We start from the raw sequence: 50529 nt of genomic DNA, 5'->3' as shown, positions 1-50529 counted from the left end.
AAAAGGAAAATGACAAATATTATGTTTTGGCAGGAAATTCAACTATTAATCTTTTTGAAAAAGGGGAAGCAAATTTTAAATCTATTCACTCTAAAATCCCCAAAAAAGAGAAAATAAAACAAGTTATTTTTTATAAAAACGAATACTATTTTAACAATGCTGAGAAAATAAATATCAGGACTTTTGATGATAATTTTATATATCAAAAAAGAGAATTAAAATTTAAAATAAAAGGTTATATAGAAGATTTTGTTTTTATAAAAGATACCATGTGGATTGCTACCAACAGCACAATTTATAAAATTTATAACGAAAGAATTGTAAATAGCATTACCGAAGTAAATAATGTAAAACTAGACAATATTCACAAAATAAAACCAATAGGCGATGCTGTTTTCCTTTGTGCAGGAAACGGACTTTTTAAAATTTCTAAAAATGGAAATCGAGTTCTAAATAAGTATAATTTTTTGCCTAATAACGACGTGTATAATGTGGCTTTATTTGATGACGAATTATTAGTAGCGACTAAAGATGGTTTGGGAAAATTAAAGAATATTTTAATCGAAAAAAAATCAGATCGACCCATTTTTGATGTTTTTTATAACTTAAAAAAAGTTCAAAATATAGACGTTGATTCTAAATTAAATTCAATCAAAATAAATATTAAAATTCAGAATTTTCAGGCTACAAAAAATCAAATAATTCAGTACAAAACTGACAATTCACAATGGATTGTTTCACAAAGTAAAAATCTTTATTTTCAGTCACTTTCTTATGGAAGTCATATTATTGTTATTCGTGTTCGCGATCTAAATTCTGATTGGTCAACAAAAATAATTCCTGTTTACAAATCATATCCTTTTTACCTGAAATGGTGGTTTGTTTTGTTTGTAAATATCTTTTTATTGACATCAGTATATGGGATTTATCGTTACCAAATCAAGAAAATAAAAACAAAAAAACAGCAAGAAATAATAACCAATAATAAAATTGTTGAGTTGAGACAAAATGCACTTTCGGCAATGATGAATCCGCATTTTATATTCAATTCTCTCAATGCGATTCAATATTTTGTAAATAGTAATCAGAAGGAACAAAGCAGTGAACATTTAGGAAAATTGGCGCGAGTAGTTCGTTTGTTTTTGTCGCAAGCATCGGAGCCATTTATTTCTTTGTCGGACGAAATAAACAGATTAAAATTATATCTAGAATTAGAGCAGGTTCGTTTTAGGAATTTCGATTTCACATTCAATATTGATGAGAAAATAGCTATTCATCAAACGAAAATTCCAAATATGATTGTGCAACCTTTCTTAGAAAATGCAATCCTTCACGGTGTTTCACATTTAAAAGAAAATAACGGAAAAATTGATTTGAATTTTCAATTGTTAAAACAAAATATTTTAACAATTGAAGTAATTGATAATGGTTTTGGATTAGATAAAAATAAATTAAAAAATGATTCACATATCTCTAAGGGAATTTCCATAATTACTGAAAGAATAGAAATTTTGCAACAATCTTATCCTGAAAAAACATTTTCAATCACTCAAGAAATTGCTTTTCCTGATGCAATTCGTAAAGGTCATAAAGTAGTTATTGTGATTGCAATTCTAGAATAAAAACACTTTTTTTTACCGTTCCCTAAATAAAACCTACCATATTCTAAATGGTTTTGTTTTGTAGCAGATGTTTGCAGTAGTTTTAAGAAACATTAAATTCTAGAACTATGAGCAAAACTACACTTCTAATTATTCTTTCATTTTTTACTAGTTTAAAAATGAATAGTCAAATTATCCCTGTTAGTTTAGATTACAAAATTGAAAATTCGCCATGTATTATCGAGGGTCAAATTTTAGAAGGAATTTCTAAACAAGACAAATACAAAACAACCATTTTTACCGATTATACTGTGAAAGTAATTTCCGTTTCAAAAGGAAATATTTCTTCAGAATTGATAACAATTAGAAATCTGGGAGGTACAATTGGCGAAAACACACTGCAAGTTTGTCCTAATTCTCACTTTGATATTGGAGATACAGGTGTTTATTTTATTTCTAAAATTGCAGAAGGTATTTACGAACCTACCTTTTTAGGACAATCAGAATACGTTGGACACAAATTAGAAAAAAACAGCAACAACAAATTTGAGATTATAGCCACTTCTTTAGAGAATAAAAGCATATTGGCAACAATTACCTCTGTTAGTCCTCTAAATGTTAATGCGGGTATTGGAGATGTAATTACAATTACAGGGACTGGTTTTGGGGTTGGGCCACCAAGCGGACAAAAAGTATTGGTTCCAAGAGCAAATGTACCAGGGCAATATATTGCTCAAGGTGATTTGTTTCATTATATAAGTTGGTCGGATACTGAAATTAAATATAAAGTTTCGTCGGATGCAGCTTCAGGCAAAATTAGGGTAGGATTTAATGCAACTTATGTAGAGTCTTCACAATCATTAAATATATATTTTAATGTAAGAGACCAGTTTAATGGAAATTTAACAAGTATTTTCCCTATTATACTACCTTCTTTAAATAATGGAGGAATTGAGTTTATTAAAAACACAAATTTTACAAATCCAGACGCTATAAATGCAACTTTGATAGCAATGGACAATTGGACTTGTAGCACAAGAATAAAATTAGGAATAAGTACAACTGCAACCACTACAAATACTAACAGTACAAATGACGGACAAAATGTATTGTTTTTTGCTAATTTAGGAGCGACAGTTTTGGGGCTAACCTATTCAAATATAACAGGTTGTTCAGCGGTAGGTAGACAATATGTGTCTGATGTAGATTTAGGTATCAACTCTAGTCAACCATTTAACTATACTTTAAACCCAACAACAGCTGGGCAATTTGATTATTACAGTGTGGTACTTCACGAGTTAGGTCATGTTCGTAATTTAGGTCATGTAGGTAATACTGTCGATATAATGTATCCCTCTTTATCTCCAGGTATTGCGAATAGAGAATTAAATATCGATAACACTATTGGAGGATTGTGGACTCAAAATGAAAGCGAAAATGTTTCGATATGTTCAAGACCATTGATGACAATTGGAAATTGCCAAGGATTATTATCAAATAATGATTTTGCAAATTCAATAAATGAACTTGAAATTTATCCAAATCCAGTTAGTGATAAATTACACATTAATACACTAGAAGAAATCCTAAACATAACCTTATTTGATATCAATGGACGAATTATTAATAGTGTCTTGATTAACAATACTATCGATTTTTCAAATATTAGTAACGGAGTTTATTTACTAAAAATAATAACAGACAAAGGAATAATTAATAAAAAAATAATTAAAAACTAGAAATTATGAGAAGGCAATTAAAAAAAATTAGTGTATTATTTTTGCTAGCAATATCAATTGCAAGTTGTAGTAAATCGGATCCAGATCCAGTTGTTTCACCTCTTATTGTAGCTCCTTGCGTTTCAACCAACACAGATTTCCAGCAATTATATAATCCATTAAACACGCCAGCATTTCCAGAAAGTTTGTCGGGTTACAATAATGCTGTAACTCACGAATATACTTTTAATGTTACAAATGCTGCCACAATTTGTAGTATTGGATATCAGAGTCAAACAGCATTAGCGAGTCAAAATTATCAAATAGATATTTATGATACCGTTACAAGTTCTGTTGTTTCGTCAGTAATAGCTACTTTTTCTTCATCAGCTACAAGTTACGCTTCGTTAAGTACACCTTTGGCTCTGGTTGCTGGAAGATCTTATAAAATAAAAAGGTATGGTCCAGCAACTGCGGCAAATCCAAATGGAGCGGGGCGTTGTGTTAGTAATAATGTTATGGGTGCTGGTAATGTAAGTTTTCCGAAAACATCAGGTAATTTAATAATCACTGATTCTGATTTTTATACTCAAAATCTTAATGGACAAGTAAGTGCGGGGGATAATAATAATTCAATGCCATATATAGATGTTGTGTTTCAATAAATGGGGTAACAAAAACATACATTATTTGATTTATATAAAAAGCGACGATTTATTCGTCACTTTTTTTTAAATTTAAAAATAATTTGAAGCTACCCTAACTACAATTAGGAAGAAAAACACACAATCATGAAACATTTTTTGTCTCTTACCTTTCTTCTATTATTTTTTTGTTTTCCTGAATTTGCTAAAGGACAAACAAAAGTAAAAGATACTATAACTCGCAGGGCTACTATTGGTTACGATAAAAACGGAAACCAAATATCTCTAAAACCTGAGGTGCCACCTTTAATACAAGTAGCAGGTGCGCCAAAATCCAGTTATTCTTATTTATGGGAAATGGGTGACGGCAATTATAGCAAAGAAGCATCACCTAAACATGTTTACAAAAAAAAAGGAGAGTATAAAGTGAATCTTTCGGTTACTAATAATTATGATAACGGAAAGCCACCTAAAACTCGTCCAAGAACAGTGGTGATAAATGAAATAATCAATACTCAATTTTCTGAAATTGCTTCACTTCAAGACACCATACAATATAAAATATTCAATAATCGTGAGCCAGTCCCTGAGGAAGAAATGATTGTTGTGGTTAGTTATAAAAACCCTTTAAACTATGTTGCTGATGGAAAATTATATTTATTTTATAACGACAAGGAATTCAAAAATAATAATTTCGAATTACTAGAATCCAGAACACATTTTGGAGAAAAAGAAGTTATAGAAGACGGTTTTGCTTGTTCGGACGAAATGAATAATTCTCACGAAAATATAGCTTGCGCAATTTCAACACCAACATTTAGAAACTCATTTTGGCCAGAAGAAAACCTAGATTTAACATTATTAGAATCTAAAATATTATTTAGAAATGTAAAAATTATAGAGTTTGATAGTATGAATGCTAATGAGACTCGCAACCTGTTTTTTACATTCAAAACAACTCCGGAAATGATAAAAGACACTTCGGCAACTGTCAAAATGCGAGGTGTTTATGTTCCTGATAGAAATTACAAAAACCACAAGAAAAAAACACTCGAAATGGAAATTGTGACTTCTCATGATCCTAATAAAATGTCTAGTAATGCTGCATTTATGAACTATAGATTGGTACGATTTAAAAAAGTAAATTTTAAAACACGTTTCCAAAATGATGGAGAAGGTCCAGCAAGAACCATTCGATTAGAAACCGACATTCCTGACATGTTCAACAAAAAAACATTGCAAATTGTAGATTCTTACCCAAAATGTCCTATTTGTCCCAAAGGTGAAGAAGTGAATTATAGTTGTTTAGATACTATTATCAAGCAAAAACAAATACATTTTACATTCAAGAATATTTATCTTCCTGGGAGTACACAAAAAAATGTCACAGAAAAAGACAGTACAAAAGGTTTTGTAAAATATACGATGAGGTTTAATAAAGACTTTCATAAGCAAAGTACGCGAAGCAAAACAGCCATTATTTTCGACAAAAATGAGCCTGTAATTACAAATTATGCAACAACTAGATTTCTGCCAGGAATTTCTATTGGCGCGAAAATGGGGTATAATCTATTTACAAATTTAGAAAACTCTAAAAGTTATTTCGTTGCTGCCACAATTTCTCCATACAAATCCTATCGTTGGTATTGGCAGGTTGAATGGCAAAATAATTTACATAAATACCAATCCCAGAGAAATTCAACCGAAAATTTGCTAACAGGTTTCAATGGTGTTAAACAATTAGAAAGAACAACTTCTCAAATTAATTTCGAAAACATTGTGATGGAAATACCAGTTTTAATGCGATATAATATTAATAATTACATTGGTGTTGGCGCAGGAATACAAGCGGGAGTAAACATCTCCGAAAAGCAAGAATTACACACTGAGGTAGAACTTTACGAAGGGCCAAATTCTAATTTTTTATTAAGCACTACAAATGAATTGCAAAATACAAAACAATCTTTTTCTCAATTTAAATCAGGAATTCTATTAGATTTTACTGCAGGTTTTTCTAGAATAGGGCCAAGTTTAGGGATTAGATATAATGCTAGTTTCGAGAAAAATTTTAATTATTTGCAATTTTATTGGATTTGGAAATTCTAAACAAAACTAAATGAGATCTCTCTTTTTTCTTTTTTTTCTAACTCATATGTCTTTTTCTCAAGTTACTTTAGAGAATAAGATTTATGATGCTGTCGATGTTTTTGTAGCAAATCCAAATGTTGAAAGTTTAAAAAAACTAGAAATTGAAGAAAATAAGTTTAAAGCAAAAACAAAACCTGAATTTCTAGCTTTAGTAATATTAAACTGTAATAAAGCTTACTACGAAAATCAATTTAGTTTGACTAATAAAGCGATTTCAACTTACGAAAAAGCTTGGCAATTATTCCAAAAAAACAAGCTTACAAATTATGATATTACAGAATATTGCTTGAAGCCTTTAGGCAATCTTTATACTATTATTGGCGACTATGATAGTGCAGAAAATACGATAAAACAATATTTTTTTATTGCAAATATCGATGGAAATCAGGAACAAAAAATAAGTGCAATTCTTAATTTATCAAATGTATACCAAAGTTCAGGAAAAAGTGATTTAGCTATTATTTTACTGGAAAAAACGATTAAAACAGAAAAATTAACAACAATTCAAAAAGGAATTTTATCAAATAATTTAGGCACAAATTATTTAATAAATAATAATTATGAGAAAGCTAAAAAAGTTTTAGAAATATCGATAAAGTTATTAAGTGGTGACAAACAACAATCACAAAATATATCGAATGCCTACAGAAATTTATCCCAAATTTATAGTCAAGAAAAAAAATTTGTACTAGCTAATTCTTATTTTGAAAAAGCAAAATCAGAATTTATAAAAACTAAAAATCAAGCACCTCGAAAAATCGCCAAACTTTTTTATGAAAATGCGTTATTGCTTTTCGAGCAAAACAAAATTACCGAAGCAAAACTTGCTATTAATGAAGTTTATAAGGTTTTAATTCCAAATTATTCTGATAAAAAAAGCGTTTTGCCAGACCAGAAATCACTTTATGCTGAAACTCTTTTGCTAGATGTTTTAGACTTTCAGGCTGCTATTTTACTAAAAGAAAACAAACCTAAAATAGCATTAGAGTGCTATGAACTTTCTTTTTACATAGAAGATTTGTTTCAATCATTATTAGTATACGAAAATTCTAAAATTATATCTCAAACCAGAAGTAGAAGTCGAGTTGAAAAATGTATCGAAATTTATGATTATTTGTATCAACAAGAAAAAGACATTCATTATTTAGAAAAGGCCTTTTTATTATCTGAAAAAACTAAATCGACTGTTCTAAAAAATTATATTAGTCAAAGTAGAACCATTTCTACGGAAGAAAAAACAGCTTTAGAACAACTACAAAATTGGAACAATGCAATTGTAAGAGAGCAGGAAAAACTAGATTTCGCGGACATTTCAAAAATAAATTTTGCTATAAAAAAACAAAACGAATTGATGCTTTTGTTAAAATCTATTAAATCTAAAGCTACAATTTTATCCGATGAGAATATAAATCTGACAAGGTTATTTCAAAAATTAAAAAAAGATAAAGCGACTCTAATTTCATATTTTTCAGGTGTCCAAAATATGTATTCATTTACTTTACAGAATCGTAAAATAAAACTTCAAAAATTAGAGAATGCAAACCAGAACGGTTCTGTGATTCGAAAATTTATTACTTATTTTAGTGATGCAAATGCAATATTAAACGATGTTGGTGGTTATAATAGTTTAGGTAATCAGGTTTATAAATATTTGAAATTGCCACAAAAATCAGCAAATAAAAATCTAATAATTGTTCCTGATGGAATCCTTAATTTCTTTCCTTTTGAAGCATTAATAACAGAAATAGATACTACCACAAATTTTACTAAAATGCATTATTTACTGTATGATTTTAAAATTGGATATAATAATTCAGTTTCATTTTACTTAGAAGAAAAATCATTTCAATATCAAAAAGAAACTGTTTTGGGTGTTTTTCCAATTTTTGAAAACTCAAATTTAGAACTAGCTTTCTCAAAAAAGGAATTAGAAAATATAAGCAACCGTTTTGAAGGTAAATATTTAGAAAAAAGTCAAGCTACATTTCAAAATTTTAAGGCTAATGCTTCACGTTTTTCCATCCTTCATCTTTCTACACATGCATCGTCTGGCAATATTGATGAGCCAGCAAGGATACGATTTTATGATCTAGAAATATTGTATTCTGAGCTATATAATTTAAATATTAATCCAAATTTAGTGGTTTTAAGTGCTTGCGAAACTGGTTTAGGAAAATTATACAAATCGGAAGGCGCAATGAGTGTCGCAAGAGGTTTTCAATTTGCTGGAGCTAAAAATATATTGTTTTCGCTATGGAAAGTAAATGATTATGCAACTTCCGTTTTTATGGATAAATTTTATAAAAATATTGATAAAGGAAATTCTTATTTCGAATCTAATCATCAGACTAAATTAGATTTCCTGAATGACGAATCTATTTCAAACGCTAAAAAATCTCCATATTATTGGAGTGCTATGGTATATTATGGTAATTTAGAAAATAAAAACACAACAAACCATTGGCTTTGGATTTCAGCCGCTGGAATATTGGTATTTTTTTTATTATGGGGTTTTTATAAAAAAAAACAGTAGCGTTAAAAAATTAATTTAACGCTACTGTTTTGAATAATTTAAGACGGTATTGACTTCTATTTTTTTTCTGCTAATTCTTTTTCGCTATTTATTATATAAGCCATGTTCTTAATCAAATTATCATGTTTTTTTACAAACGGATTGGTTTCGTCCCAAACGTAGCCAGCAAGAACCGCACAAATTTTACGTTTTACATCTGGATTTTCTGGTTGATGAAAAAATAAAGTTTGTAAGTTTCCAGTGTACCATTCTTTTACATAAGTAGTAAAAACACCAATACCACGACGCATATATCCTGTAAATTCAGTTTCCCAATCTACTGTAATTCCTTGAGATTCTTTGATAAATAATTTAGCTGCAAGCATTCCAGATTCGGTTGCAAAAGCCACACCTGAAGAAAAAACAGGATCTAGAAATTCAGAGCTGTTTCCGGTTAATGCAAAACCATCGCCGTACATACTTTTTACAGATCGAGAATAGTTTTCTAGCTTAACAGGTTCGAAAGCAAATTCGACACCACCAAAACGTTTGATATAATAATCAGACATATTAATAGCATTATTCAAAGCTTCAACTCTATTATTGTCTTTAGATAGAGAATTGATAAAATCCGTTGGACCAACTACGCCTAAGCTTGTATTTCCATTAGAAAAAGGAATAACCCATAACCAAACTTCTGTTTCTAAAATATCGAAAGAGATTAAGGTCCCTTCTTCGCCTTCAGGTCTATTTACATCAACCACGTGTGTAAAAATTGCTGAGTGAGGATCTAATTTTGATGGTGTATCTAAATCCAATAATCTTGGCAAAACTCTTCCATAACCACTAGAATCTATGATAAATTTGGCATGAATTTCTTTTTCAATTCCATCTTTGTCTTTTACGAAAGTGACAGAATTTTTCCCTTCAAAAGTTACTGATATAACTTCGCTTTCAAATTCTAAATCGATTCCTTTTCGTATAACTTCTTGTGCCATCGTATTGTCGAAATCAGCTCTAGGTACTTGCCAAGTCCAATCCCAACCTTCACCATATTTATTACTAAAATCGAATACACATATTTCTTGACCACGTATAAAACGGGCTCCTAATTTTTTTTCAAAATTCATTGCATCTAGAGATTCTAACAATCCTGCTTCTGCAAAATGATCCATGACACGAGGAATCAAACTCTCGCCAACGACAATTCTTGGGAATTTTGTCTTTTCAACAACTTTTACTTTAATGTTGTTGTTATGAAGGTGAGATGCCGAAACACATCCTGATGGACCAGCACCAATTACCAAAACATCGACAAACTCCTTTAACATATTCAAAATATTACTGATTATTACACTATATTTGCAGCTTCAAAGTTAACAACATTAATTTCAATAAAAAATTAATTTACTAAAATAAAAATGGGTTAAATGAATACGATTAATGAGTTTTTAAGTCTAAAAGAATTTGAATCAATAGTCTTTGATAATAATAAAGTCGAGATAAGCGATGTTGTTTTAGATAGGGTAAATAAAAGTTTCGAATTTCTTAAAGAATTTTCAGGAAATAAAGTGATTTATGGTGTGAACACTGGTTTTGGGCCAATGGCACAATACCGCATAAAAGACGAAGATAGACTACAACTACAATATAATTTAATTAGAAGTCACTCGTCTGGAACTGGAAAACCTTTGAATCCACTTTGTGTAAAAGCAGCAATTTTAGCAAGATTAAATACGCTTTCTCTTGGAAATTCAGGTGTTCATCCATCATTAATTCATTTGATGAAGGAATTAATAAACAGAGACATTACGCCCTTAATTTTTGAGCATGGTGGTGTGGGTGCTAGTGGAGATTTAGTGCAACTTGCGCATTTAGCATTAGTGCTTATTGGAGAAGGGGAAGTTTTTTATAAAGGAGAAAGAAGACCAACGCAGGAAGTTTTCGAATTAGAAAACTTGAAGCCTATTCAAGTCGAAATCAGAGAAGGTTTGGCTTTAATGAACGGGACTTCTGTAATGACTGGAATTGGTGTTGTAAATGTGTATAATGCTAATAAATTACTAGATTGGTCGCTTAAATTTTCTTGTGCAATAAATGAAATTGTTCAAGCTTACGACGATCATTTTTCGTCGGAATTAAACAACACAAAACGTCATAAAGGACAGCGTGAAGTAGCTCAGAGAATGAGAGAAAATTTAGCTGACAGTACATTAATAAGAAAAAGAGAAGAACACTTATATACTGGAGAAAACACCGAAGATGTATTTAAAGAAAAAGTACAAGAATATTATTCTTTGCGTTGTGTGCCACAAATTTTAGGGCCAGTTTTAGAAACAATAAATAATGTAGCTTCAATTCTGGAAGACGAATTTAATTCAGCAAATGACAATCCAATTATCGATGTAAAAAACCAGCATGTTTATCATGGCGGAAATTTCCACGGAGATTATATTTCTCTCGAAATGGATAAACTAAAAGTTGTTATTACAAAACTAACAATGCTAGCAGAACGACAATTAAATTATTTATTAAACTCTAAGATAAATGAAATTCTCCCTCCATTTGTAAATCTTGGAACATTAGGTTTCAATTTCGGAATGCAAGGAGTTCAATTTACTGCAACATCAACAACTGCCGAAAATCAAATGCTTTCTAACCCTATGTATATTCATAGTATTCCTAATAACAATGACAATCAGGATATTGTAAGTATGGGAACAAATGCTGCTGTAATTACAGCAAAAGTTATTGAAAATTCATTTGAAGTTTTAGCAATCGAATTAATTACAATCGTACAGGCTATAGATTATTTAGAACAAAAAGAGTCGGTTTCATCTGTAACTAGAAAAATGTACGAAGATGTTCGCAAGATAATTCCAACTTTTAGCCAAGACCAAGTGATGTATCCTTTTGTACAAAAGGTAAAAGACTATTTGATAAATAATTAATACATTAGTACAAAGTTTCACTCTAAATTATATTAAGTATGAAAAAAATAATATTTTTTTTGGTTTTAATGGTGCAGATTGCAAACGCTCAAGAGCTGGCATTAGTTAGAAAAGAAGGTAAGTTTGGATATGTTTCTAAAACAGGCGAATTTGCTATTCAACCCAAATTTAAAGTAGCTAAAAATTTCTCAGAAGGATTGGCTGCTGCCGAGGATAATAAGAAATGGGGTTTTATAAACACAAAAGGAGAATGGATAATCCTCGCTACTTTTGATGATGCTAAATACTTTAATAATGGGTATTGTGTAGTTGCCAAAGACAAAAAATGGTTATATATAAATAAAAAAGGAGAGGAGCAAAAATCTCCAACTTCGGATAAAGTTTATGATTTTGAAGATGGAGTTGCATTCATAAAACAAGGAGATAAAACAGGATTGATAAATGCAAAAATGGCAGTAATCCTAGAACCAAAATATGATGTAATAAAATCTTTTCAAAACGGATTTGCAAGAGTAAGAAATAATGATCGTTGGGGAATTATAGACAAAACAGGAAAAATCGTTGTCGAAATAATATATGACGAAATAGGGGATTATTACAAAAATACTACTTGGGCAAAAAACGGAACTTCATTTGGATTAGTTATTGCAGGAAAATTCAAAGCAATTGAAGGCGTAGATAAAATTTGGGATTTCTTAGTACAAGATTTAACATATGCCAAGAAAAACGAAAAAATAGGATTTATAGACTTAAAAGGAAACTGGGTTATCGAACCTAAATTTGACAAAGCAAGAGCGTTTGTGAAAAATTTAGCACCAGTTCAAATTGGTAAAAAATGGGGTTATATCAATACAAAAGGTGCTTTTGTGGTAGAACCAGTGTATAATGATGCTGAAATTTTTAGCGCAGACGGTTTTGCTCCTGTAAAAGACAAAGAATGGGGCTTTATTAATGAAACAGGAAAATTAGTAGTTCCATGTGAATACGTTATTACAGCAGGTCTTTTCGCGATGTTTAAGGACGATGACAAAGGATTTGTAAACGGATTAGCAAGAGTAATTAGCAAAAAGAAATTTGGCTTTATTAAGCCAGATGGAAAAGTATTAGGAGATCAATGGTTTGATAGTGCAGAACCTTTTAAAAAATAAAACAATATAGTATGAAATGTGCTTTAGTAACAGGAGGTTCAAGAGGAATTGGGAATGAAATTTGCAAAAAATTGGCTACGGATTCTGATTATCATATTCTTATAAATTATCAATCGAATAAGGCTGCTGCCGAAAAAACTTTGGAAGAAGTAAAACAATTAGGCGCAACAGGTGAAATAATTCAATTTGATGTCGCCAATTTTGAAGAAGTAAAAAACGTATTAACGCAATGGCAAGATGCAAATCCAAATGCGATTGTTGAAGCGATTGTGAACAATGCAGGAATTGCAAAAGATGGATTGTTCATGTGGATGACTCCTGAAGATTGGACCAGTGTTGTAAACACAAGTTTGAATGGATTTTTTAATGTAACCAACTTTTTTATCCAAAAAATGTTGCGTAACAAATACGGACGAATAGTAAATATGGTGTCTGTCTCAGGTGTAAAAGGAACGCCAGGACAAACTAATTATTCTGCTGCAAAAGGAGCCGTTGTTGCCGCTACAAAAGCATTAGCGCAAGAAGTGGCAAAAAGGAATATTACTGTAAATGCTGTAGCACCAGGATTTATAAGAACAGATATGACCAGTGATTTGGACGAAAAAGAACTTATAAAAATGGTTCCTGCAAATCGTTTTGGTGAAGCCGAAGAAGTAGCTGATTTAGTAAGTTTCTTGGTTTCAAGAAAATCAAGTTATATCACAGGAGAAGTAATTAATATAAATGGAGGAATTTATTCTTAAAAAATTATATAATGAATAAAAGAGTTGTCATTACCGGAATGGGAATATACTCCTGTATAGGAACTTCATTAGACGAGGTTAAAAATTCATTATACGAAGGTAAATCAGGAATTGTTATCGATCCAGAACGTGAAGAATTTGGTTTCCAATCTTCATTAACAGGAATGGTTCCCAAACCAGAATTAAAAAATTTACTTTCTCGAAGACAACGTATAAGTCTCGGAGAAGAAACAGAATATGCCTATATGGCAACTATTGAAGCGTTGAAAAATGCCAATATAGATGATGCTTTTTTTGATGACAATGAAGTAGGAATTATGTACGGAAACGACAGCGTTTCTAAAGCAATAATTGAAGCTACCGACATAATTCGCGATAAAAAAGACACTTCACTCATAGGTTCTGGGGCGATTTTTAAATCGATGAATTCGACTGTAACAATGAATCTTTCTACTATTTTCAAATTAAGAGGAATAAATCTAACGATTAGTGCGGCTTGTGCAAGTGGATCACATTCAATAGGATTAGCTTATTTTTTAATAAAAAGCGGATTTCAAGACATGATAATTTGCGGAGGAGCACAAGAAATAAACAAATATGCGATGAGTAGTTTTGATGGTTTGGGTGTTTTCTCACCAAGACAAGACGAACCAGCTAAAGCTTCTAGACCTTTCGATGCTTCTCGTGACGGATTAGTGCCAAGCGGAGGCGGCGCAACTTTAATTTTAGAAAGTTACGAATCGGCGATAAAACGAGGTGCAAATATTATTGCAGAAGTTATTGGTTACGGATTTTCATCAAACGGAGGACATATTTCTACTCCAAATGTCGAAGGACCAGCGACAGCCATGCAAAGAGCCCTCGATGAGGCCAATGTAAAAGCTAGTGACATAGATTATATCAATGCACACGCAACATCAACACCAGTTGGAGATGGAAACGAAGCTAAAGCAATCTTAGAGGTTTTTGGCGAAAGCAATCCTTATGTAAGTTCAACAAAATCGATGACAGGTCACGAATGTTGGATGGCTGGAGCAAGCGAAGTCATTTATTCTATACTCATGATGCAAAATGATTTTATTGCACCAAACATCAATTTAGAGAATCCAGATGAAGACGCGGTAAAATTAAATTTAGTTAAAACAACATTAAATAAAAAAATTGATATATTTTTGTCGAATTCTTTCGGTTTCGGAGGAACAAATTCTGCATTAGTTATAAAAAAGTATAAAAAGGGTGATGAATAAAGAAGAAATAGTAAACAAAATAAATGATTTTTTGGTCGATGAGTTCGAAGTAGATCAAGAAGACATTCAACCAGAAGCCAATCTAAAAGATACTTTAGGGTTAGATAGTTTAGATTATGTAGATTTGGTAGTTTCTGTCGAATCTAATTTTGGTGTAAAATTAGTTGAAGTAGATTTTGTAGGTATAGCTTCTTTTCAAAGTTTTTATGACTTAATCGAAAATAAAATTAAACTTAAAGCGTAATTCAGGGCTTTTAGATTGTTAGACTTCTTAGATTATTTAGATGTAAAAGTCTAAGAATCTAAGAAGTCTAACTGTGTAAAAGGAATTTAGGTTTCTTAAATTATAAGATTAGTTGGATTTAAAATTCTAACAATCTATAAGGTCTAATAATCTAATAATCTATCAATGGCTCAATGGGACGGAAAATCTAGGGGAACGGTTTTAGGCTATAAGATTTTTGTTTTTTTTATAAAAAAAGCAGGAATCAAGTCAGCCTATTTTATTCTTTACTTTGTTGCTGCCTATTATTTTCTTTTTCTCAAAAAGAGCAATCGAGCTATTTTTTATTATTTCAGAGAAAGATTAAGGTATTCTTATTTCAAATCCAAAAAAATGGTTTTCATGAGTTATTATACTTTTGGACAAACCATTCTCGACAAAGTTTCTATCTCGGCAGGAATGCAAAACAGATTCACTTATGAATTTGATGGTGTAGAATTATTAAAAAAACTATTACGAGAAAAAAAAGGTGGCGTTCTTATTAGTGCACACATTGGAAATTTCGAAATTGCGGAACATTTTTTTGGAGAAATAGATGTCAACTTTCAAATAAACCTTGTAACTACAGACTTAGAGCATTCTGCAATAAAGAATTATCTCGAAAAAATATCGAAAAAATCAAGCATTAAATTAATCTTAATAAAAGATGATTTGTCTCATATTTTCGAAATAAATGCTGCTTTAGCTAGAAACGAATTAGTTTGTTTTACAGGTGACAGGTATTTTGAAGGCGTAAAATCATTATCAGAAGAATTATTAGGACAGGAAGCAAAATTTCCTGCGGGGCCATTTCTTATTGCTTCAAGACTAAAAGTCCCTGTAGTTTTTGTTTATGTGATGAAAGAAAAAAATCTACATTATCATCTTTACACCAGAGAAGCACAGGTAAATCATCGTAATGAAAAAGCATTGCTAAAAGAATATACACAAAGCCTCGAATCGATGCTAAAAGAATATCCATTACAATGGTTTAATTATTTCGATTTTTGGAACCAATTGTAAAAATAAAGACACATTTTTTATAAAACTTCAAAACATATTATGGAAGAATTTGATACAATTATAATAGGTTCTGGAGCAGGAGGATTAGCAACAGCGCTTTGTTTATCAAGAGCAGGACAAAAAGTTTTGGTGCTAGAACAACATTATGTGCCGGGAGGTTGGAGTCACAGTTTTACTATAAGCGGACAACGATTTAGTCCGGGAGTTCATTATATGGGTCTGGTAGATGAAGGTCACACAACAAACGACCTATATAAAGGATTAGGAATTGCAAATGATCTTGTGTTTTTTAGAATGAACAAAAACGGATATGATCATTGCATTATTAATGATAAAAAATTTGATCTTCCTGCCGGTACAAAAAATCTAGAAGCGAGTCTTATTAAACAATTTCCAAAAGAAGAAAAAAATATAAAAGAATACCTTCATTTAATTGTAAAAGTTAATGAAGAGCTACAATTAATACCAACACTAAAAGGGTTTTGGCAAAACATAACAGTGCCGTTTAGAACAAAACATTTTGGAAAATTTGCATTATTTACCCTAAAAAGAGTTATCGATTGGCATATAAAAGATCCAATGCTAAAAGCAGTGCTCAACTCACAATGTGGCGATCATGGTTTGCCGCCAAACAGAGCAAGCTTTCCTGTACATTGTTCGGCGATGAATCATTACCTTGAAGGTGGATTTTATCCTATGGGCGGCGGCGGCGGCATTGTAAAAGCCATGACAAGCAAAATAAAAAGCCATGGAGGTTTAGTAAGAACGCAACAATCAGTTTCTAAAATTTTAATAAAAAACAACAAAGCTTTCGGAGTTGAATTGGCAGATGGAACCCAAATTTTAGCAAAAAATGTAGTATCGAATGCGGATCCATCAATAACATATCTTAAACTAATTGGAGAAGAAAATATCAGTAAAAAATTAAATAAAAAACTAAGCAAAACTAAATATTCTGTGACCTCATTAATCCTTTTTCTAACATTAGATATGGACGTGACAAAAGCAGGTATAGATTCAGGAAATATTTGGAGGTTCAAAGACGAAAATATAGATCAACATTTCGATACTTTAACAAAAGGAGATATTCTTTCGGGAGACGAATTTCCAGCCCTTTTCTTTAGTTGTTCTACGCTAAAAGACCCTACAAGTTTCAATGGGAGATATTATAATTTTGAAGCAGTTACTTATGTAGATTATGATAGTTTTAAACAATTTGAAGCTATGGATGATTATCATTGTCCAGAATATCAAAAATTTAAAGAACGAATCATCGAGAAATTCATGAATAGCATCGAAAAAATGATTCCAAATGCAAAACAACACATTGCGCAAGTCGAGTTGGGTACGCCTAAAACCAACCAATTTTATATAAATGCAACACGAGGAAACGTGTACGGAACCGAAAAAACGTTAAATCAAGTTGGACCTTTTGTTTATAAATTTAAAACCGAAATAGATAATTTATACCTTTGCGGATCAAGTACATTATCTCACGGAGTAACTGGAGCAACCTATTCAGGAATAGAAACCGCAGCAAGAATTCTTAATTGTACAAAAGATGATTTACTCATAAAAGATGCAAATCAGAAATTACGAATTTATGATGCCGAAGACAAAACAACTTGGCCAGAATGGATAAATGTGAAACGTTCGGATAAAGTTAGAACTTTCAAGGAAATTGTGAATGCTTAAAAAACAGAAAATGAAAAATGTTCTCGTTATATATTATTCTCAATCGGGCCAATTAGAATCTATCGCAAGAAATATTGCAAAACCATTAGTAGATTCTGATAAAATTAATGTAGTGTTTTACGAGATTCAATTAGAAAAACCATTTCCATTTCCATGGGACAAGGAAGCTTTTTTTGATGCTTTTCCAGAATCTTTTTTGCAAATTCCAACAGAACTCAAACCTGTTCCTACCGAAATATTAAACCAAAAATTCGATTTAATCCTTTTGCATTATCAAGTTTGGTACTTGTCGCCATCTATTCCAATCAATTCATTTCTAAAAAGTTCGGAAGCCAAATCACTTTTCAATAACACACCAGTTGTAACCATCAGTGGTTCTCGAAATATGTGGGTTATGGCACAAGAGAAAATCAAAGTGTTATTAAAAAACAACAATGCACAACTCAAAGGAAATGTAGCTTTAGTAGATAGAGTTGGTAATTTAATAAGTGTGATTACAATTGTAGAATGGATGTTTTCTGGAGTAAAAAAGAAATACCTTGGAATTTTTCCTTTGCCAGGAGTTTCCGAAAAAGACATTGTTGATTCATCAAAATTTGGCGAAATAATTCTCAAAAATCTTCAAAATAATAATTTTAATAACCTTCAAACTCAATTATTAGAAAATAATGCTGTAAAAATAAGTTCCTATTTAGTTAAAGTTGACAAAACGGCTAACAAAATCTTTAATAAATGGTCAAATATTATTAATAATAATAAACAATCAAGAAAAATATGGCTAAAAATATTTAATATCTATTTATGGCTTGCAATCTGGTTAATCTCACCAATTGTGTATATCTTGCACGTTTTTTCATATCCTTTTTTCATTAACAAAATTAGAAGAGAAAAAGCTTATTATCAAGGCGTTTAAAATACAATTACAATATTATGTTTGATGTTTACATAACAAAAACCGGAAAATATTTGCCAAATCAAGCTATCTCAAACGAGGAGATGGAAAATTATTTGGGACTTATAAATGACGCAACATCTAAAGCAAGAAGAATAATTTTACGTAACAATAAAATTGTGAGCCGCTATTATGCCATAGACAAGCATGGAAATAGCACGCACAGTAATGCCGAACTAACAAAAAATGCAATAAATGAATTGTTTGACCAAAGTTTTACAGCTCAGGATATGCAATTGTTATCCTGTGGAACATCAACGCCAGATGTATTTTTGCCATCTCACGCCGCAATGGTTCACGGATTGCTAAAAAACAAATCGGTCGAGCTAAATTCTTCTACGGGAGTTTGTTGTGCTGGAATGAATTCATTAAAATTCGGTTACCTTTCGGTAAAATCAGGAAACACAAAAAATGCAGTTTGTACAGGTTCAGAAAAAGTTTCCACTTGGATGAAATCTGAAAAATACGAACAAGAAGTTGTCAATTTAAAACACTTAGAAGAACAACCAATAGTGGCGTTTAAAAAAGACTTTTTACGTTGGATGTTGTCTGACGGAGCCGCAGCTTTTTTGCTAGAAAACGAACCAAAAGGCGAAATCTCACTCAAAATAGAGTGGATGGAAGCCTTCTCTTATGCTCACGAACTTGAAGTTTGTATGTATGCTGGTGGAGATAAACTAGAAAACGGAGAGTTAAAGTCTTGGAGTGATTATCATCCAGAGGAATGGCTTAATGAATCTATATTTTCTATCAAACAAGATGTGAAATTATTAGACAAAAATATTTTAATAAAAGGAGCACAAAGCATGAAAGAAGCATTGGATAAAAACAAGGTTTCAGCAGATCAAATAGATTACTTCTTGCCTCATGTTTCTTCTCATTATTTTGTCGAAGGACTAAAAAAATCTTTCGCTGAAAACGGAATGGTAATTCCAAACGAAAAATGGTTTATGAACCTTGCGCAAGTAGGAAACGTAGGATCGGCTTCAATATATTTGGCATTAAATGAATTAATGAATTCTGGAAAACTTAAAAAAGGAGACAAAATTCTTTTATCTGTACCAGAAAGTGGCCGTTTTTCGTATGCGTATGCTTATTTAACTGTTTGCTAGAAAAATATGGAAACATCAAATGCTATTTTTGAAAAAGAGTTTGTAGAAAACTTGTTGCCACAAAAATTTCCTTTTGTCATGGTCGACAAATTGTTCGCTTATACCGAAACCTCTTTAATTTCAGGACTAAAAATACAAAGTGATAATATTTTTTATCACAACGGAAGCTTTGCGGAAGCTGGATTGGTAGAGCACATGGCGCAATCAGTAGCGTTACACACAGGTTATCAATTTTATTTAAAACAAGAACCTGCGCCAACGGGTTACATAGGTTCGATTAAAGATATTGAGATAAAAGAATTGCCAAAATTAGATGACGAAATTCAAACAACTGTTTCTATTCTTCAAGAATTTGGAGGAATAACTTTGGTTGATATCGTAACAAAACTAAACGATATCGAAATCGCTACTGGTCAAATGAAAACGGTTTTAGCCAAATAATTTCAATAAGAAATGGATACAACTATAGACATAAAAAACTATTTGCCTCATCGTAAGCCTTTTTTAATGGTTGATATGATTCTGATAATGGATGAAGAAAAAGTTGAAACTATTTTTGAAATAAAAGCCGACAATATATTTATTCAAAACAACACTTTTATAGAAGCTGGATTAATCGAAAATGCCGCTCAAACCTGCTCTTCGATTGTTGCAAAAGATTATTTTGTAGATGAGAATAATGAAGATAAATCAGGTGTAGATGTGGTTGGATTTATAAGTGCCATCAAAACATTAAAAATTCATAAACTTCCTGAAGTAGGAAATACGATCAAAACAATTTCAACATTAGTCTCAAAATTCGTAACAGACGATTATAGCTTATGTACAATGAGTTGCAAAACTTTCAATAACGAAGAATTACTTTTAGAAGGAGAGATTAATCTTTTTATTCAAGAAAATCATTCAAAACAATAGAAAGCTATGAAAGAAAATGAAGTTCCACAAGACAAAGGCAATCTTTCTAAAAGTAATATGAAAGAATTAGTTTATGCTACCGACGAAAAAGGCAATTACACAACGGCTTTAAGTACAGGTTGGGAGCCAAAAACGATAGTGCTTTCTAATTCTATTGATGAAATAAACGAACGAATTGCTACTGCAAAAGAACAAGTGAAAAGTGGCGAAGTAAGTCCAATTGTTTATTTTATGGAATTCTCTAAAATGGATATTGGTGTGCTGTCTAGTTACCTAGGAATGTGGCAATGGCGCGTAAAAAGACATTTTAAACCTACCATTTTTGCTAAATTAAGCGATACTACTTTACAGAAATATGCCGAAACTTTCAATATTTCGGTTGCCGAATTAAGAAATTTTAAAACAGATTAATGGAAATCAATTTTACACACCATCAATCTGCGCATTGCGAAAACGGAGTAGCATCTAATTTGCTTAAAAACAATGGTTTGAATATTAGTGAACCTATGGTTTTTGGTATTGGATCAGGGCTGTTCTTTGTTTATTTACCATTTATAAAAGTAAATTATGCACCAGCAATAAGTTATAGACCCATGCCTGGCGCTATTTTTAATAAACTAGCAAAACGACTAGGATTAAAAATAAAAAGGCAAAAATTTTCTAGCGAAACTAATGCTGTAAAAGCTTTAGACGAAAATCTAAAAAATAACATTCCTACAGGATTGCAAGTTGGTGTTTATAATTTGACTTATTTTCCAGACGAATACCGTTTTCATTTCAATGCACATAATTTAGTCGTTTATGGCAAAACCGAAACCGATTATCTCATCAGCGATCCGGTAATGGAAACTGTAACGACACTCACGCACCAAGAACTAAATAAAGTACGTTTTGCTAAAGGAGCTTTTGCGCCACGAGGACAAATGTATTACCCAATTCATATACCTGCTACTATCGATTTAAAAAGTGCTATTATCAAAGGTATTAAGAATACTTGTCGAGATATGTTGGCTCCCGCACCTATTATTGGAGTTAGAGGAATAAAGTTTGTTGCCAGCAGAATTAGAAAATGGCCAGTAAAACACGGAACTAAAAAAGCCAATCATTATCTAGCTCAAATGGTTAGAATGCAAGAAGAAATAGGTACAGGTGGCGGCGGTTTTCGATTTATTTATGCCGCTTTTTTGCAAGAATCAGCTGTAATACTAGAAAACGAAAAACTAAAAGAATTATCACAAGAAATGACCACAATAGGCGATTTATGGCGAGATTTTGCTGTAAATGCTTCTAGAGTTTACAAAAATAGAAGCACACAGGCTGATGTTTACAATACAATTGCCGATCAACTATTAGATATTGCAAATAAAGAAGAAGTTTTTTTTAAAAAATTAAAAGCAGCCATTAGCTAAAACTATTTTGAAACCCATTATCCAAATAACCCAACTCTCCAAAAAGTACAAAGATGCCGAAATGTATTCTTTGAACGACTTTACACTTTCTATATATGAAGGTCAAATTTTTGGGTTGTTAGGGCCAAATGGAGCAGGAAAAACTACTTTAATTTCTATGCTATGCGGATTAGTAAAACCTACTTCGGGGCTTTTCTCGATAGATAATTTAACGTATACAAAAGATGCAAACGAGATAAAAAAAATCATTGGTGTTGTTCCTCAGGAATACGCATTATATCCAACATTAACTGCAAGGGAAAATCTAATGTATTTTGGAAGTATGTATGGTTTAAAAGGTGATGATTTAAAAGAAAAAGTAATTGAAAGTCTTGATTTTCTTGGATTATTAAAATTTGCCGACAAACGAATAGAAACTTTTTCTGGCGGAATGAAACGCCGAATTAATCTTATTGCAGGAATTTTGCACAATCCAAAAGTACTTTTTCTAGACGAACCAACAGTGGGTGTCGATGTGCAATCTAAAAATGCGATTATCATTTATCTGAAAAAACTCAACAAAAACGGAACGACTATAATATATACTTCACATCATTTGTCCGAAGCTGAGGATTTTTGTACCGATATTGCTATTGTCGATAGGGGAAAGATTTATGCACAAGGAACGCCAAATAGCTTGATTGCTTCAACTGCAAACGCTCGAAATTTGGAAGACGTTTTTATTTCATTAACTGGAAAAGAATTGCGAGATGATATATAAATTGTTCATGTCGGTTTACAAAGAATTCCTACTCCTAAAAAGAGATATAGGTGGCGTTGTCATTCTGTTTATTATGCCATTGGTACTCATAATTACAGTGACTTTAATTCAGGACAGCACTTTCAAAACCGTTAGCGATGCCAAAATTCCCATTCTTTTGGTAGATAATGACAACGGGAATGTGTCTAAAACGGTTTTCGATAATTTACAAAAAAGCAATATTTTCACGGTTGTTACCAAAATAAATAACGAACAACTAACAGAATCATCGGCTAAAGAGGCTGTTTTTAAAGGAAAATATCAATTAGCAATCATTATTCCAGAAAAACTAAGTGCCGATTTGCAATCTAAAATCGACCAAAATGTCGAAAAAATAACAGCTAGTTTAGGAATGACTGATACTTTGGCGAAAGCCGAAAATACTAAAATTGTCAATCAAAAAGAAGTAAAATTGTATTTTGATCCTGCGGTGCAAATGAGTTTTAAAAACGCAGTGATGAGTTCCATTGACAAGATGATTTCTCAAATAGAAACCAAATCGATTTATGCTACTTTCCAAGCGCAATTAGGAGAAGAAACAACAAGTTTCGAACAAAAAAGTTTTATCACATTCAAAGAAATTGTTCCAAAAGTGAATAATGAAGAAATTATTCCAAATTCTGTTCAACATAATGTGCCAGCTTGGACTTTGTTTGCCATTTTTTTCATTGTAATTCCATTATCAATAAATATTGTAAAAGAAAAATCACAAGGGACTTTTGTTCGGCTAAGAACTAATCCAGTTCCTAATGTGATTGTTATTGCTGGAAAAACGATTACGTATTTAATTATTTGTATGATTCAGTTTTACATGATGATTTTAGTGGCAATTTTCTTATTTCCACACATTGGTTTACCATCATTAAATGTTGAAGGCAACTTATTTTTGATGAGTATAGTAGCGCTATTTTCAGGATTTGGTGCCATTGGCTTCGGAATATTATTAGGAACAATTGCTAAAACACAAGAACAATCGGCTCCGTTTGGCGCCACTTCTGTCATTATATTGGCAGCCATAGGTGGTATTTGGGTTCCTGTTTTTGCTATGCCAAAAATGATGCAACTCATAGCGCAATCTTCTCCTATGAATTGGGGATTGAATGCCTTTTATGATGTGCTTTTGCGTCATGGTTCTATAGTAGATATTCTACCAGAAATAAGTTTATTATTTTTATTTTTCATAATTACCACAACCATTGCCTTGCAGTATGATAAGAAGAAAAGAGCAGTTTAACGAAGCAAAGGAGTTAAGCATTTCACACGAAATTAGAGTTCGTTTTAACGAAACAGATCCATTAGGAATTGTTTGGCATGGCTATTATATTACTTATTTTGAAGACGGTCGTGAAGCGTTTGGCCGTCATCACGGACTATCATATCTCGATATTTTCGATAGTGGATTTACAACGCCTATAGTTAAATCGACTTGCGAACACAAGTTGTCTTTACGTTATGGCGATGTGGGTCGAATAGAAACTACAATTGTAGATACGCCTGCTGCCAAAATGATTTACAGATATGTTATTTATGACGCCAATAACGAGATTGCTTGTACAGGAGAAACTGTTCAGGTTTTTTTAGATAAAAATGGAGATTTAATGCTAACCAATCCACCTTTTTATGAGGAATGGAAACGTAAAGTTGGTTTAACAAAATAATAAATCTTCTACAAATTTAATATGTGATTAAAAAGAATTGTTTTTCAACCACATAGAATCATAGATTTGTAATTATAAAATAAAGTGTGATGACTCAAAAATATTTAGACGAACTTACTTATGAAATTATTGGCTCTGCAATTGAAGTTCATAAAATTATGGGGAGAGGTTTGCTTGAAAGTGTTTATCATCAATGTTTAAAAGAAGAATTAACACATAGAAAAATAAATTTTTCATCAGAGATGAAAATTCCAGTCATATACAAAAACAAGGAATTAGAAACTGATTTTCGATGTGATTTATTTATTGAAAATAGCATTGTTGTCGAACTAAAAGCTGTTTTTGAAATTCATCCTATGTTTGAAGCAAAACTTCTAAACTATATGAAACTTTTAAAATCACCTAAAGGAATTTTAATCAATTTTAATTGTTTTAATATTTTCAAAGAAGGTCAAAAGACGTATGTGAATGAGTATTTTAAAAGTTTGCCAAAAGAATAAAACTATGTTTCTACGTGTTAAAAAATAAATCATAAAGAAACATAGAAAATGGGAGTAGAATAGAGAGTAAATCTTGGTTTAACAAAGCTATGATTTGCTATTATAAAGTGAAACGACTTGATTTAGTTTATGAAAAACTATGTTTCTATGTGGTTAAAAAAAGTGAATTAGTATAAAAATGACAAAAGAAGTATTTATTACCGAAACAAACTGCATCACACCAATCGGGTTTGATGTTGCCACCAATATTCAAAATATTGAGAGTGGCATTTCTGGTATTCAATTACATCAGAATGGCATGCTGAACAAACCATTTTATGCGTCAACAATCGATAATGAAGAATTAAATTTGGCTTTCGCTAAAATTTCTCCATCAGAGAATTTCACAAGATTAGAAAAAATGATGATTTTGGCTTTGCAACCCATAGTTGAAAACTCAAAATTAGATTTGAATAATAAAGTTGGTTTCCTACTTTCTACAACCAAAGGAAATATTACAGCATTAGCAAATCCTTCAGAAGAAAGTTTTCAAAGTGCACATTTACATCAATTGGCAAAAAATATTGCTTCTTTTTTTGGATTCAAAACCGAACCAATTGTAGTTTCTAACGCTTGTGTTTCTGGAATTTTAGCTGTTTCAGTTGCAAAAAGATTAATACAGTCTGAAATGTTCGACAATATATTTGTAGTGGCTGGAGATGAAGTTTCTGAGTTTGTTTTGTCTGGATTCAATTCCTTTCAAGCCATGAGCGATTTGCCATGCAAACCGTATTCAAAAAATAGAACAGGTGTTTCTCTTGGCGAAGCAACAGCAGCAGTTTTAGTTTCTTCTAGCAAAGAAAATGCTAAAATAAAAATTATTGGCGATGGTGCTATAAACGATGCCAATCATATTTCTGGGCCATCAAGAACAGGAGAAGGACTTTATCGAAGTATCGAAAGCGCTTTTGCTGAAGCTAAAATCAAGCCAAATCAAATCGATTATATTTCTGCTCACGGAACTGCAACGCCTTTTAATGACGAAATGGAAGCTATCGCATTCAATAGATTAGGATTAGAAAATGTTCCGATAAATAGTCTAAAAGGATTTTACGGACATACTTTAGGTGCTTCTGGATTACTAGAAACCGTTATTGGAATTCAATCTGTTTTAGAAAGTAAATTATTCGTTTCTTTAGGTTTTGATGAAATTGGCGTGACTCAGCCCATTAATATTATTAAAGAAAATCAAGATAAAAACTGCAACTATTTCCTAAAAACAGCATCTGGTTTTGGTGGTTGCAATACAGCGGTTTTATTCGAAAAAATAAAATAATGTTAGAAAATAAAACCTACATACAATCCTTCTGCACCATTCAAAATAATGAAATGATACTGAATGGAGAATCGATTTTTAAATCAGATTCTGATTTGTTTTCTGATTTTTCAAAAAAAGCATATCAGAATTTCGATATCAATTACCCGAAATTTTTTAAAATGGATAATTTAAGTAAATTGGCTTTTCTGGCTGCCGAATTACTTCTGAAAAATGAAATTGACAACACAAAAGAAAAGGATATTGCATTGGTTTTTGCCAATAAATCCTCAAGTTTAGATACTGATGTAAAACACCAAAATTCAATTTTCGATAAGGAAAATTATTTTCCGTCTCCAGCGGTTTTCGTTTATACTTTACCCAATATTTGCATTGGAGAAATTAGTATCAAACACCAATTGAAAAGTGAAAATTCTTTTTTTATCTTTGACGCGTTCCATTCGGAATTCATGACAAATTATGCCAACGTACTTTTGCATACAAAAAAAGCTGAAAAAGTACTTTGCGGTTGGGTCGAATATTATAATGAAGAATACAAAGCATTCCTTTATTTGGTTGCCAACGAAGGGAAAACAGAACATAATAAAGAAATAATAGAAAATTTATATAACAAATAATATGGAAGCGTTAAAACAAGAATTAAAAGAAAAAATCATTGAAGTTCTAAACTTAGAAGATATAAATGTAGCAGATGTAAATGATGATGATGCCTTATTTGGCGACGGACTAGGATTAGATTCTATCGATGCTTTAGAGCTTATTGTTATGCTTGACAAAGATTACGGAATCAAATTAGTAGATCCAAAAGAAGGAAAAAATATTTTCCAATCTATCGAAACCATGGCAGCTTATATCACTGCAAACAGAACCAAGTAATTTTAGATTTTAGAGTTCAGATTTTAGATTTAAAAATGTATGACTACAAACGAATTAAAATTAAGAACTAAAAATTTTTCCATCTTGATAATAAATTTGGTTGAAAAACTACCGAATTCAATAGCGGGAAAAACTATTGCAAATCAAATTATTAGAAGTGGAACATCAGTTGGTGCAAATTACCGAGCTGTTTGTAGGGCTAGAAGTGATAGAGAATTCATCTCTAAAATGAATATAGTTTTAGAAGAAGCTGATGAGACAATGTTTTGGCTAGAATTAATTATTGATAGAAAATGGTTTGATGAAAACGAAGTTTCAAATTTATTAGATGAAGGCAATCAACTAACAGCAATTTTTGTTAGCTCATTAAAAACTGTTAACACGAGAATTGGTAATTCAAAAATCTAAAATTTAATAAGTAACACAATAATCTAAAATCTAAAATCAGAAATCTAAAATGGGAGGCATCGCAATAACAGGAATGGGAATTATTTCTGCAATCGGGAATTCGGTTGAAGAAAATTATTTTTCGCTCGTTAATAACAAAACGGCAATTACCACCATCGAAAATATTTCGACGGTACATGCTGATTTGAGAAAAGTGGGTGAAATAAAGAAAACCAACCAAGAGTTAGCTGATGAACTTCAACTTCCTTCAGATAATAATTTTTCGAGAACAACAATGATTGGTGCCATTGCAGCCAAACAAGCAGTTGCAAATGCAGGAATTACTTCGATAAATGAATACAAAACAGGACTAATTTCGGCAACTAGCGTTGGAGGAATGGACATGACCGAAAGATATTATTACGATTATTTCGAAAAGCCAGAAACCATTAAATATGTTAGTTGTCATGATGGTGGCGATGTGGCTCAAAAAATAGCCAATGAATTAGGCTTAAACGGAATGGTAACCACAATAAGCACTGCTTGTTCGTCGGCAGCCAATTCGATTATGTTGGGTGCAAGATTAATAAAATCAGGAAAGCTAGATCGAGTGATTGTGGGTGGAACTGATGCTTTAGCAAAATTTACCATCAACGGATTCAAAACCTTGATGATTTTATCGGACGGATATAATATGCCTTTTGATAATGACCGAAAAGGATTAAATTTAGGTGAAGCCGCCGCTTTTTTAGTGTTAGAATCGGATGAAATTGTAAAAAAAGAAAACAAAAAAGTACTGGCAAGAGTTTCTGGTTACGGAAATGCAAACGATGCTTTTCATCAAACTGCTTCTTCCGAAAATGGAGATGGTGCCTTTCTAGCTATGGAAAAAGCGTTTCAAGTTTCGGGTTTAAAACCAGAGCAAATAGATTATATCAATGTGCACGGAACTGCAACGCCTAACAATGATTTATCAGAAGGAAGAGCAATAGTTAGAGTTTTTGGCGAGAATAATATTCCCGATTTTAGTTCAACAAAACCATTTACAGGTCACACATTAGCAGCAGCTGCAGCAATTGAAGCAGTTTATAGTGTTTTGGCAATACAGAACAATGTGGTTTTTCCTAATTTGAATTTCAAAACACCTATGGAAGAGTTTAATATGATTCCGCAAACCACTTTAAAACAAAAAAATATCGAACACGTTTTGTCCAATTCATTCGGATTTGGAGGTAATTGTTCGACCGTAATTTTTTCTAAAAGCGAATGAGAAAGACATATATAAATGGTGTAGGTTGTATTTCGGCTCAAAAAACGTTCGACACAATTTTTTTGGAAGAAGCAATACTAAACGAAACGGCTAATGTTTTACCATTAGAAATTCCTGTTTATAAAGATTTTATTTCACCAACAGCAATTCGAAGAATGGCAAAAGGAGTGAAAAATGGTATTGTAGCTTCTACATTAGCTATGAAAGAAGCAAATACAGAAACTTTTGACGCTATTATTACAGGAACTGGAATGGGTTGCATAGACGATTCTGATAAATTTCTAAGAGCATTAATCGATAATAAAGAGGAGTTTTTAACACCTACTTCTTTTATCCAATCGACTCATAATACAGTGGGTTCTCAAATTGCTTTGGGATTGCAATGCAAAGCCTATAATTTTACGTATGTAAATGGTTCAGTTTCTTTCGAATCGGCACTTTTAGATGCAAAATTACAGTTTGATGAAAATGAAGCTTCCTCAATTTTAATTGGCGGAATAGACGAAATGAATGATTACACAGCTTCTCTTTTTAAGTTGGCTGAATTCATAAAACAAGACAATGAGAGTCCGTATAAAGTCCTAAATTCAACTACAAAAGGAGTTGTATATAGTGAGGGTGCTACTTTTTTTGTTTTGGAAGATAAAAAACAAGACAATTCCTACGCTGAGGTTTTAGATGTTGAAATCATTAACAAGCTTCAAATAGATGAAGTTGAAGCTAAAATGATTGACTTTCTAAAATCAAATTCATTACAAATTTCTGATATCGATGCTCTAGTTTTAGGTTACAACGGCGATGTAGAAACAGATATTTTTTATAAAAATATTGCTGAAAATTGTTTCAAAAACACACAACAAGTTTATTACAAACATTTGTCTGGCGAATACAATACAGCCTCTGCTTTTGGATTGTGGGTTGGTGCAAAAATCATGAAAACACAACAAATCCCAGAAATTCTAAAAGTAAATCATTTAGAAAAAACAGACTATAAAAACATACTTTTGTACAATCAATATAAAGGAATCGATCATAGTTTTACTTTAATTTCGAAATGCTAAATTACCGAAATACAAATATTGTCTTTTTTGTACTTTTTGCTTTACTATTACTTTTTAGTTTTTTTGTAACGGTAAATTGGGGGTTATTCCTGTTGCTTTTTGTAGCCAGATTTATTGTTATAATTACGGGTTCTACTCAAATTCCTTTAAATTTTTTTTTAAAAGCGTATTGTAACAATCCGTTAGAAAAAGAAAAAAATATTGCACTAACATTCGATGATGGACCACATGAAATGACATTATTGGTTTTAGATGTTTTAAAGAAGCACAATACAAAAGCTACTTTTTTTTGCATTGGTAAAAATGTAGAAAAACATCCTGAAATTTTAAAAAAAATTATTTCCGAAGGGCATATTGTAGGTAATCATTCTTATGACCATTCTCGACTTTTCGATTTTTATAGAAAAGACAAATTAATAGCCGAAATTTTAAAAACAGATGCTCTAATCGAAAAAATTTCAGGTAAAAAAGCTATTTTATTTCGTCCACCTTTTGGTGTTACAAATCCATCAATAAAAAGAGCTTTAGAAGTTACCAAGCATCACGTTATTGGCTGGAATATTCGCTCATTAGACGGAATTATTAAAAATGAAAAATTGGTTTTTAACAGGATAAAAAAACTAATTTCTCCTGGCGGGATTGTACTTTTGCACGATACTTCCTTACAATCTGTAAACGCATTGGAACAGTTATTGCAGTTTGTAGAAGAAAATGAATATAAAGTTGTTTCGTTAGAGCAACTTTTAGATATCAAAGCTTATGAAGATTAAAACCTATATAATTGCATTAATTTTATGTTTCTACAACCTTTCATTACTCGCTCAAGAGCAAAAAATGACTGAAACAGAAATAGTTTCTTTCAAAAAAGCAGTCAAGGAAGTTGCAACAAAAATAAAAACTTTAACTACCGATTTTGTGCAATACAAACACCTAGATTTTTTATCGAAAGACATAGAAACTTCAGGTAAAATGGTATTCAAAGAACCAAATATGTTGCAATGGCAATACAAAAAACCTTATAATTATAGCATTGTTTTCAAAAGCGGAAAGATTTTCATAGATGATGAAGGTAAAAAGAGCTCAATGGATGTGAGCAGTAGCAAAATTTTCGGAAAAATAAATAAACTTATTGTGGGAAGTGTAAGCGGTGATATGTTTGATGATAAGGAATTTTCGATTTCTTATTTTAAAAACAAAACCAACAACATCACAAAGTTTATCCCAAAAGATGCTGCGCTAAAAAAATACATCAAGCAAATTGAGTTAACTTTCGATAAAAATGATGCTACAGTAGTTCAGGTAAAATTGCTAGAATCATCAGAAGATTACACGCGTATTGTGCTGAAAAATAAAATATTAAATGCAAAAATCGACAATTCTATTTTTAATTAGTATACTGTTTTTAGTTGTTTCTTGTGCTTCAAATAATTTCGAAAAAGAGTTGAAGCCAGTAACTTTAGAAAACACAATTTATAACGTTCCGTATTTTGCTAATCCTGAAATAGATTACGCTTATAAAGCAAATATTTCGGTTTATGGTAATGATTTGTCAGGAATTTTTATTGCAAAAAAAATAAATGCAACCACACATAGAGTTGTTTTTACAACTGAATTTGGCAATAAATTATTAGATTTTGAAATTTCTGAAACTGACTTTAAAGTCAATTCGATTGTTGATGAATTGAATAGAAAAATATTAATTAATACTTTAAAAACTGATTTTAAGTTGTTGCTAAAGAATAAATTTCAGATAAAAGAACAATTAGAAGACACAGAAAATAAAGTATATAAATCCGAAGACGAAAGCGAGTTTAATTATCTTTTTGCATCAAAAGCAGAAGGAAAACTCTTCAAAATTGTACATTCAACGAAAAGAAAAGAGCAAATTAGCATCAATTTCACTTCAGAAAATAATACTTTTGCCGAAAATATTATCATTCAGCATTATAATATAAAATTAAGAATAGAATTAAATTATTTAAAAAATTAAAAATGAAAAAATTATTTATTATTGCCATTATTGCATTATTGGGAATTACACAAACTGAAGCACAAGTTACATTTAAGCCAGGATTGCGCGGAGGACTAAATTTTTCACACTTTGCAAGTGGAAATGATTACAATACGAGTTATTATTATGATAACAATGGAAACTATGTGCAAACTACAAATAACAATGATGATTTTAAAGCAAAAACTGATTTTTATGTAGGTTTTTATGGTGCTTTGCATCTTACAAAATATTACACATTGCAACCTGAGATTAATTACTCTAACCAAGGTTCGTATCTTGATTCAAGAAATGGCAATGTAGTGACTAGAACAAAATTTGATGTGTCTTATCTTTCGATTGGAATACTTAATAGATTTACTTTTACAGACAAGTTTAATTTTCATGTTGGTCCAACTTTAGATTTTGTTGTAGACAAAACAAAGTTTACAAATGAGAATTCAGATGATTTTTTCCTTTTCCCGTCAAACAACGATGTCGATTTGACATTAACAGCAGGATTCGGATATAATTTCACTAAAAACTTTGGTTTAGAAGCGAGAGTTAAAAAAGGATTTATCTCGGTTTATGATTTTAATAATAGTAATCCAAAAAATGTAGTATTCCAATTAGGAGCTACTTATACATTTGATATAAAATAATAAATATGCTTTTAAAAGATTTTTATAAAGTAATTTCATTAGAAAAAAATGATAGCCAGAAACATTTGGCTTTCATTTTTGTTAATGAAAAACATGAAGTTTTCAAAGGACATTTTCCAGGTAATCCTATTATGCCAGGCGTTTGTATGATGCAAATTATTAAAGAACTTACGGAGCAAATCACAAATAGTTCTCTAATTATGCAGAGTTTAACCAATGTTAAATTTATGGCATTAATAAATCCAGAAGTAACACCAGAATTGCGCTTAGAACTAGACATCACAATAACTGACGAAGGTTTGGTTAAAGTTAAAAACACAACTTATTTTAACGAAACTGTAGCTTTAAAATTGAGTAGCGTTTATAAAAAAGTATAACAATGAAACTTCTATTTTCTATTTTTTGCTTTCTATTTTCTTTCAGCAATCCGGATATTTCTGAGGTTAGAAAGTTATATCCAAATGCAGCGAATTCAGAAGTTACATCAAAAGAATTCCTATCAAAACTTTTAGAGGTAACAACAGAAAGTAATAAAACATTAGTAGCTTATAAAGGATCAGCGATTACCATTTCTGCAAAATTTGAAAAGAAAATTTCAGACAAAATTAAAAACTTTAAAGAAGGCGCAAAACTAGTTGAACTTGCTATTGGAAGCGAACCAAACAATATCGAAATCCGATTAATCCGATTAAGTATTCAGGAAAATGTTCCTAAAATCGTAAAATACAACAAGAACAAGAAAGAAGATGCTATGTTTATTTTAGCACATTATAACGAGCAATCTAATGCTTTGAGAGCTTATTTGAAAAGTTTTATATTGCAATCCAAAAGTTTTTCTTCCGATGAAAAACAAACTATCAAATAGTTAAAGTCCATAATGGAAATTTTTAATCCCGAAATAAATCGAACAAAATCATTAAATTTTTGTGTTATTGTGCCAACTTACAATAATCACAAAACATTGGTACGCGTTTTAGATTCGGTTTTAGAATATACCACAAATGTGATTGTTGTAAATGATGGATCGACCGATTCGACAACGGAGATTTTAAAAAACTATTCAAACCTTACTCAAATTCATCACCCAAAAAATGCTGGAAAAGGAATTGCGTTACAAAACGGTTTCAAAAAAGCTTTAGCTCTTAATTTCGAATATGCAATAACTATTGATTCCGACGGACAACATTTTGCCTCAGATATTTCTTCTTTTATAAATGAAATTAATGCGAATGGCGAAGCTTTACTCATAGGAAGCCGAAATATGACACAAGAAAATGTGCCTAAAAAAAGTAGTTTTGGAAACAAATTTTCTAATTTTTGGTTTTGGTTCGAAACAGGAATCAAGCTTGAGGACACACAATCTGGTTACCGATTGTATCCTTTGCAAAAAATTCCTAAAAACTATTTTACAAATAAATTTGAGTTCGAAATTGAAGTAATTGTGCGTGCCGCTTGGAAAGGAATTGCTGTAAAAAACATACCAGTTCAGGTTTTATATGATCCAAGCGAAAGAGTTTCGCATTTTAGACCATTTAAAGATTTTACTCGAATTAGCATTTTAAATATAGTTTTAGTAGCAATCGCGATTTTTTATATCATACCAAGGGATTTTTTTTTGAAATTTAAAAAAAAAGGAATTAAGAAATTTGTACTAGAAAATATATTGCATAATGAAGATAGTATTGCAAAAAAATCCTTCTCAATTGCATTAGGGACTTTTATAGGAATTGCTCCTTTTTGGGGATTTCAGACTATTATTGTGCTTTTTTTAGCTTTTTTTTTTAAGTTGAATAAACTCATTGCGTTTGCTTTTTCGAATGTTAGTTTTCCTGTTTTTATTCCTTTCATAATTTATGGATCTCTTAAAATAGGAAGTTATTTTGTGAATACTGGAAAACCATTGTTGTTAAATTCTTCAATGAGTCTTGCTGATGTTCAAAGCAACATTACTCAGTACCTTATAGGAAGCTTTGTTTTAGCAACCATAATGTCTATTACTTTTGGTCTTTTTGGCTATTTTTTATTAACGCTTTTTAGTACTTTTAGAAATAAAAAATAAGATGCAAAACTTCTTCTTTAACCTTAATACATTCGCCAATAAAAATAAATTGCTGTTTTCAGCAATTGTATTTGCGTTGCTTTTTTCTTTTGGTTTTTTTGCTTCAAAGATTTCTTTTCAAGAGAATATTACACAACTCATTCCGTCGAATGACCAATCTGGAGTTACATCAAAAGTATTGGAACAAGTTAATTTTGCTGATAAAATCACGATTATCATTAAAAGCAAAAACAATGGTTCTCCTGATGATTTAACCCAATATGCCAATGAATTTATTGACGAATTAGACAGTAAATGCATACCTTATGTAGGAAAGATTCAAGGAAAAATAGACGAAGAAAACATACAAGAAACGTTCGATTTTGTGTATGCTCATTTGCCTCTTTTTTTAGATAAAAGCGATTATACAACTATTCAAAACAAAATAAATAACGATAGTATTTCAAAAATTGTTGAAGCCGATTATAAATCGTTAGTTTCTCCCACAGGAATGATTACTAAAGATTTTATACTTCAGGATCCGTTGGGAATTTCATTCATAGCACTAAAAAAATTGCAACAATTAAGTATTGGTGATGATTTCGAATTGCAAAACGGCTTCGTTTTAACCAAAGACAAGAAGAATTTAATGTTGTTTATTACAACAAAACTTCCAGCAAATGAAACCGACAAAAACACATTTTTTATTGCAGCATTAGAAAAAATAAAAACCAACTTAAATACTAAATTCGGAAATAAAGTAAGCATGAGTTATTTTGGAGCTACACCAGTTGCAGTTGCAAATGCTACACAAATAAAATCCGATGTGCAAAAAACGTCCATTTTTGCAACGGTAACTTTGATTCTTATTTTGGCTTTTTTTTACAGAAACATTTCAACACCAATACTCATTTTTATTCCTTCGCTTTTCGGAGCTATTTTTGCATTAGCGGTTTTATATTTTTTCAAAGGAACAATTTCGGCAATTTCACTCGGAATTAGTTCTATTTTATTAGGAGAAACAACCGATTATTCTATTTATGTCTTGACACATTTGCGGAATAAAAAAGATATTAAACTGTTGTATAAAGACATTTCAAAACCATTAATGCTTTGCGGAATTACAACTGGAATAACTTTCTTGTGCTTGTTTTTTATCAAATCGGAAGCTCTACAGGATTTGGCAATTTTTGCTGCTTTAAGTGTTGTTGCCACTTCATTTTTCTCGTTGGTTTTAATTCCACTTTTGTACAAAACAAAAAATGAAATTGCGGTTCAAAAGTTAAACTTCATCGATAAATTAGGTTCTTATTCCTATCATAAAAATAAATTTTTAATAGTTTCGGTTTTTGTTTTACTGATTATTTCGCTTTTCACTTATTCGAAAGTCACCTTCAATAATGATCTGTCATCACTTAATTTTATGACACCAGAATTGAAAAAAACAGAAAAATATTTAGAAAATATCGCCAATATTTCTTCAAAATCTATTTATCTGGTTACACACGGAAAAAATTATGAGGAAGTTTTAGAGAATAATAATAAGTTATTTTCGGTATTAGAAAAAGACAAAAAAGCAGCAAAAATTCTAAACTTTAGTTCTATTGGTGGCATTGTTTTTTCTGAGGAAATTCAGAAACAAAAAATTCAGGAATGGAATTCTTTTTGGGATTCAGAAAAAAAATCAAATCTCAAAAACAATTTAATTTCCAATGGGAATAAATATGGTTTTAAAGAAAATACTTTTTCTGTCTTTTATGAAACTTTAAATCAAAATTTCTCTGCTATTTCGTTTCAAGAATACGCAAAAGTAAAGTCATTTTTTCTAGAAGAATTTGTTGCCAATAAGAATGGTTTTTATACCATTTCTACTTTGGTAAAAGTGCCAAATGATAAAAGAGATTCATTTGTAAACGATATAAAAAAGCAAGTAAATACAGTTGTAATTGATAGACAAGAAACAAATGAAGTGTTTTTAAACTCATTAAAGGCCAATTTCGAAAATCTTGAAAATTATTCTTTCATCATCATATTTTTAGTTCTTTTTATTGCTTTTAGAAGACTAGAATTAGCCGTTGTAAGCATAATTCCAATATTAATTAGTTGGATTTTCACAACTGGAATTATGGGAATGTTTGGTATTCAATTTAACGTGATTAATATTATTGTTTGCACGCTAATCTTCGGAATTGGTGTCGATTACAGTATTTTTATGACCATGGCTTTGCAAAAGGAACACACTTTTGGGAAAGTTGAATTAACAACTTATAAAACGTCGATTTTACTATCGGTAGCCACAACTATTTTAGGAATTGGTGTCTTAATTTTTGCCAAACATCCTGCATTAAAATCTATTGCATTAATTGGAATTATCGGAATATTTTCAGCCTTAATAATTACGTTTGTCATTCAACCTTTAATTTTTGCTTTTTTTGTAACTAATAGAACTAAAAAAGGAAAACAACCGTTCGAATTGCGTTCTTTTATTCACGGTATTCTTTCTTTCTTTTATTATGGTTTTGGAGGTTTTCTGATGTCTATTTTTAGTGTTACAATTCTAAAAATACTGCCATTTAAAACTGAAGTTAAAATGAAATATTTCCGATATGTGATGTCAAAATTCATGAAATCGGTGCTTTATACCAATCCTTTTGTAATTAAAAAAATTAGTAACATTGGAAACGAAAAATTTGATAAACCTGCAGTAATTATTGCGAATCATACTTCATTTTTAGATATTTTATCGGTTGGGCTACTCAGCCCAAAAATTATTTATTTAGTGAGTGATTGGGTTTATAATTCGCCTGTTTTTGGTGGAGCAGTAAAAGCATCTGGTTTTTATCCAGTTTCCAAAGGTGTCGATGGCAGTTTAGAACATTTGCGTCCAAAAATCGAAGAAGGTTATTCGATAGTTGTTTTCCCAGAAGGAACAAGGTCTGAGAGCAATGTGATGAATCGTTTTCATAAAGGCGCTTTCTATATTGCCGAACATTTTAATTTAGACATTATTCCGATTCTTATTCACGGAAATTCTGAAGTACTTCCCAAAAATGATTTTATCATTTATGACGGTTTGATTACCATTAAAATTTTAGATAGAATAACACCAAAAAACTATGCTTTTGGAAATGATTTCACAGAAAGAACAAAAAAAATAGGTGCTTTTTTTAAACAAGAATTTCAAAAATTGCGTTACGAAATTGAAGATGAAAATTATTTCAAAAAAATGATTTTACTCAGTTTTGCTTATAAAGAAAATGAAATTGTAAATGCAGTTAAAGCAGATTTGAAAAACAATTTGCTTTGTTATTTTAACTTAAATAAACTGATTGGTAAAAAAGCAAAAATCCTTCATTTAGCTAATGATTTTGGTCAACTCGATGTTTTGTTAACTTTGCAAGAAGCGCAAAGAAAAGTTGATAGTTATCTTGTGAATGAATTAAATAGAGATGTTGCTAAACAAAACCTTTGGACAAATAAGCGAGATATAAATTATTTGACATCAGAGGATGAAATAGGTAATAACTATGATGTTGTTTTAATTTCAGATGCGATAAACGATATCAACATTCAAAAAATAGTTCAGATTACCAGTACGATTCTATTAATTAATAATTTTAAGTTACTAAATTCGTTCCTTGATTCTGGTTTTGAAATCGAATTGCAAGATGACCAATTGATTGTTTTAAAGAAAAAATCTTAATGAAAGAGCATTACGACATAGTAATTATAGGAAGTGGTTTAGGAGGCTTAGTTTCTGCCATTATATTAGCCAAAGAAGGTTATAGTGTTTGCGTGCTGGAAAAAAACAATCAGTTTGGTGGAAATTTGCAAACCTTTGTAAGAGATAAAACCATTTTCGATACCGGAATTCATTATATTGGAGGATTAAGTGAAGGTCAGAATTTGTATAAATATTTTAAATATTTAGGCATTATGGATGATTTGAAACTCAAAAAAATGGACGAAGACGGTTTCGATATTATTTCTTTTGAAGACACAAAAAAAGAATTTCCTCACGCTCAAGGATATGAAAACTTCACCAATCAATTAGTGAAATACTTCACTGAAGAAAAAGATAATATAGAAAAATATTGCAAAGAAGTTGTCACAACTTGCGATTCGTTTCCTTTGTATAATTTGAAACACGAAGGTGAATACGACAGCGAAATTTTAGCTGTAAATGCCAAGCAATTTATAGATGGTGTAACCGAAAATAAAGAACTGCGAGCAGTTCTTGGCGGAACTAATTTTTTGTATGCAGGAATTGCCGACAAATCTCCTTTTTATGTTCATGCCTTGTCTGTGAACTCTTATATTCAGAGCTCTTATCGCTGCATAAATGGCGGAAGTCAAATTACAAAACAGCTGATAAAACAACTTAAAAAACACGGAGGTGAGGTTTATAAGTATAAAGAAGTTGTAAAATTTGAATCGGAAGAAAACGATGTCAAACGAGCTGTGATGAAAGACGGATCATCAGTTTCTGGAAATATTTTTATATCTAATGTAGATCCAAAAGCAACCTTAAAAATGGTTGGAGAGGATAAATTTAGAAAATCATACATCAAACGAATCGAAAGTTTAGAAGGTGTTTTTTCGCCCTTTAGTTTGTATATCGTTTTTAAGCCGGAATCGTTCAAATATAGAAATCATAATTATTACCATTTCAAAAATAGCGAAGAAGTCTGGACAGCACACGAATACGATGAGCGATCTTGGCCAAAAGCGTTTATGGCATCTATGAACGCAGGGAAAGAGGACATTTGGGCAGATGGAATGACTTTTCTTACGTACATGAAATTCGATGAGCTAAAAGCGTGGGAGCACACTTATAATACAACTGCAGAGAAAGAAGATCGTGGGGAAACTTACGACGAATTTAAAGCCAGAAAAGCAGAAAAATTTCTACTAGAAATTGAACTTAAATTCCCTGGGATTAGAGATTGTATTAAATCTGTCCACACATCAACACCATTGTCTTACCGTGATTATATTGGGGGTTATAAAGGAAATATGTATGGTTACGAAAAAGATTCAAACAATCCGATGAAAACATTCATAGCTTCAAAAACCAAACTAAATAACTTATATCTTACAGGTCAAAGCATCAATATGCACGGTGTTTTAGGCGTAACTATTGGAGCTGTTGTAACTTGTTCGGAAATTGTGGGAAAAGAATATTTGGTTGATAAAATCAATCAATTTTCAGAAGAATAGATAAAATATGAAATCGCCACTAACAAACCGTTTGCGTAAGCAAACATCGATAAATAAAAAGGCGATACCATATATGACCGCTGAAAAATAATTTTTACATATATGAAAAGACTTTTTCAATATTCAATTTTATCACTATTTCTTTTGATGGTTTTCTCTTGTGGAACATCAAAATCATTACATCATAAACCACAATTAGTAGGTTATAACAATACAATTCCAGTTGTAAACAAAAAGTCTAACACATTTTTTTTAGCAGGAAATAATTCCTTATTCAAAAACAAACAAAACCTCTGGGAACTTTATGTTGAAGGTGATGCGCTCGAAAGAGGATTAGCCTTTGGGAGTTTATCAGACAGTTTGTTAAAGAAACAGGAAACTGTTTTTTTTTCAAAGATTAATGATTTATTACCATCAAAAACCAAACAGAAATTACTTCGAACTTTCTTGAAATGGTACAATCGAAAACTATATTTGAATCTGCCAGAAGAATACAAAACCGAGATTTATGGAATTTCTCAGTATTCATCGCATGATTTCGACAACATAGCATCACCATATTTACGAAGTTTATATTTGCATGGCGCTCATGATATTGGCCACGCATTGCAGGATTTGGCGTTGGTTGGTTGCTCTTCATTTGCCGCTTGGGGAAATAAATCTGAAGATGGAAGTTTAATTTTAGGAAGAAATTTCGATTTTTATGCAGGCGATGATTTTGCCAAAGATAAAATCGTAGCTTTTGTAAATCCAAAACAAGGCTATCCGTTTATGATGGTAACTTGGGCAGGCATGATTGGTGCTTGTTCAGGTATGAATAATGAAGGATTAACGGTTACTATAAACGCTGGAAAATCTAAAATTCCACTTATAGCAAAAACACCAATTTCTATTCTTACTCGTGAAATTTTGCAATATGCCAAAAATATTGATGAAGCCATTGCCATTGCAAAAAAGCGACAAGTTTTCGTTTCCGAATCGATAATGATTGGAAGTGCGAATGATAAAAAAGCGATTTTAATCGAAGTTTCTCCGAATAATTTTGGAGTTTTTGATGTACCAAATAGCAATGAATTGCTTTGTTCTAATCATTTTCAAAGTGAAAATTTAAAAAATAATGACAGAAATAAATATCAAATAACAAACAGTCATTCTAAATATAGATATGATAAAATGGTCGAATTGTTTAATGAAAACCCAAAAATAAACCCAAAAATTGCTTCCGAAATATTACGAAATAAAGAAGGTTTAAATAATTTGCCTTTGGGTTATGGGAACGAAAAGTCTTTAAATCAAATGATTGCGCACCACGGAATTATTTTTAAACCAGAACAACGACTGGTTTGGGTTTCTGCAAATCCGTATCAATTGGGGGAATTTGTTTGTTATGATTTAAATAAAATTTTTAATAAAAATAATTCTAAAGGAGAAATAGTTTCATTGCAACAAGAAAATTTAAATATTCCAAAAGACGTTTTTCTAGAAACAACAGCTTATAAAAACTATGAATTGTTTAGAATTGAAGACAGAAAAGCAGACGCGTTTTTAGAAGCTAAAAAAGAATTATCTTCGGATTTTGTTAAATACTACCAATCTTTGAATCCAAATTATTGGGTTGTTTATTATAAAGTAGGATTGAGTTTTTATCAAAAAAAACAATATCAATTGGCAAAAGAACAATTCGAAAAAGCGTTAACAAAAGAAATTACAACACTTCCTGAGAAATTAGAAATCGAGAAGTATTTAAAGAAAATAGAAAGAAAACTACAATGATTCCAAAAATAGAAACCGCAACAACCGAAGAAATTAAATCTTTTCAGGAGCAAAAACTTATGGAATTACTAGCTTACGTAAACCAGAATTCGCCTTATTACAAAAGACTTTTTGCAAAATCGACTATTGACATAAAAAATATAAAAACGCTAGAAGATTTACAATTGTTACCTGTAACTTCAAAAGAAGATTTGCAAAAATACAATGATGATTTCTTATGTGTTCCCACTAATAAAATAATCGATTACGCTACAACATCTGGGACATTAGGAGAGCCTGTAACATTTGGTTTGACAGATAATGATTTAGAAAGACTGGCTTATAACGAAGCCATTTCATTTGATTGTGCAGGAATTAAAGAAGGTGATGTGGTGCAAATGATGACCACCATCGACCGAAGATTTATGGCTGGATTGGCTTATTTTTTAGGCTTGCGAAAAATGAAAGTAGGTGTCATTCGTGTGGGTGCAGGAATTCCTGAATTGCAATGGGATTCTATTCTAAAATACAAACCAACACACCTAATAACAGTTCCGTCATTTTTATTGAAACTAATAGAATATGCCGAAAACAACAATATCGATTATAATAATTCAAGTATAAAAGGTGCAATTTGCATTGGAGAATCGCTTCGTAATCAGGATTTCTCGATGAGTATTTTATCTAAAAAAATAACTGATAAATGGAATATTAAGTTATTTTCGACTTATGCATCGACCGAAATGAGTACCGCATTTACCGAATGTGAACATTCAATTGGTGGTCACCATCATCCAGAATTAATTATTATTGAAGTTTTAGACGAGAATAATAAGCCTGTAAAAAACGGAGAATCTGGCGAATTAACTTTCACTACAATTGGAGTAGAAGCCATGCCATTAGTTCGTTTCAAAACTGGCGATATTGTACAATTACATGCTGAATCTTGTGCTTGCGGACGAAATACGTTGCGAGTTGGACCAGTAATTGGGCGAAAACAACAAATGATAAAATACAAAGGAACCACTTTGTATCCGCCAGCGATGAATGATGTTTTAACTCATTTTGAAAACATAGAAAGTCATATTATCGAAATCTCTACTAACGATTTAGGAACTGATGAGATTTTGATAAAAATTGCTGTCAAAAATAAATCGGAAGCATTTTTGCAAGAACTAAAAGATCATTTTAGAGCCAAATTGAGAGTCACTCCAAAGATTGAATTTACTACAAAAGAGATTCTAAATCCACTTATTTTTAATCCGATGAGTAGAAAACCAATCACTTTTTTCGATAAAAGAAAGAATGATTATTAACTAATTTGATATGATTTTTTTTTTAACCACATAGATACATAGTTTTTCCCAAAATAGTTAAGGCGTTTCACTTTTTTACAGTAAATAATAGCTTTGTGAACCAAGAAATTGGTCTATTCAACCCTTTTTTCTATGTTTCTATGTGGTTAAAAATAATATAAATTCTGAAATCAAAAATCTTGTTCTATCTTTGCAAAAAAATAGACAATGCCTAAAATAGGTAACATCATATTGCCAGATTTTCCATTACTACTCGCACCTATGGAAGACGTGAGCGATCCGCCGTTTCGTAGATTGTGTAAATTGCATGGTGCCGATTTAATGTATTCGGAATTTATTTCTTCCGAAGGATTAATTCGTGACGCTATAAAAAGCCGACAAAAATTAGATATTTTTGATTACGAACGGCCAGTTGGTATTCAAATTTTTGGTGGTGATGAGGAAGCTATGGCCATGTCAGCCAAAATTGTCGATGCCGTTCACCCTGATTTGGTAGATATTAATTTTGGTTGTCCCGTAAAAAAAGTAGTTTGCAAAGGAGCAGGAGCAGGCGTTCTAAAAGATGTAGATCTTATGGTTCGGTTGACTAAAGCTGTTATTAGAAGTACTAGTTTGCCAGTGACAGTAAAAACTCGTTTAGGTTGGGACGATAATTCTATTAATATTGATGAAGTTGCCGAACGTTTGCAAGATATCGGTGTGCAAGCACTAACCGTTCATGCAAGAACAAGAGCGCAAATGTATAAAGGTCATTCGGACTGGACACATATAGAAAGAGTAAAAAACAACCCAAGAATTACGATGCCTATTTTTGGAAATGGCGATATCGATTCTCCTGAAAAAGCATTAGAATACAAGAACAAATTTGGTCTCGATGGTATGATGATAGGTCGTGCTGCGATAGGTTATCCTTGGATTTTTAATGAAATAAAACATTATTTTGCCACAGGAGAACATTTGCCAGCACCAACAGTTACGGATAGGGTAGAAGCCGCCAGAAACCACCTCACTTGGTCTATGGATTGGAAAGGCGAACGCGTAGGAATTGTCGAGATGCGTCGTCATTACACCAATTATTTTAAAGGAATCCACTCGTTTAAGGAATACAAACAAAGATTGGTTACTCTCGATGATCCTGAGGAATTATTTAAAGTCCTGAGTGAAGTTGAAGAAGTGTATGCGGGTTATCAGTTTGTGTAGTTGTTATAATTTATAACTTATAGATAACATAATCACTCTTGGAAGTATATATGTTGTTTGGTAGCTTATCATATAATCTGAAGACGAATTCGTAGTTTGCTTACCATTATCTAATAAATTTTTAGCAGATAATTCAAAAAACCAAGGACTATTTACTTGCTTATATTCTAGAGCTGAGTTTATGAGTTGGCTATAATTTGATTGTCCTAAACTATTTTTATTTATTTGATAAGTACCATCGGTTTTAAAAACTAAATTTTTATTTATTTCATAATCAATATCAATTGAAAACTTATCTGAAATAATTTCTAAATTATTTATACCATTGAAAACATCAAAAATTTTATTGTAACTCGCAGTTACAAAAGGCCATTTTGTATTGTTTGTTTTTAAAACCAAACCAATATCTTTCGAATTATGTTTTACATTATTTGAAAATGTGTCTAAAAATTGATAGTAATTATTAAACGACAAACTAGTATTTAAACCCAATATAAATTGATTGATGTTTTTTGTCACATTTCCTCTAAAACCGAAATTATTTTCAGGATTGGTTTGTAAAATTGATGTTGTTAGCAGATTTCCATCATCAATAATTACTGCGTTACGAATAGATTTTATTTTATAAGTGTAATTTATCATACCGTTTATCATTAAACCATGGTAAACGTCATTTTTTTTGTAAAATAAATTTGAGGTATGAAATTGTTCGTTTTTCAGCTGTTCATTCCCTTTATACACAGCATTAAATGCTTCTAAATTAAATCTATTTGCTAGTTGATTATATTCTGGAAACTGATTTGTAAATTCATAGTTTAATTGAATTGTGTGTGCGTTACTAAATTTGTATTCGCTTTCTAATTTAGGAGTTATCAAATTATTTTTTAAGCTATTTGAAATCAGAAAATTAGTTGTTTTTTGATTGTTGATGTTATTAAATAGACTTAATTTATTTGTTAATTTCCCAACAATAAACTTGTATTCAATTCCTAAATAAAAGCGATTATATGTGTAATTTAATTCGTTACCGAAACCAAATGATTTAAAATCACTAACAGCTCCAGAAGTTAGAAATTGCTTCTCATTTTTTTGATAATCTATCGATTTATAATTATTTCCAATAAGTACATAAATGTGATTATAATTATTTATAATCCAGTAATTCTTAAATAAAAATTCCGTTTCATTTCTTTTTAAGCTTCCAGTTTGATTCACATTATAATAACTGTCATTTAATAAAGGCAATAGCTTGCTTAAAAAAACATTATTTGTAAGCCAATTATTATTTTGCTTATTTATATCTAATACTTGATTTGCTACCATACTTGTCGTATGTTTTGTAGAATATGATTTATGCCATTCTAAAAATTGATCAAAATTCATGTCGTCAAAATCATTCGTTGTTTCAAAAATAGAATTATAATTATTTGTTTCTGAATCTATATTGCTTGCAATGTTATTTTTCAGGAATTTCACATTGCTGTTATATTTCCAGATTTCATTTTTATTAGGCGAGTATTTTAATTTAAAATTGCCTACAAAATATTTAGATTTTAAATTGCTGTTGTTTATATTATTTTGGAACAAAAAATCATTATATTGGGTATATTGAGTATTTATAGTTTGGTTTTTAATATTCAACGTTTTTGAAAATAAAACATAACCTGAAACCTCCGTTTTTTTTGTTAATTGATGTAAGAAATCTATTGCCGAAAATTGCGTTTTGTTTTTAAATATATCTAAGTTGTTGTTATACAAATCGTAAAGACTACTTGATTTTTTTGGACTTAAAAATTCGCTAACTCCGCCTTCCAATCTAATAACATCAGAAAAATCGAGCGCAGAAGAAGCAATGTTGTTAGAATCTCCTATGTATCCGAAAGTTGTGTTTGGACTATAATAAAATAAAGCAGTATGAAGTTTGTGAAAATCTAAAGGACCGGAACCGGCATCTAAATCACCAAAAACGAATTTTTTTTTATTCTTTTTCAGTTTTATGTTTAGGGCTATTTTGTTGCTGCCTGATACATTTTTCAGAAAACTAGCATCGTTAAAATGGCTAATAATTTCTATTTTTTCGACTGCATCGGCAGGAATGTTTTCGACAGCAATTTTCGAGCCGCCACCAAAAAAACTTTTCCCTTCCACTAGAGTGTTTGTTACCCGTTGCCCTTGTATATAAATTCCACCATTTTTATCGACACTAATTCCGGGTAATTTTTTTAATTGGTCTTTTAATTTCCGCTCATTACCATTAGTGAAATTTTTTACGTTATAAGTTAATGTATCCTCTTTAATAATTATAGGTTTTACTTTATAGTTTATAACGATGTCTTTTAGTTTTTCGGCACTTTCAGTAAGTTTAAAATTATAAGATGTTATATTGTCATTTGAGTTTGTAACAAAACTTTTGTCAATAAAACCTATGTAAGATACAGATACGGTATAAGTGTACTTAGATTCTAGGAGTAATTTATAGCGTCCTTTATCATCTGCTATAGCAAATTTAAGTGATACTTCTTTAGAAGAAGGGGTGGCCATTACACTAGCATTTTGTAAAAACACACCTAAAGTGTCTGAAACGACACCTTCTATAATTCGAGTTTGGGAAAATCCAAAGGAAAAAAAAAATAAAAGAAGTAATAAAATATATTTATGCATAGCAAGAAGAGAACTACTTGGTTTTATTTTGTTTTTCTGCTGCTTCTTTTTTTTGCAACTCAGTATCTTCCATAAATTTTCTCATTTCAGGAGATAAAGTTTTACTCAGTAATTTATTTTTTTGACCTAATGTAATCAATTTATAATTGTTAAGGTTATTTATATTTGGTTCGGGAGTTATATTCAAATCTATTTTTTTTATATAAAAAGTTGATATGTAACTTTGGAGTTCTATGATAAGACCAGGTAATCCATGATATCCATTCGGGCCAAAAGGAGCGGGTATTTTTGTAGTATACCAAGCTGTAACATCTAGTTTGTGACTATCATCAAACCATCTTTCGCCGTTATAAAATGGTGATGTCGCTTTGTAACACAAATAACCGCCTATCATTTTCGTTTCTTGAGTAAGTGTCCATTTTGCTTCTTTCTCCATTGCAATAACATACTCACCAACAACATCATCGTTCTCATAATATTTATGAATACTATCAGTTGTAGACGTATAATATTGTGATTTTATCATTAATCCACTATTAAAGCGATGGTAACTTGAATATTCTTTAAGTAATACAGGATTAGTAAAAAAACATGATTCTTTATTGTTAAATGTTAAAGTGTAATTTACTAAAGTATCAGATGCATTTGCTTTTCTAACAATGTCTGTAAAATAGCCGTCATCATTTGAAGGGATTGGCATGTGTGAGATTACGCCATATTGGATAAGTCCATTTTTTACTTGTGCATTACAAAAAGTGATTAATAACGTTGTAATTATGATGTATATTTTATTCATATTTTAATTTTAAATAATATTTAAACAAGAAGCTAATTATTAGCTTCTTGTTTATTTTTAGGTTATTAGCAATTTGCTGCACGACACGCTTCCATCATATCCATTCCTAAACCCATATAGAAATTTATTTTTGTTGCACAACCCACAGGAAGCAGTAAAATAGTTTCTTTAACTTGTAGCTTTTTTTCTTTTTGAATCTCTTTAGTATTTGCCATACTTGCTCCACTAAAAGCTACCATTGCGATAGCTGTAAAAACTAATTTTTTCATTTATAAGTTTGTTTAAAACTAATCATTTATTTGACTAATCTTGGCAAATATTAAAAAAAAAAAAAATGAATTCGCAAAACATTTAGTAAGTGTTTTCTTAAAATCGTTTAAGTGTTGTTATTACTCGATAAAGATATTTTAATGTTTAAATTATTCGATTATCAATAAATATTCGACCGAGATTTTTCAGTAAGTTAACTCACAACTATTACTCCAACAATTTTTTGCTCACACGACTTCCGGCAATAAAGGAAGCCATAACACCTAATGTTATAATAGTTACCAGAACAATGGCTACGTTTTGTAGATTGAAAATTACAGGATAAGCTAAAGATTCGGTAATCATAACCACCTTAAAATATTGCTGAATTAGCACTATTATTATTCCTAAAAACAAGCCTACAAATCCGCCAAAAATAGTTAGTAAAGTGCCTTGTAGTAAAAATATTTTTCGCAAATCGGGAATAGGCGTTCCTACATTATATAAGGTTTTCAGGTTGTCTTTTTTGTCAAGAATCATCATGATAATAGCGCCTGCGAGCGTAAATAAGATAAGCACAATAACTAAGGTACAAATGAGGTAAAGAACAGTGTTTTCAGTATTTAGCATTTTGTACAAACTGTCGTTTTGCTGTGCTCTATTTTTTATAATTACTTGATTGTTAAAAATAGTATTCAAATTACTAACAACAGTTTCGCTGTTTGCATTTGGAGATAGTTTTATCTCGAGTCCAGAAATCTGATTGGGTTTAAATTCTAGTAGTTCTTGGGTAAGTTCTAAATCGGCAAAAACGTATTTAGAATCCAGTTCGTCATTTATAGCATAAATCCCAATAGGAACTAAATTCGATTTATTGAAAGCATTTTCGGCACTAGAAATAGCGCCTTTTCCAGGTTTTGGAACAAAAATTTCGAAAGCATTGTCTAAATCGAACAATCCCAAAGATATTTTCTGAGCAATCATACTTCCTATAACAACCTGTGGTGTTTTTGGCGCAAGCCATTGCCCTTGGTACATTACTTTATTTACATTGTTCACGAGGTTATACTGACCATCGACACCTTTTATGTAAGCAACCTGTTCTTTACTTTTGTACAAAAACAATACTTTTTCTTCGGTAGTTTTACTGTAAAAAGCAATGTCTTTATTGGCTTTAATCCTTCGTTTCTGGTCTTCAGAAATAAGAAATGATTTGCCGTATTTTGGAATAATTTTCAAATCTGGATCAAAATCATTGCTAAACGATAAGCTAAATTCCTTGAGTCCACTAAAGATAGACATAAAGACAAAAAGCACCATAGCGCCAATTACAATTCCGCTCAAGGCAATTTTAGAAATAATGTTAATCGCATTATTACTACTGCGGCTAAAAACGTAACGCTTGGCTATGTAAAAAGGAAAATTCAAATTATATTTTCTTTCTTTTTTCTAACAAATCACGATTTTCGATTGGGTTTTCTTTTCCAGCAAGTGCATTGTCTATTTTTTCGATATAATCTAAACTATCATCAATATAAAAAGCCAAATTAGGCACTTTGCGTAACTGTAAACGTACACGTTGTGACAAATCATGCTTAATCAGATACATATTAGACTTTATAGATTCTAAAATCTCAGGTGCTTTTTCTTGCGGAAAAACACTCAAGTAAACTCTCGCTACACCTAAATCCGTAGTTACGCTTACTTTTGAAACCGAAATAACAAGATTCGAAATCCCGTTCTTGCGAATCTCACCTTGCAAAATATCTACCAAATCCTTCTGAATAACTCCGCCTATTTTTTTCTGTCTATTTGTTTCCATACTGCAAAAATACGATATTTTAGCGAAAAGTATGATTAGTTTTTATTAAAATCAGGAGCGAATGGCTTGGGTATTTTTCAGGAAATTACGTTCCCGCTATCGCCTTTAGTCTCGTCTAGAAAAAAGACGAGAGCTATCGGCTTCTATCGGGGCTATTTTAGGAAATGAATTGTATTTTTGCGAACTTTGTAAGAAATAAAACGACCATGAGAAAAATAGAGCACATAGGAATTGCAGTAAAAAATCTAGAAGTTTCCAATCTGATTTTCGAAAAATTATTTGGCGCCCCATCATATAAGCAAGAAGAAGTAGCGAGCGAAGGTGTAAAAACGTCGTTTTTTATGAATGGTCCAAATAAAATCGAATTATTAGAAGCCACAAATCCAGAAAGTCCCATTGCTAAATTCTTAGAAAAAAAAGGAGAAGGAATTCACCACATCGCTTTCGATGTTGAAGATATTGTCTCGGAAATAGCTCGTTTACAATTAGAAGGCTTTGTAGTTCTAAACGAAATTCCAAAAAAAGGGGCCGATAATAAACTAGTTGCTTTTTTGCATCCAAAATCTACAAACGGAGTTTTAATAGAATTGTGTCAAGAAATTAAAAATTAATTTTGGGAATCCCAAAAAATGTAGTAATATTGCAACCTCAAATAAAGCATGCTTTATTCGCTAAACACAGAAGTGCTTTGGTGCAAGTGTAAAGTAAATTAGGTCCTATAGCTCATTCGGTTAGAGCAACTGACTCATAATCAGTAGGTGCTTGGTTCGTTTCCAAGTGGGACCACATTAGTTTTGTAAAACCTTTCAAGAAATAGACTGCCCCCAAAAAGTTAGACACTATTTGGGGGTATTTTTATGGAAAGAAAAGTCAAATA

Annotated in this window: 47 protein-coding genes and 1 tRNA gene; 42 read left to right on the top strand and 6 right to left on the bottom strand. The window is 31.1% G+C overall.

Annotation, left to right across the window (positions count from 1 at the left end):
- The 5 genes from ACH2BP_RS02695 to ACH2BP_RS02675 all read left to right on the top strand — a co-directional run.
- Nucleotides 1-1622 (top strand): sensor histidine kinase (locus ACH2BP_RS02695; protein WP_395056759.1); only part of this gene is annotated, 1622 nt, incomplete at its 5' end.
- 107 nt (nt 1623-1729) lie between these two features.
- The gene (locus ACH2BP_RS02690; RefSeq protein ID WP_395056757.1) at nt 1730-3340 is read left to right on the top strand and encodes a T9SS type A sorting domain-containing protein; all 1611 of its coding nucleotides are present in this window, start codon (nt 1730-1732) and stop codon (nt 3338-3340) included.
- A 5-nt stretch (nt 3341-3345) separates the two neighbouring features.
- Nucleotides 3346-3984, top strand: a complete 639-nt coding sequence (locus tag ACH2BP_RS02685; RefSeq protein WP_395056755.1) for a hypothetical protein — start codon at nt 3346-3348, stop codon at nt 3982-3984.
- Between the two features lie 126 nt (nt 3985-4110).
- Nucleotides 4111-6069, top strand: a complete 1959-nt coding sequence (locus tag ACH2BP_RS02680; protein ID WP_395056753.1) for a PKD domain-containing protein — start codon at nt 4111-4113, stop codon at nt 6067-6069.
- Nucleotides 6070-6115: 46 nt separating this feature from the next.
- Entirely contained in the window at nt 6116-8644 is a 2529-nt protein-coding gene (locus ACH2BP_RS02675; RefSeq protein WP_395056751.1) for a CHAT domain-containing protein, read from the top strand.
- 56 nt (nt 8645-8700) lie between these two features.
- On the opposite strand, the gene ACH2BP_RS02670 is transcribed toward ACH2BP_RS02675, so the two are convergent.
- Entirely contained in the window at nt 8701-9954 is a 1254-nt protein-coding gene (locus tag ACH2BP_RS02670) for an NAD(P)/FAD-dependent oxidoreductase (RefSeq protein WP_395056749.1), read from the bottom strand.
- 99 nt (nt 9955-10053) lie between these two features.
- Between ACH2BP_RS02670 and hutH the strand changes: the two genes are divergently transcribed.
- The 35 genes from hutH to dusB all read left to right on the top strand — a co-directional run bounded on the left by hutH (nt 10054) and on the right by dusB (nt 44124).
- Nucleotides 10054-11574, top strand: coding sequence for a histidine ammonia-lyase (gene hutH / locus ACH2BP_RS02665; protein ID WP_395056747.1), 1521 nt, complete (start codon nt 10054-10056; stop codon nt 11572-11574).
- A 38-nt stretch (nt 11575-11612) separates the two neighbouring features.
- A complete protein-coding gene (locus tag ACH2BP_RS02660) occupies nt 11613-12722 on the top strand; it encodes a WG repeat-containing protein (RefSeq protein ID WP_395056745.1) in 1110 nt (369 codons plus the stop codon).
- 11 nt (nt 12723-12733) lie between these two features.
- Nucleotides 12734-13465 (top strand): 3-oxoacyl-ACP reductase FabG, encoded by a 732-nt coding sequence (gene fabG / locus ACH2BP_RS02655; protein WP_395056743.1) that lies wholly within the window; start codon nt 12734-12736, stop codon nt 13463-13465.
- A gap of 11 nt (nt 13466-13476) precedes the next feature.
- The gene (locus ACH2BP_RS02650) at nt 13477-14712 is read left to right on the top strand and encodes a beta-ketoacyl-[acyl-carrier-protein] synthase family protein (RefSeq protein ID WP_395056741.1); all 1236 of its coding nucleotides are present in this window, start codon (nt 13477-13479) and stop codon (nt 14710-14712) included.
- The gene (locus tag ACH2BP_RS02645) at nt 14705-14956 is read left to right on the top strand and encodes an acyl carrier protein (RefSeq protein ID WP_395056739.1); all 252 of its coding nucleotides are present in this window, start codon (nt 14705-14707) and stop codon (nt 14954-14956) included. Before ACH2BP_RS02650 ends, ACH2BP_RS02645 begins: the two co-directional genes overlap by 8 nt.
- A gap of 165 nt (nt 14957-15121) precedes the next feature.
- A complete protein-coding gene (locus tag ACH2BP_RS02640) occupies nt 15122-15997 on the top strand; it encodes a lipid A biosynthesis acyltransferase (protein ID WP_395056737.1) in 876 nt (291 codons plus the stop codon).
- A gap of 39 nt (nt 15998-16036) precedes the next feature.
- Nucleotides 16037-17692 carry a phytoene desaturase family protein gene (locus ACH2BP_RS02635; protein WP_395056735.1) on the top strand — a complete coding sequence of 552 codons (1656 nt, stop codon included), beginning with the start codon at nt 16037-16039 and terminating at the stop codon, nt 17690-17692.
- Between the two features lie 10 nt (nt 17693-17702).
- Nucleotides 17703-18605: a dialkylrecorsinol condensing enzyme DarA gene (locus tag ACH2BP_RS02630; protein ID WP_395056733.1), complete on the top strand. Its 903-nt coding sequence runs from the start codon at nt 17703-17705 to the stop codon at nt 18603-18605.
- Nucleotides 18606-18622: 17 nt separating this feature from the next.
- Nucleotides 18623-19756: a beta-ketoacyl-ACP synthase III gene (locus ACH2BP_RS02625; RefSeq protein ID WP_395056731.1), complete on the top strand. Its 1134-nt coding sequence runs from the start codon at nt 18623-18625 to the stop codon at nt 19754-19756.
- Between the two features lie 6 nt (nt 19757-19762).
- Nucleotides 19763-20197, top strand: coding sequence for a hypothetical protein (locus tag ACH2BP_RS02620; protein ID WP_395056729.1), 435 nt, complete (start codon nt 19763-19765; stop codon nt 20195-20197).
- A 12-nt stretch (nt 20198-20209) separates the two neighbouring features.
- Nucleotides 20210-20671, top strand: a complete 462-nt coding sequence (locus tag ACH2BP_RS02615) for an ABC transporter permease (protein WP_395056727.1) — start codon at nt 20210-20212, stop codon at nt 20669-20671.
- A gap of 6 nt (nt 20672-20677) precedes the next feature.
- Nucleotides 20678-21082, top strand: coding sequence for a hypothetical protein (locus ACH2BP_RS02610; protein WP_395056725.1), 405 nt, complete (start codon nt 20678-20680; stop codon nt 21080-21082).
- Nucleotides 21082-22080 (top strand): BtrH N-terminal domain-containing protein, encoded by a 999-nt coding sequence (locus ACH2BP_RS02605; protein WP_395056723.1) that lies wholly within the window; start codon nt 21082-21084, stop codon nt 22078-22080. Before ACH2BP_RS02610 ends, ACH2BP_RS02605 begins: the two co-directional genes overlap by 1 nt.
- Nucleotides 22081-22141: 61 nt before the next feature.
- Nucleotides 22142-22840, top strand: coding sequence for an ABC transporter ATP-binding protein (locus ACH2BP_RS02600; RefSeq protein WP_395056761.1), 699 nt, complete (start codon nt 22142-22144; stop codon nt 22838-22840).
- Nucleotides 22830-24113: an ABC transporter permease gene (locus tag ACH2BP_RS02595; RefSeq protein WP_395056721.1), complete on the top strand. Its 1284-nt coding sequence runs from the start codon at nt 22830-22832 to the stop codon at nt 24111-24113. Before ACH2BP_RS02600 ends, ACH2BP_RS02595 begins: the two co-directional genes overlap by 11 nt.
- Complete coding sequence (locus tag ACH2BP_RS02590; RefSeq protein WP_395056719.1) at nt 24088-24537, top strand: acyl-CoA thioesterase; 450 nt, start codon at nt 24088-24090, stop codon at nt 24535-24537. The genes ACH2BP_RS02595 and ACH2BP_RS02590 overlap by 26 nt, the downstream gene beginning before the upstream one ends.
- 89 nt (nt 24538-24626) lie before the next feature.
- A complete protein-coding gene (locus ACH2BP_RS02585; RefSeq protein WP_395056717.1) occupies nt 24627-25037 on the top strand; it encodes a GxxExxY protein in 411 nt (136 codons plus the stop codon).
- A gap of 178 nt (nt 25038-25215) precedes the next feature.
- Nucleotides 25216-26352: a beta-ketoacyl-[acyl-carrier-protein] synthase family protein gene (locus tag ACH2BP_RS02580; RefSeq protein WP_395056715.1), complete on the top strand. Its 1137-nt coding sequence runs from the start codon at nt 25216-25218 to the stop codon at nt 26350-26352.
- The gene (locus ACH2BP_RS02575; protein ID WP_395056713.1) at nt 26352-26969 is read left to right on the top strand and encodes a 3-oxoacyl-ACP synthase; all 618 of its coding nucleotides are present in this window, start codon (nt 26352-26354) and stop codon (nt 26967-26969) included. Before ACH2BP_RS02580 ends, ACH2BP_RS02575 begins: the two co-directional genes overlap by 1 nt.
- A 1-nt stretch (nt 26970) precedes the next feature.
- On the top strand, nt 26971-27228 hold the full coding sequence (locus ACH2BP_RS02570; RefSeq protein WP_394758286.1) for a phosphopantetheine-binding protein: 258 nt from the start codon (nt 26971-26973) through the stop codon (nt 27226-27228).
- A 39-nt stretch (nt 27229-27267) separates the two neighbouring features.
- On the top strand, nt 27268-27636 hold the full coding sequence (locus ACH2BP_RS02565; RefSeq protein ID WP_395056711.1) for a four helix bundle protein: 369 nt from the start codon (nt 27268-27270) through the stop codon (nt 27634-27636).
- A gap of 49 nt (nt 27637-27685) precedes the next feature.
- Nucleotides 27686-28885: a beta-ketoacyl-[acyl-carrier-protein] synthase family protein gene (locus ACH2BP_RS02560; protein ID WP_395056709.1), complete on the top strand. Its 1200-nt coding sequence runs from the start codon at nt 27686-27688 to the stop codon at nt 28883-28885.
- Entirely contained in the window at nt 28882-29946 is a 1065-nt protein-coding gene (locus ACH2BP_RS02555) for a beta-ketoacyl synthase N-terminal-like domain-containing protein (RefSeq protein ID WP_395056708.1), read from the top strand. The genes ACH2BP_RS02560 and ACH2BP_RS02555 overlap by 4 nt, the downstream gene beginning before the upstream one ends.
- The gene (locus ACH2BP_RS02550) at nt 29940-30716 is read left to right on the top strand and encodes a polysaccharide deacetylase family protein (RefSeq protein WP_395056706.1); all 777 of its coding nucleotides are present in this window, start codon (nt 29940-29942) and stop codon (nt 30714-30716) included. Before ACH2BP_RS02555 ends, ACH2BP_RS02550 begins: the two co-directional genes overlap by 7 nt.
- Nucleotides 30706-31338, top strand: coding sequence for an outer membrane lipoprotein carrier protein LolA (locus ACH2BP_RS02545; RefSeq protein ID WP_395056704.1), 633 nt, complete (start codon nt 30706-30708; stop codon nt 31336-31338). The genes ACH2BP_RS02550 and ACH2BP_RS02545 overlap by 11 nt, the downstream gene beginning before the upstream one ends.
- Nucleotides 31307-31936: a hypothetical protein gene (locus ACH2BP_RS02540; RefSeq protein ID WP_395056702.1), complete on the top strand. Its 630-nt coding sequence runs from the start codon at nt 31307-31309 to the stop codon at nt 31934-31936. The genes ACH2BP_RS02545 and ACH2BP_RS02540 overlap by 32 nt, the downstream gene beginning before the upstream one ends.
- A 2-nt stretch (nt 31937-31938) precedes the next feature.
- Nucleotides 31939-32598 carry an outer membrane beta-barrel protein gene (locus ACH2BP_RS02535; protein WP_395056700.1) on the top strand — a complete coding sequence of 220 codons (660 nt, stop codon included), beginning with the start codon at nt 31939-31941 and terminating at the stop codon, nt 32596-32598.
- 5 nt (nt 32599-32603) lie between these two features.
- Entirely contained in the window at nt 32604-32975 is a 372-nt protein-coding gene (locus ACH2BP_RS02530; protein ID WP_395056698.1) for a 3-hydroxyacyl-ACP dehydratase, read from the top strand.
- 2 nt (nt 32976-32977) lie between these two features.
- The gene (locus ACH2BP_RS02525; RefSeq protein ID WP_395056696.1) at nt 32978-33463 is read left to right on the top strand and encodes a hypothetical protein; all 486 of its coding nucleotides are present in this window, start codon (nt 32978-32980) and stop codon (nt 33461-33463) included.
- 12 nt (nt 33464-33475) lie between these two features.
- Nucleotides 33476-34657, top strand: a complete 1182-nt coding sequence (locus ACH2BP_RS02520) for a DUF2062 domain-containing protein (protein ID WP_395056694.1) — start codon at nt 33476-33478, stop codon at nt 34655-34657.
- A 1-nt stretch (nt 34658) separates the two neighbouring features.
- Nucleotides 34659-38339, top strand: coding sequence for a 1-acyl-sn-glycerol-3-phosphate acyltransferase (locus ACH2BP_RS02515; protein WP_395056692.1), 3681 nt, complete (start codon nt 34659-34661; stop codon nt 38337-38339).
- A complete protein-coding gene (locus ACH2BP_RS02510) occupies nt 38339-39856 on the top strand; it encodes a phytoene desaturase family protein (protein WP_395056690.1) in 1518 nt (505 codons plus the stop codon). The genes ACH2BP_RS02515 and ACH2BP_RS02510 overlap by 1 nt, the downstream gene beginning before the upstream one ends.
- A 102-nt stretch (nt 39857-39958) precedes the next feature.
- Nucleotides 39959-41629, top strand: a complete 1671-nt coding sequence (locus ACH2BP_RS02505) for a C45 family autoproteolytic acyltransferase/hydolase (RefSeq protein ID WP_395056689.1) — start codon at nt 39959-39961, stop codon at nt 41627-41629.
- Complete coding sequence (locus ACH2BP_RS02500; RefSeq protein WP_395056687.1) at nt 41626-42924, top strand: phenylacetate--CoA ligase; 1299 nt, start codon at nt 41626-41628, stop codon at nt 42922-42924. Before ACH2BP_RS02505 ends, ACH2BP_RS02500 begins: the two co-directional genes overlap by 4 nt.
- A gap of 207 nt (nt 42925-43131) precedes the next feature.
- Nucleotides 43132-44124 carry a tRNA dihydrouridine synthase DusB gene (gene dusB, locus ACH2BP_RS02495; protein ID WP_395056685.1) on the top strand — a complete coding sequence of 331 codons (993 nt, stop codon included), beginning with the start codon at nt 43132-43134 and terminating at the stop codon, nt 44122-44124.
- A gap of 3 nt (nt 44125-44127) precedes the next feature.
- On the opposite strand, the gene ACH2BP_RS02490 is transcribed toward dusB, so the two are convergent.
- The 5 genes from ACH2BP_RS02490 to rbfA all read right to left on the bottom strand — a co-directional run bounded on the left by ACH2BP_RS02490 (nt 44128) and on the right by rbfA (nt 49652).
- Nucleotides 44128-46785, bottom strand: coding sequence for a carboxypeptidase regulatory-like domain-containing protein (locus ACH2BP_RS02490; protein ID WP_395056683.1), 2658 nt, complete (start codon nt 46783-46785; stop codon nt 44128-44130).
- Between the two features lie 13 nt (nt 46786-46798).
- Nucleotides 46799-47581 (bottom strand): GLPGLI family protein, encoded by a 783-nt coding sequence (locus ACH2BP_RS02485; protein ID WP_395056681.1) that lies wholly within the window; start codon nt 47579-47581, stop codon nt 46799-46801.
- 65 nt (nt 47582-47646) lie between these two features.
- On the bottom strand, nt 47647-47850 hold the full coding sequence (locus tag ACH2BP_RS02480; protein WP_395056679.1) for a hypothetical protein: 204 nt from the start codon (nt 47848-47850) through the stop codon (nt 47647-47649).
- Between the two features lie 208 nt (nt 47851-48058).
- Nucleotides 48059-49258 carry an ABC transporter permease gene (locus ACH2BP_RS02475; RefSeq protein WP_395056677.1) on the bottom strand — a complete coding sequence of 400 codons (1200 nt, stop codon included), beginning with the start codon at nt 49256-49258 and terminating at the stop codon, nt 48059-48061.
- A gap of 1 nt (nt 49259) precedes the next feature.
- On the bottom strand, nt 49260-49652 hold the full coding sequence (gene rbfA / locus ACH2BP_RS02470) for a 30S ribosome-binding factor RbfA (protein WP_011962413.1): 393 nt from the start codon (nt 49650-49652) through the stop codon (nt 49260-49262).
- A gap of 206 nt (nt 49653-49858) precedes the next feature.
- Here rbfA and mce point away from each other — a divergent pair, with 206 nt between their 5' ends.
- Nucleotides 49859-50263: a methylmalonyl-CoA epimerase gene (gene mce, locus ACH2BP_RS02465; RefSeq protein ID WP_395056675.1), complete on the top strand. Its 405-nt coding sequence runs from the start codon at nt 49859-49861 to the stop codon at nt 50261-50263.
- A gap of 101 nt (nt 50264-50364) precedes the next feature.
- Nucleotides 50365-50438: transfer RNA gene (locus ACH2BP_RS02460), tRNA-Ile, on the top strand.
- Nucleotides 50439-50529 lie beyond the last annotated feature (91 nt).

The organism is Flavobacterium sp., from assembly GCF_043756175.1.
GTDB lineage: Bacteria > Bacteroidota > Bacteroidia > Flavobacteriales > Flavobacteriaceae > Flavobacterium.
The sequence above is the reverse complement of the archived record's forward strand: the minus strand, read 5'-3'. Positions and strand labels throughout refer to the sequence as shown.

Coding starts and splice junctions, on each gene's coding strand:
- ACH2BP_RS02690 (WP_395056757.1), top strand. CDS start 1,730: ATGAGCAAAACTACACTTCTAATTATTCTTTCATTTTTTACTAGTTTA.
- ACH2BP_RS02685 (WP_395056755.1), top strand. CDS start 3,346: ATGAGAAGGCAATTAAAAAAAATTAGTGTATTATTTTTGCTAGCAATA.
- ACH2BP_RS02680 (WP_395056753.1), top strand. CDS start 4,111: ATGAAACATTTTTTGTCTCTTACCTTTCTTCTATTATTTTTTTGTTTT.
- ACH2BP_RS02675 (WP_395056751.1), top strand. CDS start 6,116: ATGTCTTTTTCTCAAGTTACTTTAGAGAATAAGATTTATGATGCTGTC.
- ACH2BP_RS02670 (WP_395056749.1), bottom strand. CDS start 9,954: ATGTTAAAGGAGTTTGTCGATGTTTTGGTAATTGGTGCTGGTCCATCA.
- hutH (WP_395056747.1), top strand. CDS start 10,054: ATGAATACGATTAATGAGTTTTTAAGTCTAAAAGAATTTGAATCAATA.
- ACH2BP_RS02660 (WP_395056745.1), top strand. CDS start 11,613: ATGAAAAAAATAATATTTTTTTTGGTTTTAATGGTGCAGATTGCAAAC.
- fabG (WP_395056743.1), top strand. CDS start 12,734: ATGAAATGTGCTTTAGTAACAGGAGGTTCAAGAGGAATTGGGAATGAA.
- ACH2BP_RS02650 (WP_395056741.1), top strand. CDS start 13,477: ATGAATAAAAGAGTTGTCATTACCGGAATGGGAATATACTCCTGTATA.
- ACH2BP_RS02645 (WP_395056739.1), top strand. CDS start 14,705: ATGAATAAAGAAGAAATAGTAAACAAAATAAATGATTTTTTGGTCGAT.
- ACH2BP_RS02640 (WP_395056737.1), top strand. CDS start 15,122: ATGGCTCAATGGGACGGAAAATCTAGGGGAACGGTTTTAGGCTATAAG.
- ACH2BP_RS02635 (WP_395056735.1), top strand. CDS start 16,037: ATGGAAGAATTTGATACAATTATAATAGGTTCTGGAGCAGGAGGATTA.
- ACH2BP_RS02630 (WP_395056733.1), top strand. CDS start 17,703: ATGAAAAATGTTCTCGTTATATATTATTCTCAATCGGGCCAATTAGAA.
- ACH2BP_RS02625 (WP_395056731.1), top strand. CDS start 18,623: ATGTTTGATGTTTACATAACAAAAACCGGAAAATATTTGCCAAATCAA.
- ACH2BP_RS02620 (WP_395056729.1), top strand. CDS start 19,763: ATGGAAACATCAAATGCTATTTTTGAAAAAGAGTTTGTAGAAAACTTG.
- ACH2BP_RS02615 (WP_395056727.1), top strand. CDS start 20,210: ATGGATACAACTATAGACATAAAAAACTATTTGCCTCATCGTAAGCCT.
- ACH2BP_RS02610 (WP_395056725.1), top strand. CDS start 20,678: ATGAAAGAAAATGAAGTTCCACAAGACAAAGGCAATCTTTCTAAAAGT.
- ACH2BP_RS02605 (WP_395056723.1), top strand. CDS start 21,082: ATGGAAATCAATTTTACACACCATCAATCTGCGCATTGCGAAAACGGA.
- ACH2BP_RS02600 (WP_395056761.1), top strand. CDS start 22,142: ATGTATTCTTTGAACGACTTTACACTTTCTATATATGAAGGTCAAATT.
- ACH2BP_RS02595 (WP_395056721.1), top strand. CDS start 22,830: ATGATATATAAATTGTTCATGTCGGTTTACAAAGAATTCCTACTCCTA.
- ACH2BP_RS02590 (WP_395056719.1), top strand. CDS start 24,088: ATGATAAGAAGAAAAGAGCAGTTTAACGAAGCAAAGGAGTTAAGCATT.
- ACH2BP_RS02585 (WP_395056717.1), top strand. CDS start 24,627: ATGACTCAAAAATATTTAGACGAACTTACTTATGAAATTATTGGCTCT.
- ACH2BP_RS02580 (WP_395056715.1), top strand. CDS start 25,216: ATGACAAAAGAAGTATTTATTACCGAAACAAACTGCATCACACCAATC.
- ACH2BP_RS02575 (WP_395056713.1), top strand. CDS start 26,352: ATGTTAGAAAATAAAACCTACATACAATCCTTCTGCACCATTCAAAAT.
- ACH2BP_RS02570 (WP_394758286.1), top strand. CDS start 26,971: ATGGAAGCGTTAAAACAAGAATTAAAAGAAAAAATCATTGAAGTTCTA.
- ACH2BP_RS02565 (WP_395056711.1), top strand. CDS start 27,268: ATGACTACAAACGAATTAAAATTAAGAACTAAAAATTTTTCCATCTTG.
- ACH2BP_RS02560 (WP_395056709.1), top strand. CDS start 27,686: ATGGGAGGCATCGCAATAACAGGAATGGGAATTATTTCTGCAATCGGG.
- ACH2BP_RS02555 (WP_395056708.1), top strand. CDS start 28,882: ATGAGAAAGACATATATAAATGGTGTAGGTTGTATTTCGGCTCAAAAA.
- ACH2BP_RS02550 (WP_395056706.1), top strand. CDS start 29,940: ATGCTAAATTACCGAAATACAAATATTGTCTTTTTTGTACTTTTTGCT.
- ACH2BP_RS02545 (WP_395056704.1), top strand. CDS start 30,706: ATGAAGATTAAAACCTATATAATTGCATTAATTTTATGTTTCTACAAC.
- ACH2BP_RS02540 (WP_395056702.1), top strand. CDS start 31,307: ATGCAAAAATCGACAATTCTATTTTTAATTAGTATACTGTTTTTAGTT.
- ACH2BP_RS02535 (WP_395056700.1), top strand. CDS start 31,939: ATGAAAAAATTATTTATTATTGCCATTATTGCATTATTGGGAATTACA.
- ACH2BP_RS02530 (WP_395056698.1), top strand. CDS start 32,604: ATGCTTTTAAAAGATTTTTATAAAGTAATTTCATTAGAAAAAAATGAT.
- ACH2BP_RS02525 (WP_395056696.1), top strand. CDS start 32,978: ATGAAACTTCTATTTTCTATTTTTTGCTTTCTATTTTCTTTCAGCAAT.
- ACH2BP_RS02520 (WP_395056694.1), top strand. CDS start 33,476: ATGGAAATTTTTAATCCCGAAATAAATCGAACAAAATCATTAAATTTT.
- ACH2BP_RS02515 (WP_395056692.1), top strand. CDS start 34,659: ATGCAAAACTTCTTCTTTAACCTTAATACATTCGCCAATAAAAATAAA.
- ACH2BP_RS02510 (WP_395056690.1), top strand. CDS start 38,339: ATGAAAGAGCATTACGACATAGTAATTATAGGAAGTGGTTTAGGAGGC.
- ACH2BP_RS02505 (WP_395056689.1), top strand. CDS start 39,959: ATGAAAAGACTTTTTCAATATTCAATTTTATCACTATTTCTTTTGATG.
- ACH2BP_RS02500 (WP_395056687.1), top strand. CDS start 41,626: ATGATTCCAAAAATAGAAACCGCAACAACCGAAGAAATTAAATCTTTT.
- dusB (WP_395056685.1), top strand. CDS start 43,132: ATGCCTAAAATAGGTAACATCATATTGCCAGATTTTCCATTACTACTC.
- ACH2BP_RS02490 (WP_395056683.1), bottom strand. CDS start 46,785: ATGCATAAATATATTTTATTACTTCTTTTATTTTTTTTTTCCTTTGGA.
- ACH2BP_RS02485 (WP_395056681.1), bottom strand. CDS start 47,581: ATGAATAAAATATACATCATAATTACAACGTTATTAATCACTTTTTGT.
- ACH2BP_RS02480 (WP_395056679.1), bottom strand. CDS start 47,850: ATGAAAAAATTAGTTTTTACAGCTATCGCAATGGTAGCTTTTAGTGGA.
- rbfA (WP_011962413.1), bottom strand. CDS start 49,652: ATGGAAACAAATAGACAGAAAAAAATAGGCGGAGTTATTCAGAAGGAT.
- mce (WP_395056675.1), top strand. CDS start 49,859: ATGAGAAAAATAGAGCACATAGGAATTGCAGTAAAAAATCTAGAAGTT.